The following is a 57671-nucleotide window of genomic DNA, read 5'->3' as shown; positions in this document are numbered from 1 at the left end:
CTCGTACTGGCGAGAACCTGCAGAAGGGCTAGCTTGCCGGAGCGTGTCGGAAAGTTCGAAGGAGTCGGAGCGCCGGACGTTTTCGCTTTTATCCCGCGAGTCGAGTAATTGTCGGGCCATGTCCGCGATGGGGCCTGCCAGCCTCGAGTGGCGAGCCTCGGCGCACGGTTTTTGCCAGGACTCGGGACGCATCCAATGCGCAAAACTGACCGTGTCAGTAGTTTGTCTAGCGAACGCTACAGCGACCTTTGATTCTCCAGCATGTCGCTGGGCACTGACCGGCCCAGCCGGTACAAAGGCAAATTGCCGCCCTGTCAGCGACAGCATTTGAACCATCTGCGCCAGCGTGCCGTCCTCCTGCCACTCCGCAAACCGTCGCCGGCAGGTGGGCGCCGAAGGAAATCGACGCGGAAGTCTTGACCATGTCTCTCCAGTCGTAAGAACCCAAAGCACTGCTTCGACAACGATTCGCAGATTCGCGCGAGGGCGACCGCGTTGTCCGAACCGCACTGCCGGCGCATCTTTAAAAAGCGTTACCACACATGCCCATTCGTCGTCGGATAATTCAATAAAAGACATCTTTTCCCCCATGCGATGTGGCCGGTCACTTAACTTCGAACCGGCCATGTCTCTTTTATGTATTAAGGGCGATTTCGCTTTGCGTCGTTGCTGATGGATATCGCTGCGGACGTTGCACTCGCGGAGTTTATTCCTCGAATTCCGGCAAGCGGAGACGTTGCTCTAAAAACTCGAACGTGAGGATATCTTTAGGGTTTTTATATAGTCAAGATGCCATCTGAATTTACACCATAATTTTGGAATTATAATTTCACTTTTTAACGATCAGTCCACAATTTTTACATAATTTAAACAATTCATGATCATCAGAAAAGTCGTCTGAATTTCACTCAGATGTCGCATTACGTGTTGGGGGGTCATTCAAACGGAGCGTTGTGATATGGAGGAACAGCGGCCGTATCGCCGGTCACCCGTGCCCTCCCACGTCACAAGGCACTAGCGGAGCTTCCGCTGCCGGAGCACCTCTGCAATTTGGGGGGAGAGCGCCCCGACGTCGCTCGTGAATCGAATCGGATTTGACTTATCAATAAGAAATCAGATTCTATTTTTAATATATCAAATCGCATTATTCATATTTTCATTTTTTAACAAATTAAAACTCCTACCTCCCATATATACCTGCTATCCTGACCCACTAACGACTTTTGATTTATAAAGCTTAAGACTGAAAAAAGGCGATCCATCGATGCCGGCAATTAAACAAAATAAAAATCGGCATGAGCGTTAGCAATGAACATCCCGCTGGAGAATTCTCTCAGCTCAATGCCCTAAGAGGCATCGCCGCCGTTACGGTCGTCATGAGTCACTTTACGGTTATCGATCCTTTGCGCGAATTATTGCAAACGCCGCTACGCTTTCTCCTCAACGGTCATAACGCGGTTATTATGTTTTTTCTTATAAGCGGATTTGTTTTAACGCTTCAATTGACGTCGCCCCATGCGCCTCGCTATCGGGAATGGCTGATCAAACGTATTTGTCGTATCTATCTGCCGTATCTCGCGGTCTTTTCGGTCGCCTGCGCGATGATGTCGTTTTCCTATCGTGGCCCTGTGTCATGGGCCGGCGTGTGGGCAAATATCGCGTGGGACGGCCAGATCGAGATGTCCGAAGTGGTGGAGCACGTAGTTTTCGTCGGCACTTATCGCGCCGAACACATTTTGCCGGTGATCTGGACGTTGATCTACGAAATGCGAATCGCATTCTTCTTCCCACTGCTCGTGTGTGCGGTTCAACACTTGCGGGCATGCCACACGATCGCATTGGCCCTTGTCATTTCCGCAGTGGGGTATCTGTTACTCGTTGCCAACGGAAACGATCCTTACAACGCGAATCTGAAAGTGCGGTGGGAGTTGACTGCACACTTCGCGGGAATTTTCGTAGCCGGCGCGGCGCTCGCACAGCATCGGACTCATTGGTTAGGGTGGTTGGCTGTGGGCGGGCGCAAGGCAATCGTGTTCAGCGCGTCGCTGGCTTTCTATTTCTTTTCACGTTCGGTGTTGAGGATCGCGCCCGCAGGGCTCGCGGATTTCCTGTTCGACTGGGGTGTGTCGATCGGCGCAGCTGGCCTCATTTCGGTCGTGCTGTCGTCCAGGCGCGCCGCATTGCTACTCGCGTGGCAGCCGGCCGTGTTCATGGGCAGGATTTCCTACAGTTTGTATCTGACACACACAGTGGTGCTACTGACTGTGATCCATCTGATGCCATCGGCCGATACAGCGTTGCTCGCGCTCGCAGTCGCGGCAGTGCTAGTGACACCGGTGGCGGCACTCGCTCATTTCGCGTTCGAAAAGCCGGCTATCGTTATCGGCCGTGCTTTGACGCGATGAACAACGTGAACAGAAATCGGCATCGATCGATCGGCAGCCGATTCGGTGCGCTCCGCTTATCCATCGATCCTGCCGCAATTGCCATTAGCGGAAATGTTGGTTCTGCGTCCAAGCAATTCCGCGAGCGAGTCTTCCGGTTGGGCGAGATCACCGATTGTATAGCGATCCAGTTCGTCAAAAAACGCGCGGGTCGCTGCCTCCAGTGCAATGCGCACTCGACAATGCGGTACGATCACACACGCCCGTCCTTTGCCTTGCCGGCCCGGCAGGCAAGGGGCCAGCGCGAAATCGCTTTCCGTCAACCGGACAATGTTGCCTAACTTGAGTGTGATCGATTCCGCATGGAGACGCACTCCGCCATTGCGGCCGCGCACTGTTTCTACCCACCCACGCTCCGCGAGTTGCCGGACGATCCTCATAAGATGGCTTTTCGAAATGCCATATGCTTCTGCAATATCTGCAATCTTCGACAGTCCTTCACCTCGCACCGCGAGATAAAGCAGCACACGCAACGTGTAATCGGTGTAGTCGGTCAGTTTCATTAGTTTTACTGGCTGAAAAATGCGCAAACGGGCACTATGTCATCGACGTGGACGCAGTACTCGCCTGGATGGCGTCGGATGGACACGTCTATCAGGCGCCGTGCTCAATTACCCGTTCATCGGGACGACCGTCGACACATCGAAAGCGGGGACTCGGGAGACGAGCGATATTTCAGTGCGCGATGGGATACTTTTCTTTTCAACGCTCACACCCGATGACCCGGTTACGCGCAGCCATGATGAAAGATATTGTATAAATAGAAATGGATGCAGGGAATTTGACATATCGGGTAATCCGCTCTGGTTGTCCTCCGAAATGTCAGAATCTCTTGATGAAGCTCGAATCAATTAATTCTGATTTTTCGGTCAATTACTGACATCGATATCTCTCAACGCCGACATCGGGATGTGCGGGCGATGCCGTGATCTGTTGGTTCACGAATAGAAGCGCCGTACGGCGGTTCAAATATGGTGCCAATTTTTCCGACGAATCAAATTGATCCACGGCGTAGACTTGCTGATAATTTCAGATACCTTAATCGTATGTCGGATGTGCTAGCTGAAGAAGTAGTTTGTCGGAGAGGTACTGAGAGTCGGTCATGTCTACCGAATATCAGCATCACATGCGCTGAAAAGCGTGAATTCATCAAGGCTACCTACGAAATGCTTTTTCCAGATGCACATTACGAGGCATTCTACGGGAGGAGTAATGAAAATAGCTGTGCTCGACGCCGATCCATTAGCTGTAGAGTTCGTAGTTCGCCACATGAGCAAAGCCGGCTACATATGCCACGCTTTCTTCGACGCGCGCGAGCTCCTGGATCATTTTCACAACCAGAATTACGATCTCCTTATATTGGACTGCGCTTTGTCTGGTCGATCCGGCGAGGAGACCATGGATTGGGTACGCACCAGTCTGTCACAAACACTCCCGGTTATTTTCCTTAGCGCCCGGTCCACCGAGCAGGATGTTTTGTCTATCCTCGACGCGGGAGCTGATTGCTACATTATCAAACCTGTGTCCGAGATGATGCTGTTAGCACGTATCAACGCGATTTTGAGGCGAGCCATGCTGTCCAGGCTTTGATGGAAAAGAGTGCCGGCCGACGGACAATGTAGCCCTATCCATTAAAACCGAGTGCCGGCATGACAGCCGCCAAACGCGGCGCCGTTTGTTGCCGCGCCGCCACAACCCAATACGCTACATCCGCCAAGAAGCAGTAGCACGATGAAAACCGGTACTGCCGTTGAGATCTTTCGTAGTGACATCGCCGTCTCTCATGAAGGGCGTGAACTGACCTGAAATATACAGTTGAGAACTGTATGCAGGAAGGCCTACGCGAACAGTATCGATGCAATCATTGCGGCAATCGCCGTGCGCATCGTCCATTGCCACTGCATCTTGCGTATATCGTGTCGTACTAGCGAAGCTGGCCGTTGTTCCAGCAAGCGTCTCGCATCTCCAATTCCAGCGGAATATTCGTGTTTGCCCATTTGATTACCTTGTCGTACTTGTTGAACTCGGATTGGTCCCCACCGCCAAGTCCGCACACACTGGCCCGGCTACAATCACAACGCTATTTTTTCCACGAATCGCATCGCTAGGAGTTTATGACGACCATCAGATTCGAAGTGTCAAATTTCTGATCTGTCTAATTGTCAAAATACCGAGGTGGCGACTAGCATGGACCTTGTCATCGCGGCTCTACGTGCTCATTGCCGCGATGATGGTCTCTCTGTACCCCGCTTCGCGCCCCTCCACGGGGCGCGTTTTTTATCGGTACGGTCGTAGTCGTGTCGCGTGAGTAGTCAGCCGATCGAGCAGCGCGAGAACTCCCACCGTATGTGAACGAATAATCTTAGACGCAGCTCGTCACGCCGGTTTGAATCTCACAGTTCGGGCGAAATTCGGCACGCTCTGCATTGGATTAGTCGTTACTCGAGAGGGTAGCCCGCCGCCCGCAGCGAATCGGACGCAATCTTCTGCAATGTCGAAGCATCGGCTTCGCTAATGCCCATGTCTGCCGCGGCCTGTTCACCAATACCCAATGCCGCCGGATTCTTTCCAGTCAGTCGGCCAAACAGCACCAGCGCCTTCAGGTAAGAACCATAGACACTCGCATGGGTCCGGTCCTTCCACCACAGCTCCATTTGAGTGGGCGACACGCTATAAATCCCCGCAGCATCGTAGAACCCCGACGTCTTAACGACGCTGGTGTCGACCGCTCGCTGGAATGCATCACCTACCGGCACGACGCCTGCCAAGCGGCCGCTACTAGCCACGACAGTGTTCATCGCCGTTCGCATGTCTGCCGTGATGTCATTCAGGTTGGCAGCCGTCGATGACTTGCTGGTGTAATAGACTGCATTCATGGCGGTCACAGTATCGCCGTTGGCACCGTTCGAGCAGGTCGGATCAACGATCGGGGTGCCATCCATCGTCGTAAGATCCGGCTTCGTGCATTGGTGTGCTTCGACCATATCGGGACGTGCCCACATCTGCTCCAGATAAATCTTTGCGTTCGGATTCGCATGCAGATTGAGCGGAATCGTGCGGACAGCATTGCAAGCCGTGCGGCTCAAACCAGGACCTGGCGGATTGGCTGAAGTCGCCGCCATACAGTTCTCGAGACCGCCGAAGATCTGTGCCTCGGTCGTCTGGCCGTTGGTATCGGCCTGACTGATCTGCCCAGTCTGAATATATTCGGCAATCCGACTTGCATAAGTCGAAAACTGCGGGAAATTCGCGTTTTTGGCTTTGCCTGCCGGCAGCGGCTCGTCGCTTTGCCCTTGCAAGACCACGACGTCCCATTTCTGGCTGGCGATATCACCGCGCAAATCCCATGCCGTATTCGCGGTGTTCAGGAAGTGCCCGCGTAACGACGCGGCATTGCGCGTCGAAAGCGATACGACGTAATTCAAGCCTGCTTCGTCCGTCAATTTTTTGAAAATGCCCGGGACACCGCCCCATGGATGCGGCTCGAAACATCCGACGTCCTGCGAAACGCAAGCAGCAGGGGACTGACCGCTGCCGACCGGGTAGCTGTTGGTACCGGCCGGCTCGATGGCGTTGAAGGCGGCCGTCATGTCGGTAACGCTCGCGGCGTTGTAGCTCTCCGCTGGGTCGACGCGGGCGAACGTGTAGCTGTTGCCGACGAAAAGGATGTTTACCGGAGTGGGAGATGCCCCGGAGCGTTGGTGCCGGTGTTACCTGCGTTTTCGCTCGCATTACCGCTGTCGCCGCTCGATTTATTGTCCGAACCGACCGGGATATTTCCTTGGCCTCCACAGCCGGATACCAGCAGCACAGCGGTCAATATCGCGGAGCTCATTTTATGAGCGATATGCGTAGAATTTCTCCAATATAGTTATGCGGGAATTTGAAATTTATGGCCCGAGAGGTGAGGGCATGCTGCGCCCACTACTCATTTTCATATCGTTCGTTGATTGTGCGTCTGATCTCTCCACCGTTGGTGGGATCCCGGCCAAGATTCGTCGTGAGTCATACCGACTGGACAGCCGCTACACACCTTGGAAGTTACCATTGATCAGACGGATATTGCACCTGGAATGGTCTGAAAAACCGCTGCGCATACGGATGCAGTGAGTAGCTGTCGTAATACATGGCTAAATTACCATCAGCAATTCGCTCACCACGAATGCCGGACTTTCAGGACTTCACATCGCGCGAGGTTATCGACGCGTCGAATTTGAAGTGTTGAATTTCTTATCTGTCTAATCCTCGATACGAACGAGGTCGTCCGGCTTTCACAACGATGAGTACCACGCAGTACGCGAGCGAATCAGCTCATATAACTCATGGCCAATCGAGTCGGACAGGGCAACGGTCACGCGCTTCAACGCGCCCGAGTCGTACCATTTCCTGTAGCGCCGGTGGCAGGTCTGGAAACTGGGATAGCGGTCGGGCATCGCATGCCATGACGAACGGCTGTAAAGCACCCATAGCATTCCATTGAACACAGCGCGCGCGTCAGCACCCGGACGCCCACGATTCTCCACGCGCCCCTGAAGCTCGGGAAGCAGTGGCGCGATAAGTTGCCATTCAGTGTCGGTGACCTCGCGAAAAAGCGGCGCGCGGGCGAAGGCACGTATGGACGTCGGCGAGACCGGCTCCGATCCAATCCGAAACATCTCGCGATTCTCGCGGTCAAGCCATCGAGGCGCTCGCCCCATGCCACTCCAGGTTTGCCCGGTGACGGGATTCCGAAATCGTGGGGCACCGCGATCAAAGCTGAATCGCCGGTCGACCGGCTCACCGAGGTTCGCCGGCGTGATGCGGTACTGGCGCATCAACCGTCGTATCGATTCAAGTACGTGGGCACGTTCCAGGCAACGGGTCGTCGTTATGCCCGCATCGGCTTGCCCATGCCGCGCGAGAATTTTCTGGGGCGATGTCATCAGTGGTGTTCTTTATGAAGGAGCAAGGCGACGATCAGAACGGGATTAAGCAGTCGCGACACGCGACGCTGGCGAGCTCCCACAACAGTCTTTCTGGAGTCCGGACTCTCGATCAGGAGCGCCCGGGAGAAGTCCGTCGAACCGTCCGTGCGGGGGATCGTTCGTTCGCCGCAAAAGCGCGGATCGGGTCATCCTTGACTGATTTAGGCGGTCGATTCGTCGCGTGCTTGCGTGCCGCCGGTTGAGACATTGCTTTGTCAGCCTGACAGTGCACCTTGTGGTGCGCGCAGGTATCGGCGGACTTCCCACGAGGCGCTCGCGCCGCTTCGAGCTTCAGCTGCTGCGGGCTCAACCATTGTTCGGAGTACTCTGCGTAGGCGTTTGCTGCGATGCCGCTTAGGGCGAGGAAAACAAGGTGTGCTGTAAAACGTCGGCTCTTCATTGCTGCTAGCATTGCTTATAGATTAAGTGGGACTCACTGGCCGAGGTTCGGCGCACTGAGCTTCTTTAGTTTGTGCGCCCCCGGTACCCGGCGAGATGCAACGAAGCCATTACTGGTAGCGGTGCCGATTAATCACCCGCTCGACCCGCATCCGCCCAGCCGGCTCGAAATAAGTCCCAAACCGAACCAGCCCCGCCTTTTTCAGCGTACAGACCATCGTGAAGCTCACGAGCAGCCCGGGGTCCGGCCGGTCATCGATCTCGATCCCGACCGAGCGAAGGCGCGGCTCGAACTTCAGCAGCGTGTCTTCCATCTGGTTACGCAGATCGTTGACCGACGCCGGCAGGTTCCGGTAGACCTCGGTGAGATCGGGCAGACCGTAGTCCGGCACATGCTTGAGCGCTCCGGCGCGCGTGTTGAGAATGCGCCGGATGTTCGCCTGGACGCTGAGAATTTCGAGCGTGTTGTCGTCGTGATCTCCGAGCGCTTCGCCGTCGATGTGACCAAGCAGCATGTCGTAGAGGGACGGTCCGGCGGGCATCGACTCGTTTCCTTCAGGCGAGAGACGCGTCCGACGCAGCACGCGCGCCTGCCGCCATGTCGGCATCGATGAAATCGATCGTCAGATTCCCTTCGGCCGAACCCGACAGCACGATCTTCGCGGGCGCGTTGCCGCTCGCCATACGCGCCAACAACTCGCGCGAGACCGCCGGAAGAATGCGCTGGTTCAGGAACGCATCGACGTTACGCGCGCCGGACTCGCGCGCAACGCACAGTTCCGCCATCGCGCCGATCAACGCATCGTCACAGACCAGTTCGACGTCATGCTGCTGGCGCAGACGTTCCGCAACTTTCGCGAGCTTCAACCGCACGATCGACGCCAACGCCGCCACATCGAGCGGCCGGTACACCAGCGTCTGGAAGCGGGCGAGCAGGGCAGGCTGGAAATGCGCGACGAGCTGCGGATGGATCGCATCGAGAAGCGCCGCCTGCGCGATGTCCTGCGTTTCGCTAGTCGCTTCGTCGATCTGGGCACTGCCGAGATTGGACGTCATCAGGATCACGCAGTTGCGGAAGTCGATCTCGCGTCCTTCGCCATCGCGCATCGTGCCGCGGTCGAAGACCTGGTAGAAGATGTCGAGCACGTCACGGTGTGCCTTTTCCACTTCGTCGAGCAGCACGACGCTGTACGGACGCTGCCGTACCGCCTCGGTCAGGATCCCGCCGCGGCCGTAACCGACATAGCCCGGCGGCGAGCCCTTCAGCTGCGATACCGTGTGCGACTCCTGGTACTCCGACATATTGATCGTCGTGAGCGCGGCCTGACCGCCGAACAGCAGCTCGGCGAGCGCGAGCGCGGTCTCGGTCTTGCCGACGCCCGAAGGGCCGGCCAGCAGGAACACGCCCAGCGATGCATGCTCGTTCTTCAGGCCAGCTTTCGCGGTGCGCAGGCTTTGCGCGAGCGCGGCGAGCGCGTCATCCTGCGCGACCACGCGTTCGGCAAGCTGGTGTTCGAGAGTCAGCAGACCTTGCAACTCGTCTTCCACCAGGCTGCCGACCGGCACACCGGTCCATTCCGCGACCACGCGGGCGATCGCCTGCGCGTCGACGTCGGCGAAAATCAGCGGTGCTTTACCCTGCGCGCTCGCAAGCTCGCGACGTGCGTCCGCCAACGACAAAGCATCGCGCGTCGCGGGATCGCTATCGCGTTGCCGATGCAGCGTCTGCACGAGTTCGAGTTCGTGCTGATAGCGCTCCTGCAGTGTCACCAGCTCGGCTCGGGCGTCGACGAGAGCCGCGTCGAGCGCGACGCGGCGTGCCGCGACATCGGTGACGCCCGCCCGGTCGTCGTCCGCGAGGGTCGTGTGTTCGAGTTCCAGTGCCGACACCACCGCGCGTGCCCGTTGCAGTTCCGTCGGCGGCGATTCGAGTCCGATGCGCACGCGCGCGGCAGCCGTGTCGATCAGATCGACCGCCTTGTCCGGCAACTGGCGCGCCGGAATATAGCGGCGCGACAGCTTGACCGCGGCGACCAGCGCCTCGTCGCGGATGTGCACGTTGTGATACTTCGCGTAGCGCTCCTTCAGGCCGCGCAGCATCAGGCACGCGCTATCGTCGTCCGGTTCGTCGACCTTGATCATCTGGAAACGGCGCTCGAGCGCGGCATCGCGCTCGAAGTACTCCTTATATTCCGACCAGGTGGTCGCGGCGATCGTGCGCAGCTCGCCGCGCGCGAGCGCGGGCTTCAGCAGATTCGCGGCGTCAGCGCCGCCGGCGGAGTTGCCGGCGCCGATCAGCGTATGCGCTTCGTCGATGAACAGCAGGATCGGTTCGGGCGACGACTGCACTTCGTCGATCACGTTCTTCAGGCGCTGCTCGAATTCGCCCTTGACGCCCGCGCCCGCCTGCAGCAGACCGAGATCGAGCGTGAGGATGCGCACGTCGCGGATCACATTCGGCACGTTGCCCTCGGACACGCGCAGCGCGAGCCCTTCGACGAGCGCGGTCTTACCGACGCCCGGCTCGCCGACCAGGATAGGGTTGTTCTTGCGGCGCCGCGCGAGCACGTCGACCATCTGCTGGATCTCGCGATCGCGGCCGAACACCGGATCGATTCCGCCGTCGCGCGCCTTGGCCGTGATGTCGATCGCGAAGCGGGCGAGCGCGCTGCCGTCGACGTTCCGCTGTGCCGGCTGCGCCGCCCGCGTTTCCGCCGGCTGTTCGATGGCGACAGCCCCCGGCGAAGCAGCGCTCTGCTCGTGCGTTTTTTCCTCCAACTCTTCCAGCTCGTTCTCGCTGGTGCGCGGACCAAGCCGCGGCAGCAGACGTTCGATCTGTACCGCGCTCACCGACAGCAATTGCCACGCGTTGGTCGCGCGCAGCACATGCGGCGCCTCGACGATCGCTTGCAGAACGTTGCCGGAACGAACCCGAGGACTGTCGGTGCGGCAGCGGGTCGACGCAAGAAACCACGCATCCTGCAGCACGACCGCCAGTTGCGGCGACAGGCTGGGGCGGCCGCGCAGCGTGCGGGGCGTGTGATCGATGGCCTTGAGCAGCGCATCCCATACGGCATCGATATCCAGATCGTAGTGATTCATGATGGCCGGGATATCGCCGTCTCCGGCTTCGATCAGCTTGAGCAGCCAGTGCTCGACCGTGATCTCGTCGGCGAGCCGCGTCTGGCACAAATTGGCCGCGGCTTCGAGCGCTTTCGCGCAATAGGGATTGAGCCGCTGCAGAAGCTGGCTGGCGTCGCGAAAGGAGGAGTTCCGGTCGTTGAGCACGGTCATGGTCGGGCTGTTCGCTGATCTGGAGAGGGGGCGCACCTGCTGCGCGCGGGCGCCCCCAGCAATAAAAACGCCAGTCCGCAAAGCTGCTCGCGCGGACTGGCAAAGGAAGGCCGGTTGTTCCGGGGACCATCAGGGAAGATGGCGGACCGGCCTTCACGCCACGGCGGTATCAGGAACGCTCGTTCCAGGTGTCCTTGTGGATGATGTTGCCGTCCTTGTACGACCAGGTGATCGTCTCGTAGCGCAGCTCGACTTCCTCGAGATGGTTGTGCTTCTCGTAGGCCGGATTCTTGATGTCGAGCATCTTCGGACGCACGGCGACGATCTTCACGTTATCGAGCTTCGTGTTGAAGTATTCCTTTTCCTTGCCGGCGTCGTCGATCTTGTACCACTTCACTTCCGCCGACTTCAGCGTCTGGCCGCTCGTGACCGCCTTGTAGAGATACGGCGTCGACGCGTCGGTTTCCTTCGTCAGCATGATCGACTTGTGCACACGCGTGCCGGTCAGCTTGCCGGTGTTGCCGTCGGTCGGGATATGCACGCCATGATCGAATGCCGTGATCTCGACACTGCCTTCGCGGCCCTGAACCGTCACCGAACCCTTGATGTCCGCGCCACCGTCGTCCTTGAGCCACATGTATGCCGGAATTGCCATTTTTCACTCCCTTCTTCTTACTGCGACCATCGCCCGGAGCCAGCCCCGGGCCTTGAAATCCCGAAGCAATTGCTCCGGGGCGAAAACCAAATCGCGTCAAGCTTGCGGTGCGTCCGGCACCAGCGTGATCTCCACGCGGCGATTCTTCGCGCGCCCGGCTTCGCTGTCGTTGTCCGCGATGGGCCGCGTATCGCCGTAGCCCTGGATCGCGAACTGCGTGGCCGGGATGCCCGACGCGTCGATCAACCAGTCGCGCACCGCCTCGGCGCGCGCGGTCGAAAGCGTGAGGTTGCTCTGCGGATTGCCGACGTTGTCCGTGTAACCGGCGACCAGAATCCGTTTGTCCGGGTGTGCCTTGATCATCTCGAGCGCGCCGACCATCGCGCGCGTCGAACCATCTTTGAGTTTGGCCTTGCCGCTATCGAACAGCGACATGCTGTCGAGCGTGATGACGGCCGGCGGCGGTGGTGGTGGTACATACGAAGCGATTGCGTCGTTCAGCACCGGGATCGCACTCGTGCCCCGGTACATCCCGAACGACAGATGCAGCGGCACGCCGAGCCGCGCATAACGGTCGAGTTCGTCGCGGTCGGCCACCAACGCTTGCAGCGCGTCGCGCCGTGCCGCGTCGTGTGCGGCCGGGATCGTCGAATAGCGGCCGAGGTCCGCACCGATGCGCGCGAGCAGCGCCTTGTTGTTGCTGGCGGAAAAGAAGAACGCAAACGCGGCGGCACACGCCAGCAACGCAAGCACATGGGCGAGGGCGGTGCGGCGCGGCGACATCCAGTGCCGTTGCGGCATCGCCTCGATCAGCGGTTCGGGCAGCGGCCAGGGCGCCGGAGTGGCCGCGGCTTGCGCACGCTGGACGCGAGTCTGCATTTCGACATCGCGCGTCCACGGATTGCCCGCCGCGACCGCCGGCCCGCAGTCGATCCAGCCGGCGCCGAACAGTGCCCACGGCGCGGCGGGCTGCTGCCGGTCCGCGAGCGCGTGGATCACGGTCCGCTGGGTCCAGCCGACGATCGACGCAAGGCCCGCCGCACGAGCGACCGCCACGCGAGCGTTCGCCGCCAGTTGGGCGTCGCTTTCGGCCGCGCGGATCATCGACTCGAAACGCTGCGCATCGGTCATGCGCTGCGACGACGAAACGCCGTACCACTGCGGCGCGGTCAGGTCTGCCGGTGCGCTCGTCAATCGCTGGTAGATCGCGACGTATCCCGGCAACGGCCGCGAGCCGAGCCTGCGCGCGGCGTCCGCCACGGCCTGACGTGCGATCCGCAGAGACTGCGTCAGCGCATCGGCATCCGTGTAGCGGGCCGGGACCACCGATAGAACGACCCCGTCCGGCGCGCGGCCATCGCGCCACTGCCTGAGCGCAACCGCGAGGCGCGGCAGGTCCTGCGGCCGGTCGGCCCGTACCCAGATCGCGCCGTCGCCGACATGCGCGAAGCGCTCGGCGTCGGCCCGGTTGAAGAGCGCGGCAAGATCGTCGCCGGTGACCAGCACGAGTGGCATGCGCGTGCGCAACCTGACCGGAATGTCCGCGGTGGCTTCGCCGAGCGCCGCCAGCACGTCGGCGCTCCGGCTCCGCGCACGCCAGAGCATCCACGTACGCAGGTAGATGAGCAGCAGCGCCGCGATCGCGATCCCCCCCGTGAGCAGCCAGGCCATCCCGGGGCCCGGCCGCGCGACGAGCCAGATCACCGCGAGCGCCAACGCGGCGGCGAGCGTGACCATCAGCCGGAACGGATAACCCAGCCCCAGATATGACGCGCGGCCGGAAGCGGGTGCGCGGGTTGGCGTCGGAGTCAGGACGGGCAGATCGGATTTCACTGACGACCGACCTTTGCGGACGTGATATCCGCGAGTTGCGCGTCCAGCGCAACGTTCCACACGCCCCACACAGCCGCCGCGACGACACACGCGAGCCCCGCAATTGCCCACGGCGACAGCCGGTAGAACCAGTCGGACAGGCGACGCCCCGCGCGATCCGCGATAAACGGCCGTTCGATAGCAGGACGAAGTTTTTGCAGACGGGTGTTCAGCGTAGCGATCAGCTCGACGCGTTTAGCGTCTCCATCGCGCGCGTAACGGCCGATGAAGCCCATGCCGAGAATGGCCGAATAGCATTCGAGCAGATCGACGTTGGGCGATGCTTCGCGCAGTCGCGCCTCGATGCAGTCAATGACGCGCTCGCCCGCATCGTGCAACTTGAAGAACTCCACCTGCAGCGGCTTCAATTCCCATCCGGAACGGGCTTGCCCGTCGAGCTCGCGCAGCGCCGTTTCGTCGAGCAGCCCGCACTGCGCCACCATCGCTTCCAGCCGGACGTCGTCGGAATAGCCCCTGCGAGTCAGCGCTTCCGAGAAATGCGTGATCAGCTGCCGGCACCGCTCGCGAAACGCGCTCGCGTCCTGCACCGTTCCACCCGGCGCGAGCGACGTGACGAGCAGCGCGGTGTCGCGCAGCAGATCGCGGATGCCTTCGCCACTGGAATGGTCGATGGCCGGCGCGGTGCCTGTCAGTGCAGCCGCGCGATGACTGGAATGAATGGAAGTCAGGATCGTCATGAGCGCAGCACCGCATAGAGTTCGAGCGTGGCGTCCGGCACCGAGGCCGGCAGGTAGACCTGGCAGGCCCGCGCGGCGAGCATCTTCGCGTGCGCGGTGCTGGTGGAATCGAGTGCGAAGTACTGGTTGTCGAGTCGCACCGGAATAGCAGCGGGCACGCGTTGCACCGCTTTGAGCGGAATACCCAGCAGCGCCGAGTTAATGATGTGCTCGACATCGTCCGGCGAGCCGATCTTGCACAGCCGCGGAAACTGTTCGACGAGTTCGAATACCGGCATCGGCGCGCTGACCGACAGGTACCAGTCCGCGGCGCCTTCGACAATCCGTTCCTCGAGAAACTGGCCGGTCCATGTCGTCGGCCCCTTGCGCGCGAGACCGATCGACACGACTCGCGACGGAATGATCGCGTCCAGCAGTGTGCGGATCGTCGACTCGAGCTTGGCGAAGACCTCGTCGGCGCGCGCATGGTCGTACGCGGGAATATCGGTGAGCTGCGTTCCCATCGAGAACGTCATCAATGCACTGGCGAGCTGCGCGAGCGTGATGTACAGCTGCTCGGGCGGACGGGCCGGATGCGACGCATAAAGCCGCAGCTGCGGCCACGCAGTATGGATGCAGTGCAACAGCCAGAACAGCTGGACATCGGCGACGCCGTATTCCGCGACCTGATCGATGCGCTCGCTACGGCGCGCGCCGAGCGCCAGACTCTTCGCCTGCAGGATGTCGGCGAGACGGTTGATGCGCTCCAGATGAAGCGGGTGAGCGGCAAGCGTCAGGCAGGGCGGCACGAACCGGTGATCGATCTGGAATTGGCCGGTGCTCGCGCGGGTGAGCCGCGCAATCGCGCATACGGCGTCGTCGGCATGCGGCTCGAAGTCGAACAGCAACCGGATCGCAAAGCGCTCCGCTGCGATCTCGGTCTCATTCGTGCCATTCAGATCCGTGACCTTCGCAAATTCACGATAGGTCCGCCGTGGACGCGCGAGCGTGGTCTCGTCGAAGCGGCAGTTGTTGCCGTTGGCATCGGGCAGCGCGAGCGCGGCAAGCACTACGATGCTCTGGCGGTCGGCGCTCACCTGGGTCAGATCACGCGCGGGCGGCAGTGCATCGGCCATCGTCGTATCGACCGGCGTGCCGTCGGGGAAGCGCCCCTTCAACAGTTCGAGCTTGATTCGTCCCGCCGCGAGCGCTTCTTCATCGACTGCGACGCCGAGCACACCCCACGGCTCGGCGAGCGACGCGGTCGCGAATTGCTGCAGCGCGAATCCGGTCCATCGGTCCTGCTGCTGGAAGTGCTGCTGCGTGAGAATCAGCCCTTCCTGCCAAAGCGGTTTATCGATCCGCATGTTTGGTCTCTACGGCATTTGTTTTAGGTCGCGAGATTTAATCACGCCATTGGCGATCTTGTATACGGCGAAATGAAATTTATCCAAGCCGCGCAACAAAATTGACAAAAACAAATCGACAATTTCCATTTAACAAAATTCGACAATTAGGACTCGTCTGATTAACCGATTTATTCGTATTGGATAATCAGAAAAGATGCATTCCTCGAGAATTGATAAATATCAATAGCCGCCGATCATTGTCTGGCTTGGCTCTCGACGATTCTGGCGTGCAAAATTGCGAAACCGCACAATATAGTCTTCGCCACAGGTAAATATTGAGATGGAGTCGATCTTCAACAACAAAGAATCATCTCCAATAATCTTTGACGCCACGCGGATAATACGATCTAATACGGCGCGCAACAGATAAGGTCGCATGAATGGAGGCCACACAATGGGGTGCTGTCGGCATTATTTTTATTCGCGCATGACGCGAATGACTGCGCATGCGCGAAGCGCGACATTCCATTGCGGCGGACGAGTTCTGCGGAGATCGTGAACCTCACCTAATGGGGACTACTGTGGACAGTTTTCAGCGCGAAATTCCGAAAAGTCGCGTCTCAATTACGCTCGACCTGCATACGGGCGGCGCACAAAAAAAGGTCGAGCTGCCGCTCAAGCTGCTCGTCGCGGGTGACTTCAGCGCCGGTCGTGAGCAGGCGCCGTTGGCCGAGCGCAAGAAGGTCAATATCGATAAGAACAACTTCGACGCCGTGCTGGCCGACTATGCGCCGGACCTGAAGTTCGCGGCCGAAAATACGCTGGCCGGCGACGGCACCGAGCTGCCGGTGAACCTGTCGTTCCGTTCGATGAAAGACTTCGAGCCGGAACAGGTCGCGCGCCAGATGCCGGAACTCCAGGCGATGCTGGCAATGCGCAACCTGCTGCGCGACCTCAAATCGAATCTGCTCGACAACGGCACGTTCCGTCGCGAGTTCGAGAAGATTCTGAAGGACAAGCGGCTGTCCGAAAAGCTGCGCGGCGAACTGGGACAGATCGCTACGGCCGCGACCCAACCGGAAGGGCATGCCTGAGCGGCGACGGCCCAAAGCGGCCTTCACCGCCTTTCGCAACCAGGTGGCGCCACCCACGCAGACAGGACCAACCATGAACCAGAACGAATCCCATCAGGGCACGACGGAAACCGTTGTGCTCGAACACGACAGCGTCTACGCGTCGCTGTGCGACAAGATCAACCTGAAGCCGGTCGCCGAGGCGCGTCCGCTCGAAGCGTTTCGCGATAGCGACATGCTGTCCGAAGCATCGGCCGACGAACGCATTGCGCGCGGCATGAGCGCGTTTCTCGACCTCGTGGCGAAATCGAGCCAGCCGGTCGACCGCCTCGACAAATCGCTGCTCGACTTCCATATCGGCCAGCTCGATCGCCAGATCAGCCGTCAGCTCGACGCGGTGATGCACGCGCCGGAATTCCAGGCCCTCGAAGGGCGCTGGCGCGGCCTGAAACTGCTCGTGTCGCGCACGGACTTCCGCCGTAACGCGCGCATCGAAGTACTCGACGTGTCGAAGGACGCGCTGCAGCGCGATTTCGAGGACACGCCGGAACTGATCCAGAGCGGCCTGTATCGTCTCACGTACATCGAGGAATACGACACGCCGGGCGGCCAGCCGATCAGCGCGATGATCAGCGACTTCGAATTCGCGAACTCGCCGATGGACATCGCACTGCTGCGCAACATCTCGAAGGTCGCGGCTGCCGCTCACATGCCGTTCATCGGCTCGGTGGGCGCGGCGTTCTTCGGCAAGCAGTCGATGGAAGAAGTGGCCGCCATTCAGGATATCGGCAACTACTTCGACCGCGCCGAGTACATCAAGTGGAAGAGCTTCCGCGACACCGACGACGCTCGTTACGTCGGTCTGACGATGCCGCGCGTGCTAGGCCGTCTGCCGTACGGCAAGGACACGGTGCCGGTGCGAGCCTTCAACTATGAAGAAGCGGTGAAGGGCCCGGACCACAACCGCTACCTGTGGGTGAATGCGTCGTTCGCGTTTGCCGCGAACATGACACGCAGCTTCGTGAACAACGGCTGGTGCGTGCAGATCCGCGGCCCGCAGGCGGGCGGCAAGATCGAGGACCTGCCGCTTCATCTGTACGACCTCGGCACCGGCGTCCAGCCGAAGATCCCGACGGAAGTACTGATTCCGGAAACGCGCGAGTTCGAGTTCGCGAATCTCGGCTTCATTCCGCTGTCGTTCTACAAGAACCACGACTTCGCATGCTTCTTCTCGGCCAACTCGGCGCAGAAGCCCGCGCTGTATGAGACGAAAGAAGCGACGGCCAACAGCCGCATCAACGCGCGCCTGCCGTACATCTTCCTGCTCTCGCGCATTGCGCACTACCTGAAGCTGATCCAGCGCGAGAACATCGGAACGACCAAGGACCGTCGTCTGCTCGAACTCGAGCTGAACAACTGGATCAAGGGTCTCGTCACCGAGATGAAGGATCCGGGCGATGACCTGCAGGCCTCGCATCCGCTGCGTGACGCAAAGGTGACGGTGGAAGATATCGAGGACAACCCGGGCTTCTTCCGCATCAAGCTCTTTATCATCCCGCACTTCCAGGTCGAGGGCATGGACATCGGGTTGTCGCTGGTGTCGCAGATGCCGAAAGCCAAAAGCTGAGCCGGACTGATCTGACGTTTTCAGCATGAACTAGCCGTGGCACTGATTAGTGCCACGGCTATGTCGTTGTATTCGTGTATTGATGAGGTATCCGATGTTGATGGTCATGCCGCTGCAGGCTTATGAATTGAAGCTGGCGCCGCACCCGGCGCCGTTCTCGATCCTGAAATTCACTGGTGTCGACAGGATCAGCCAGTTGTACCGGTACGAGATCGAATTCACAAGCCCGATGGCGGGTATTCCGATGGATCAGGTGATCGGACGGCCCGCCAGGTTTGTCATCGCGCCGATCGATCCGAATATGGCCAATCTGCGCAGGATGTATGGCGAGAACGCTGAGAAGTACAGCAAGATGCCGCCTGCGCATACCATCCACGGGATCGTCACGAAGTTCGACGAGTGCGAGACTTCCGCCGATGAAACGCGTTACCGGGTGATCGTCGAGCCGAAGCTGGCCGATCTCGATCGCGGGGCGACGAGCCGGTTGTTCCAGAAACAGTCGGTGGAGGAGATCATCACCGATACGCTGCGTCACTATGGCTATCGCGCCGGGGTCGATTTCGTCTTCAATCTGCGGGGCAAATACAAGCGCCACGAGTACGTTACCCAGTACCACGAAACGACATTCGCGTTCATTCAGCGTATCTGCGCGGAAGAGGGCATCTGGTTCCGGTGGGAGCAGAAGAAGGACTACGCGGTTATCGTTTTTGGCGACGATCTGGATGCGTACGCGCGCAAGCAGCGCGTCGTACCGCATCGCCGGGATTCGGGGCTCGAGAGTGTCGGCGCCGACTCGATCAAGACCCTGCGGCGGCGCACGAAGCGTGTGGCGGAGTCGGTCCGGCTGCACGATTACAACCATCGGCAAGCCGATGTGTCGCTGCTCGTCGAAGAGAATGCGGCGAAGGGCGATACGACTACGGATGCGGTCGACTATCACTGGGGTGAGCATTACGAGACGCCGGAAGAGGGCGTCAATCTCGCGCGGCTCAGGCATCAGGCACATCTGGCGACGCAGATCACTTTTATCGGCACCGGTAATCCTTATTGGCTGGAAGCGGGTGAGGTTATGCAGGTCGACCCGGTTCCAGTCGATGCGAAGCATGGGATTTTCATCACGTCGGTGCGCTCGCGTGGGGCGCGTAACGAATCGTATCGGGTGACGTTCGAGGGGATTCCTTCCGATCGGGTCTGGCGGACTTCGATGGATACGATCCGGCGGCCCACTATTGCCGGCATTCTGCCGGCGCGGATCACCTCGCCTGGTGATTACAAATATGCGTATCTCACCGAGGAAGGGTGGTATGTCATCAAGCTGCCGTTCGATCTGGATGAGTGGAGTCCGGGTGGGACGAGCCGGCCGGTGCGCTTTGCGAAGCCGTATAGCGGGGACAATTATGGGCATCACTTTCCGTTGATCGATTCGGCGGAGGTGGCGCTTGTGTTTACTGCGTCCGATCCGAATAGGCCCGTCATCGTCGGGGCCATGCATGACAGCTTGCATCCCGATCTTGTCACCAATCTCAACAATACCCGCAATCTTATCCGCACCGCCGCGCAGAATGAGTTGCGGATGGAGGATAAGGAAGGGATCGAGCATATCCATCTGACGACGCCGTTTCAGACCAGTGAGCTCAATTTGGGGCATATGGTTGATGGGGAGCGGAAGGAAAGGGGGCGGGGCGCGGAGCTGCGTACGGATGAGCACGTGGCCGTGCGGGGGGCGAAGGGCGTGCTCATTTCCGCCGAAGCTCAGGAAAAAGCAGGCGGCAAGCAGTTGGACATAGCCTCTGCACAACTCCAGCTACAAGAGGCCCTAGTTCAAATGAAGGCCTTATCAAAAGCTGCTCAGGCTGCTCAAGCCCTTGCCAGTGACATCCAAAACCAGCAACGCTTGCTCGAAGACAGGTTGTCCGGTCTACAGAAGTCTGTATTGCTTGCTAGTGCGCCCGACGGGATCGCGCTCACCAGCGGCCAGCACCTGCAAGTTAGTGCTAGCGAGAACTTGTTTTTCACCGCAGGTACTGATATCGATCTCGGCGCCATGCAAGATGTACGGCTCGCAGCAAGGAATGCATTGTCGCTCTTTGCGCAGACCGATGGAGTAAAGGTGATTGCTGGCGCGAAAGATCTGATTGCTCAGGCTCATGCTGGAAAGCTAATACTTAACGCCGAGAACGATGTAACGATGAGTAGCGTGAGCGGAAAAGCCAGCATCGCGTCGAAGCAGGCGTTGACGCTCACAAGCGGCGGAGCATATATCAAACTTGACAACGGGAGCATCGAACTAGGATGCCCCGGAGATATAACGCTCAAGTGCGGAAATTTCCATTGGGAAGGCCCCGCAAGTATCTCCAATTCGAATCTTCCGTGGCCAGGCCAGATTCCTGCAATGTTCAGTACGCAGGTCGTTCTTGATAAGCAACTCGAAGAGTGGATCGGAGACGGCACCTCGATTCCTTACCAATTCTTGGACGAAAACGGCAGTGCGGTTGCGAAAGGCGTGACGGATGGACAGGGTGCAACCCAACGGGTCTATCACAGAAGTTCGGAATCACTAACGGTGCTACTTGGGCAAAAGGGCCCGTGGTCCATGAACGAGGCTGATGCTGACGGCTGCGACTGCGGCAGCGATCACTCGCCTGAATTGACAACAGGCCTTGCCGATTTCGCATCTGATATGCAGACGAACTCCGTTGATACAGGGGAGGATGGTGTACCGCTGCAATCGAAATTTTCTACGCCGAATAGGACCGGCGGCGATTCGCGATCTGAACAATTCCAGCTGTCACTTCTGGAACATCTCGTGTATAGCGACCCAACAGTGGCCCAGGCAATTGTTGACGGGGAGGAATGATAAGTGAAAGCTATAACTCGCTTTCTATTTTTTGTCGGCATAGCTACGTGTGCTACAGGTTTGCGGGCCGAAGACTTTGCAAAGCCCCCCATAACATCCGAGATCAAGTTGCTTTATGGCTCAAATGACGTACCTACCAATGAAGGATCGCTAAGAATCATCAAGGCAGCGGTTGGGACGTCGACGGCTCACGGTTATGAAACGTACACGAGCTTTCTGCTACCGAAAAGCTCCGCTGAAGCATGGCAACAGGTTCTCGTTGACCAGCCCGATCAGGATTTTCCATCATTCCGTACTGAGGAATCTGCAGACTCGTCAATACAGGCGATTGGGATCTATCGAGGGCTAAACGGGAATATTTTCGTGGTTCAAGCGACAAAAGAAGGCCTTAGTTCTCCGGAACTTTACCTAAAAGCATCTCATGTTGTTTTCAAAGTATTTCGTTTCAATGAAAACACAGATGTCGCGCGGTTTAAACAGGTAGCGAAGTTCCAGACCGAAGCGACCTACATAGACGCGAATTATGCCATAGTCAAAGAATTTTTCCGGAAATAGGAAACTACGGATATGTTTGTAAGCGCGACGTATGATAGAGAAAATAAGACGGTTCGCTACCTTGACGAGGATGGAAGTGAAACTCTATATATAGGCGGCTCCTTCGCATGGCGCATGAACAACCCTGGTAATGTAACGAAGCCGACAACCTACCTGATGAGTGACGCGATTGGCTATGGTTTCCGAACGAGTACGTCACGGGTGCCGTTCGTCATTTTTCCCGACCGGGCAGCAGGAATGGCCGCACATCAAAAGGTTCTCAAGTTGGTGTATGGCGACAGTACCATCCGGGGTATGATTACCAAGTATGCTCCCCCGTCAGAGAACGATACAGAAAAATATATCGATATAGTTACGAAAGCGGCTGGAGTATCGTCGAGTGACGTCGTCGGCGCACTTTCCGACGACAAGTTCGACGCTGTTACAGCCGCAATGGAGAAGCAGGAAGGTTGGATTCCCGGGATTATCAAGAAACTTGGAAAGCCAGTCCAAGTTCAACTCCTTGACAAGGTAAGTCAACCCTTTTCGAATCAAAAGATCAGTCTCAAAAGTGGAGGAAAAAGCTTTGATACGATCTCAGACCAAAATGGCCAACTTCCATGGTTGTATAGTGGTTTGCTCGGCAAGGAAGTCAATCTCTACTACGCTCGAGAAAAAGACGATCACGAGCGTATAGGTACTCTTTCCCCTGGAGCGAGCGCACCCGCGTACACCTTTACGGCGCCGTACTACTTGTTGGCTAGCCAGCCGCGTGTTCACGATACAGACGAAGAAATCCGTCCGACGGTACACGTCGTTCGGTCTGGAGAAACGCTGTCTGGCATTGGGTCGAAGTACGGAGTATCCGTCGCCATGATCGTGGCGGAAAATAGTCTAATTGATCCAGACCATATCTACGCGCGGCAGCATTTACGAATCCCTGCGCGGAATTCACTCAATAACAATCCTGGTTCTCAGCACAGTCATACAACACAGTCTGAATCTCAATCCACTCCGCGAGCAAACAATCTCGAAGGCTCATCTCCGATGGCAGGCACGCCACCGGCACCTGGAAGTGCTGCAGGTCCCGCAACCCGAGCGCGGGCGTCCGGCTCAAGCACCAACAGGGAGAGAGGGATTAATGTGACCCATCAGCGCAGCGAAGATCAACATCCGGTTACGTTGTTGAGCTCGGACGCGCGTGAACCTAGCGGACAAGTCTGGTGCAGCAGATTTCTGCAAAGCACCAATCTCGACGATCTCGTCGAACCGTTCAAAACGAATGCAAAACAGTTCATAGGTGCACTGCGAAACGCCGGAGTATCCGTTCGGATCTCCACGACTTACCGGCCGATTGAACGATCGTACCTTATGTACCATGCATCTCAGATTGCGAGAGGACTAGAGCACGCCGATAGAGTTCCCGTTTGGACAGGAGAGAGAAGGATAAATATCGATTGGGCGCATCGGGACAATAATGGTTTGCCAGATCTGGTCCGTGCAAGAAACGCGGCGCAGGAAATGGTTGATGGCTACCAAATCGGAAGTAATCCCGTCGCGCCGCCAAGAAATTCCAATCACAATAGAAAGCTTGCTGTAGACATGCGGATTTCTAACTTCTTTGGAAAAAATGTCCTGGATGCTCACGGGGATTCGGTGGAGGTTAATACTTTCGCAGATTTGAAGCGAGTTGGATCAACATATTCTGTATTTCACAAACTCGATGATGATCCACCTCACTGGTCTATTACAGGAAGATGAAATGAAATTAATAAAATATATTTCGATCGTAGCTTTTTTTTGGCATACAGCATCAGCATTTTCTCAAAATTCAGATATTCATTCAGTTGGGATGGTTAGTGGTGGAATCTTTTATACCACCAATCCATCAATAAAATATGGAGCTGAATTGAAAATCATCGACTCGATGGGGGATATGCACTGCTGTGCAAGAATTGTGACTTCCGGCTCAGTTAGTGAAGATTCAAACTTCTATGACGCGATCGAAAACCGGTCGGTGTATGCATACACCCTTTCTGTTCCTCATGCAATTTCAAAAAATCTTGAAGGATTTGGAATTCCAAATTACATTGATGCAAAGAAAGCCCTCAACAGCATTGACGCGATCATTGACGGGATAACATTCTCTCTATCGACATGCACCTCTACTGAAGGCATTCACTATTTCGCTCGCCGAAAATACGATAAAAAAATTGTCGTCGATATCTATCGATATACGGATGCTGATTTGCAGTCAAATTGCAAAGACAGATTCATGAAACAATAGGAACCGGCCTCCCTCAAACTGGCGAAGAAATCGTTTTTCATTTTTATTAACTAATATCTTATTTTTCGGATTGAGAGGCTAATCCATGGCGGGGATAATTCGCGAAGGCGACAATACAAATTCCGGGGGAGAAGTATTGCGCGGTTCGACGAACCAGTTCTTTATGGGCCGCGCGGTTGCCCGAGTTGGGGATCCAGTCACGTGTCCGTACCATGGGGGCAATCGTATAGCTAAGGCGACGACCAAAGCATTCGATAACGGCCTCGAAGTAGCGCAGCACGGAGATTTATGTGAATGTGGTTGCTATTTGATTTCGTCGTTGCCAAATAGTGGCCCGCGATAACAATGGCTATCGACTTCTCTAACTTACCACCGGAGCAAGATCTCCCGAACGCCGCGCCGTCGGGTCTTTTGTGGACGATCGTCTTCTTTTTTTTGACGCTGATCGGTGTCTTCGCAGTCGTATTGCTCTGGCCAAACGACGAGCCTACAAAAGCACTATGGTTTTGGGTATGTCTAACCCTGTATCCGGCAGGTATTGCCACATTTATCGTATCACGACGCTTTGCCGTGTACGAAGGTCGCAAGCTTGATGCCCAAGCGTGGAACGAGGAGCGGAAGATGTACATGAAAGCTGTTTTTGAACGGGAAAGCATCCCGTTCGCCGTGCTCGGCGCCTCATTTTGCTATATCGACGACGAGAATTTAGAGAATGCTGAAGCAATCTCGGAACGATCGCTAATACTGAAAGTACAACCAGCCATTGCTGAACCGGGTCCGGTATTAGCGCGCTGGTTCGTGCCGCGTTTGGTGGATCGAAGCGCTTGGGTACGTGGGCCAGATACGATTCGCCAGACACAGCTATTGACTTGGTCAATGGACAGACTGCTGGAAAAGTCGCGTGATGCATTGTCGAGCTTGCCGAGTGACGTGCCTCTTTTGGTCAGGATAAGTGTTAGCGCCAATGCGTACGAAGGGGATATAGCATCGCTTTGGCTTGACAGTTGGCGTCGCCAGAATCTCCGACCCGCGACAACTGTCATTCGATCAGACGAACTGCGTTTGGCAGATGTCGACTCGTGGTTAGACAGCGCGAATGCGAGCATACGGACGCACGCGACGTTTGTGGTGGCCATTCAATTAAACGAGGTTCTAGCAAAGAATCCTCCAGAAGGGAGCGCCGAGGCCGCCGCAGCACTTCTTCTCGTGCCAGAGCGTCTTATTCAACATCATAGTTTGGAACCTATTGCTTATATTCACAGGCCGATTTCTGGGTCAATGGAAAATTTGACCAATACGCTGCAATATGCCATGCGATGGGGGAAAGTAGATCCGAATTCAATTAGCCGGTCCTGGCTAAGCAAGCTGAATACTGCCTCCACAGCTGGTTTTCATTCGGCCCTGCGTGAAGCAGGCGTTTCAAGCACGCGTGAAGGTCCTCTTCCTGAGTTGAACATGGATCGGACAGTTGGCCATGCCGGAGGCGCGGCGGATTGGCTGGCGGTTGCGTGCGCGGCATCCTGTTCCCGACAATTGGGAAGCCCTCAACTATTGGTCGTTCAGCATGGCACTAATATTGTGTCGGCAGTAGTTGCGGCACCGTAACTGTCCTGAATAATCAAATCAAAATGAATCGAAAATTCAGACTTGATCTCCTCGGGATCATACTTCTTGTCGTCTTGCCTGGCTTGATTACCTGGACTAAACCTGCGTGGGTTGGCATTGCACCGGAAAATCGCAGCACCGCAATTGTTCTGCTTTGCGGGCTCTTCGTGATCCTGTTTCTCGTGTTCAGCTTCAGTGATTCTTCGCGCCCCGCCATTGCGCGGCGTTCCGTCCGACTGTGGTTGATTAAGCACGCTCATCAAACATTCCCGATAAATTCCTACGATACCGATACTTGCGCCAATCGCATTTTGTCCCTGAAGCGGCTACTCGTTGATCGTCATGGCTGGCGCTGGCGCTACCGTGAACAGTGGGTCCTTGTGGCTGGCGACGAGCCTCTGGTCAAACGTCTGGCCCCCGGTCTTACTGACACCGGCTACACAATTGCGGGCGACACCGTGCTGCTTTACGCGAAGCAAACTACCGACAAGCTCGAGACCGAATGGCTTAGCGGGATTCGTCGGCTGCGTCGTCGGCGCCCCATTGATGCGATTGTGGCAGTGACGGACAATCGCATCTCGGGCAAGGCCCCTTTCGACACCGATGCACTTGCCCGACGTTTGGCACGTCATGCCAAGGCATTGCGGTGGGCTGCTCCGGCGTATCTGATGAACGTGACAGATTTCGGCACCGCTTCGCAAGGCCCTGACGAAGTTATAGGCCTGACGTGGGCGGACACGCGGGTCAATGCCGATGGAATCCGCACGTCGTTGCAGGGTCTCATGCGCCACCTTGCAGACACAGGCGTCGCGCGTCTTGGTGAGGATAATGCCGATCGCTATCGGGCTCAACTTTCGCAACATATCGAGCGACTCGGTAATGGCTTGTCGGCACTGGTACTGCAGACGGCGAATTCGCGTTACTGGCGTCAGGCCATTCATGGACTCCTGTTTGCGCCGCTCTTCAAAAAGCGCGAGTTTTCACCGCTGACAGCATTAGAGAAGTCCAACAACAAAGCAGACGATCAGGCGGAAACGGAAGCCGAGTCGATTGTTCCCGCGCAGCGCTCAGTGTGGCAAACAATCGCCGATCACAGCCGCACGGTCCACGGCCGCCGCGTCGGCTTCTCGCTATCGACGACAGCCGCATGGATCACGACGGGTCTGGTTGCCTGCTGGATCGCCGGCACGACGATCTCCGGCCTCACAAACCGCACAACGATCGCTACCTCGCGAGACACGCTCACGAAACTAGCCGGCCCCCAGGACACGACCCACTCACTGCAAACCCTCAACATCCTCAGCGACCAGATCGACACCCTGGAAACCCGCCAACGCAACGGCGCCCCATGGCCAACCCGCTTCGGACTGAACCGCGACAACGCGCTGCTCACCGCAATCTGGCCAGCCTACGAAAACGCCGCGAGCCGCATATTGGTTACTCCGATCCGCGAGAAACTGGAGGACCGTCTGCACCAACTCGCCTCGATGTCCGATGAAGAAATCGCGAGCGGCGGCGATACCCAAACCCAGGCCGCCTACAACACCCTCAAAGCCTACCTGATGCTGGCGAAACCAGAACGCGCCGCAGCAGCCTTCCTAACGCCCCAACTAATCGCAACCACGGCCCCCTCACGCCCAGCCAATTCGCCACTCACATCCGGCACATGGGAAGACCTGCGAGAGCACACCATCGCCTTCTTCGCCAACCACCTGGGCCATCGAGTAACAGCCAACGGCTCATCTCTAGCCATCGTCCCCGACGGCAACCTCGTCGCGTCCACGCGCCAGACGATCATCAGCGTACGCGGCATCCAGAACTCGACCGATGCGGTCTACCAGCAGATTCTCGATGACGCAAAACCCAAATACCCGCCGCTAACCCTGGCCACACTACTCGGCGACACCACCGGCCGAGGCCTGTTCAACACGACGCAAACCATCCCGGGCGTCTTTACCCGCGCCGCCTGGGAAGAACGCATCTCGAAGGCAATCGACGACGCAAGCGAGCAGGGCAACGTCGCCGGCGACTGGGTGCTGTCCGATACGAAAACAAAAAATCAGCCGCCATCGACGCTGAAAGACGAACTACGCCAACGCTATTTCGACGACTACACACGCGCTTGGGAACAGTTCCTCAACAGCCTGCGCTGGCAGAGCGCGCCGACGCTATCGGCCACCTCCGACCAGCTCACGCTACTAGGCGACCCGCAACGCTCACCACTAGTCGCGCTGATGAACGCGATCGTCTATCAGGCGGGCACGGGCGCGAGCACGCAATCGCTCTCCGACACGCTGATCAGCAAAGCGCAACAACTGGTCGGCGCCGACGAAAAAGACCCTTCAAAACAGGCACAACCGCAACTCGCACCACTGGCAATCGCATTTGGCCCAATCCTGCGACTGACCGGCAGCGACCTGCTTTCCGCCGCGCCCGGCAAAACCGGCAATGCCGGCAACGCCACCGCCCAACTAGCCGCAACCGGCGACCTGAGTCTCGCCCGCTACCTGGAACGCGTCACCGCGATGCGTCTAAAGATCGAGCAGATGGTGAACAGCGCCGATACCGACGCAATGTCACGCGTCGCGGCGCAGTCCGTACTACAAGGCAAAACGTCGGACATCGCCGAAAGCCGCGACTACGCGAGCCGGGTTGCCGCGAGCCTGGGCCAGCAATGGGCCGGCTTCGGCCAGTTGCTGCAGGCACCACTCGACCAGACCTGGCAGGCGGTCGTGCAACCGGCGGCCGCAAGTCTGAACGAGATCTGGCGCACGTCGATCCTCGCCGACTGGAATCGCAGCTTCGGCGGCCGCTATCCGTTCGCCGATTCGGAGAACGATGCTTCGTTGCCCGAAATGGCGCGCTTCATGCGGCCGGACAACGGCGTGATCGCACAGTTCGTGACGACGCAGCTGGCCGGCGTGATCGAACGGCAGGGCGACCGGTGGGTCGCCGCGCAAGGTACGGACCGCGGCTCGCAACAGGATGCGCTGCGGCTCGCTCCGGGCTTTCTCGACAGTCTGAACCGGCTTACGCGTGTGTCGACCGTGATGTTCCCGGGCGGCGATGCGCATATCCGCTTCGATCTGCGCGGCGTCGCCACACCGGGCGTGACCGATATGAAAATCGTGCTGTCCGGGCGCCAGCTCAACTACTTCAACCAGAAAGAGGACTGGGTGCCGTTCGAGTGGCCGGGACAGTCGCTGGAGAACCTGTCGCGCATCGAATGGCAGACGGAGCAGGGCGGTCTGCGCTCCGCGCTCGACGCTCAGGGACGCTTCGGGCTGATCCGCCTTCTCGAACGCGCGACGGTCTCGCAGCAGGACAACGCGCGCTATCTGCTGAGCTGGGCGCCCGACACGAGCCAAGGCATTGCGCTCAAGGTGCAATTGCGAAGCGACGCCGGCGCCGGCCCGCTCGATGTACTGCAGCTTCGCCGCTTCGCACTGCCCACCCGCATCTTCGTGACCGGTGGCGCAAAGCCAGGCCCCAAACCTTCCGCGAGCAATCCGCCGCCGTTGCCACCCGCCGCGCTCGCCGCCGCGAAGCACGCGGCCATACCCTTACCACGCGGCTTTGTCCCGGAGGTCGAATGAAACTCGGAGATCTTTTCCGAAACCTTTTCCCCGCACGCGAAGACGCGGGCGAACTCGCGCGAGAGCGCCTCGATACCTGGGCGTCGTGGCTGCTGCCGCTGCCGGGCGAAGGGGGCGTCGGCCGCGATCCCGGTTACGAGGATGCGTTCTTCACGCTCAAGGATGAAGCCGGCAAGCTCTCGGGGATCGACGATACGCTGATCGTCCGTGCGTGCGAGCAGCTCCTGAAAGAGACCGGCAAGGATCTGCGTCTTGCCGGCTACTACGCATTCGCGCGGCTGCGTCAGGATGGACCGGCCGGTTTTGCCGACGGACTGGAGTTGTCCGCCGCGCTCGTTGACCGTTTTAGTGAAACCGCGCTACCGGCGCGCGCCGAAGCGAGAAAAGGCGCGCTGGAAATGCTGGCGACCACCCGCGTGCTGGAACTCCTCGAAAGCCGCGGTGAATTCGCGCCGGCGGACCTCGAACGCGCGCTTGCGGCGCTCGATGTACTGGTCACGCTGACCAGCGGCTGGTCCGACGCCGCGCGTCCGAACCTGCAGCCGCTGGTGTCGAGGTTCGAGCGCAAGGACGGCATCGCGGGTACTGGTACAGCGGACTCCGTCCACGCCGCATCGCCGGTCACGGCGAAGCTTCCGTCCGGCGGGCCCGGGTCGATCAGCTCAACGCAGAATCTGCTCGATCAGGCCCGTGCGATGGCCGCGTGGCTGCGCGATCAGGAGAACGGCTATCTGTCGTCGGTGCGAATCGTGCGCAGCGTGCGCTGGGATACGTTGCACGAGGTTCCGCCATCGAATGCCGCATCGCATACCCGGCTCATCGCGCCGCGTGCCGAGCTGCGCGCGCAGATGAAACGGCTCGTGCTGCAGAAGCAGTGGCATGAACTGCTGGAACGGGTCGAGGGCGCGTTCATGGAAGGCGTCAATCATCTCTGGTTCGACCTGCAGTACTTTCAGCACGTCGCACTCGATCACGTCGGCGCACCATACAACGCGTGGCGCGAATTGCTGCGCGCGGACTTCGCGCTGTTTCTCGAACGACTACCGGGCATCGAACGGCTGGCGTTCAACGACGGCACACCGTTCGCCGACGATTCGACGCTCGAATGGATTGCCCGCCATGCGGTCGTGCGCGATCTGGAGGCCGGCGAGAGCGTCGCGCCGCTGCCGGTTTCGGCCGGCAGCGAGGACGGGACTGCGGGCGACTGGCCCGAGATCGAAGCGCAGGCGCGAGAGCTCGCTGCACGGGACGGCATCGAGGCCGCGTTCGCGTGGCTCGAAGCGCTGCCCGGCATGAGGACGGATCGCCATCGCTACCTGCAACGACTCGTGATGGCGCGCGTCGCCGATCATCTCGGCCGTCCCGATACCGCACTCGCACTGCTGGCCGAACTCGATACGGCCGCACGCTCGCTGCCGCTCACTCGCTGGGAGCCGGCCCTGGTTTTCGAGGTCAAGCAACAACTGACGCGGGCATTCAAGGCAATGAGTAATCGCAAGGATGCCGACAAACCGGCACTCGCGCGCCGCATCGGCGAATTGCAGGCTGAACTGACCGTGCTCGATCCGGCGCGCGCGTTGACTCTCCAATAAGAAATACCCGAATGGAAAAAGACGATCCCATCCTGCGCTACTACGAAGCCGAGATGCGCTACCTGCGCGAATCCGGCAAGGAGTTCGCGAAGGCGCATCCCGATCGCGCGCGCATGCTGAACCTCGACCGCGTCGGCGATCGCGATCCGTATGTCGAGCGCCTCCACGAGGGCTTCGCGTTTCTGACCGGTCGCCTGCAACAGAAACTCGACGACGAATTGCCGGAGCTCACCGAAGGACTCGTGAGCCTGCTATGGCCGCACTATCTGCGCATGATTCCGTCGCTGTCGGTCGTCGAACTGATTCCTCTGCGCGAAAAGCTGCAAAGAACCGAAGTCGTACCCGCTGGTGTACCGGTCCGTTCGGCGCCGATCAATGTTCCGCCGCCGGCAGGCGCCGAAGGCACAACGCCGAAAACCGTCCAATGCCTGTACCGGACCACCCAGGCCGTCCAGCTCCAGCCGCTGTCGATCACGCACGCGGGACCGACCGTGCGCCACGACGGCCGCTCGGTGATTCGCCTGGGCTTCGAGCTGCATCATTCGGCGCGCCGCGAGGAAACCGATCTGTCGCGCGTGCGCCTGCATCTGAATGCCGATCTGCCGGTCGCGTTCGCGATGCATCTCGCGCTCACGCGCCAGCTCGATTCCGTGCTGTGTCGCATTCCTGAAGTTCGGGATGGCGAAGCGCTGCCGCTACCCGGCATCACGATCGAGCCCGCGGGGTTTTCGACCGAAGAGCGGCTATGGCCGAAGGCCGATGCGGCGTTCTCGGGCTACCAGCTTCTGCTCGAGTACTTTTCGTTTCGCGAGAAGTTCCTGTTCATCGACCTGTGCGGACTCGACGTCGCGAAGCTTCCCGCCGGCACGACCCGTTTCGAACTCGAGCTTGTTCTGACGACCGCTTATCCGTCGGACCAGCATTTCGGCCGGGACAACCTGCGGCTGTTCTGCTCGCCGGTGATCAACCTGTTCGAACTCGACGCGGAGCCGATCGAGATCAACCATCACGACACCGAGTATCGCGTGGTGCCCGCGGGTCATCAGGGCGAGCACGTCGAAACCTATTCGGTCGATGCAATCGGAACCTTCGATCACGACACCGCCGAGCGCTACGAATACGTGCCGTTCGCCACCTTCCGCCATCGCGGCGGGATGCTGCGTCACGAGGCACCGGAGCGTTATTTCCATGCGCGCGTGCGTCCGGGCATCGCCGGTCTGCATGAGACGTGGGTGATTCTCGGCGGCCATGCGTGGGAAAGCCGGGACACGCTGCCGGAAGAAAGTCTTTCGCTGCGCGTGACCGGCACCAACGGGATGCTGCCGCGCAAGGGGCTGCGCGAAGCGAACCTCAGCGAACTCGCCGCGAGCACGCCGAACGTGGCGGGCGTGCGCAACCTGGTCGCCCCGACGTTGCCGCTCTATCCGCCGACCGGCGACCGCTTCCAGTGGCGAGTGCTGTCCCACCTGGCGCCGAACTTCCTGTCGATGATGGACGCGGAAGTGCTGCGCGGCGCGCTCGCGCTGTACGACTGGACCGGCGATGAACTGAACGCTCGGCGCCTGGCCGGCATTCGATGGGTCTCGCAGGAGCTGCTCGAGGAGGTGTCGGGCGGCTCGGTCGAGCGCGGCGTGCTGATCGAGATAACGCTCGATTCGCAGGCATTCGCCGGCGACGGCGATCTGATGCTGTTCGGCGAACTGCTGCATCGCTTCTTTGCCGCGTACGCGGAAATCAATCTGTTCACGAAGCTTGCGATCGTGAGTCTGCCGTCGCAAACCCGCACGGTCTGGCCGCGCAGCAAGGCACAACGCGCGCCGCTATGAAACCGCACGATCTTCCCAACGTCGAGCCGCTCGTCGCCGCGCTGCTCGAACGCGCGCCGCGGATGAGCTTCATGCAGCTGTGCCGTCTGCTCGAAGTACGCGCGCCGGACCGTCCCGGCTTCGGCACGCGCGATACACCCGAACACGAACCCGTGCGTTTCGGCGCGTGGCCGCGCGTCGGCTTTCCGGCCGGTGAAGTCGCGAAGGTCGAATACGACGACGCGTTCGAACACGACGGCAGGCCGCCCGCGCCGCCGACCGTGCGCACGACGTTCATGGGCCTGTACGGCGTCGATGCCGCGATGCCGCCGCATCTGATCGACGACATCGTGCTGCGCGAAGAAGGGCACGAGGCCGTCGAAGCCTTTCTCGACCGCTTCAATCATCGCTTCGTCACCGTGCTGTACTGGGCCTGGAAAAAATACCGCTACCCGGAGAGCTTTCGCCCCGGCGGCAGCGACGCCCATTCGCGCAATCTGCTGTGTCTGGTCGGCTTTGGCTGGGGCGGCAAACCCGAACGCGCGGGCGTGCCCGATTCGCGGATGCTTGCGCTGCTCGGTTTGCTCGGCATGAAGACCCGCACGCCCGAAGGTCTCGCGGGGGTGATCGCGCTCGCTGTGCCGGGTGTCGATGTACGCGTCGACGAATTTTTCCCGGCGGTCACCGGTGCGGGGCAACCGCGGCCGCTCACGTCGCGTCCAGCAGTTCCGGAGCCGGGCAACGCAAAACAACGGGGCTTGGGCGGCGGTTATGTGCTGGGCCGGCGGCTGGCCTATCGCAGCCGCGCCGTGCGCGTCACGCTGCGTCCCGACAATGCTCGCCATGCGCACGACCTGCTGCCCGGAGCATGGTTGCATCGCGAGTTGATGGCGTTCGTGCAGCTGTATGTCGGCGTCAAGGCCGATGTTCATCTTCGGATGGAAGTGTCGTCGCGACTGGCGCCGCTGCCGACGATCGGCACAGCCCCCGCGGAACCCGCACCGCGACTCGGCTGGACGACGGTATTGCCCGCCGAACACGAACGCATGATCACCATTGCACTCGGTGTGCGCGAAGCCTTTCCGGTACCGCCGCCCAATCCCTATCTGAGCCCGCAACGCGCTTAATCGAGGAACCGTTGATGTTTATCCGTCTGGCCATGACTACCGTCGCGTCCGTCTTGCTGCTGTCCGCTTGCGGCGCGTGGCAGACCGTTTCCGACTCGACATCGAGCGCTTATCAAGCCGTGTTCTACAAACAGGTGAAGGTACTCGACGTCGATCTGTCGGCACGCGAAGCACTGAATCCCGACGATGCCGGACGCGCGACGTCGGTCGCGGTGCGCGTGTACCAGTTGAAAGATCGCAAGCTGTTCGACGGCGCATCGTACGACGATCTTCTGAAGAACGACCGCACCGTGCTCGCGCAGGACCTGCAGGACAGCATGGCGGCCGCACTCAATCCAGGCGCGGCCGCCAGCCTGTCGCAACCGATGAAGGCCGACACGAAGTATGTGGCCGTCGTCGCGTTCTACCGGAACCCGGGCGCGGGCAACGGGTGGAAATACGTGGTCGAGAAAAAGAAGCTCGATGCGGACAAGCCGTTGAAGCTCGAAATGGTGGATCAACTACTGATTGCGGAGGGTCAGGCTCGTCCATCCCCCTGAAACGCCACCGACTCGCTCACGCCGCGCCACTGTGCATCTTCCGCGGCCCGCGAGCGCGCGGCGTCGGCGGCAACGGCCACCGCGTCGCTGCCTAGCAGCAGGCGCAACGGCGCGGTCGCGGAACCGGCAATACTGATCAGCACGTCCGCAACGCGCGTCGGGTCGCCCGGCTGCTTGCCGTCGCTCGCACGCAGCCGCGCAACGACCGGCTCGATCACCGGTTTGTACGCATCGCTGATCGCCGGCACCGTCATCGACGTACCGGCCCATTGCGTACGCATCCCGCCCGGCTCGGCAATCGTGACCTTGATGCCGAACTCGCGCACTTCCTTTGCCAGCACCTCGGAGAAGCCGCCGACCGCCCATTTGGCCGCCTGATAAGCGCCGAGACCCGGTCCCGCGACGCGCCCGCCAACCGACGAAACCTGAATGATGTGCCCGGAGCGCTGCTGACGCATCACCGGCAGCACCGCGCGCGTCACGTTGCACACGCCGAAGAAATTCACCGCGATCTGTTCATGCAGTTCGTCGTCCGTCAGATCCTCGATCGCGGAGACGTTCGCGTAGCCGGCGTTGTTGACCAGCACGTCGAGGCGGCCGAACTGGGCGACCAGCGCATCGACCGTTTCGCGCACCGCGCGCGGATCGGTCACATCGAGTTCGAAAACGCGCACCTGCTTGCCGTATCGTTCGGCGAGGTCCGCGAGCCGGCTTGCGTCGCGCGTCGTCGCGCCGAGATTGTCGCCGCGCGCGAGAACGGCTTCGGCGAGCGCGCGCCCCAAACCGCCGGTACAGCCGGTGATAAACCACGTTGCCTGAGTCATCGTGCTTTCCTTTTAAAAGAGTCGATAGCTGGAACCGCTATCAAAGCATCGCCGCGTATCAGGCGTATTTCCGGTTTGTATCGGCGTGTATTAGCGGCTGCGACACGTGCGGCACGACGTTTCATTCCATCCGCAAAGCGGCGCCGAGTGCGCGCAGCAGATCGGCCTCGCTGAACGGTTTGCGCAGACAGTCGACCGCCCCTTGAGCGATCAGCTTCGGGCGCTCGGCGCTGTCGCCGTGAGCGGTGATGAAAATCACCGGAATAGGGTAGCCGCGCCGTTGCAATTCCCGATGAAGCGCCGGCCCGTCCATGCCCGGCATCGCGATGTCGAGAATCAGGCAGCGCGTCGCGTGCAGATCGCCGGAGTCGAGGAACGCTTCAGCGGAGCAGAATGCCTGCACCGCAAAACCGCATTCGGTCAGCAGGTCGGGGAGCGATTCGCGTACGGACTCGTCGTCATCGATCACCGCCACGAGCAACTGCGCGCTCATCGGCGGCTCTCCTTCGCGTCGGCAACCAGTGCGTCACGCTGCTCGGCGCGGCTGGCGGTGTCGCCCGAAACCGCGCGGTCCGCGTCGGCGCACGGCGGCATCGCGAACACGAAGCACGCGCCGGGGCCGTCGTTCGCGACCGCCCACAACTGCCCGCCGTGACTTTCGATAATCGAGCGGCTCACCGACAACCCGATGCCCATCCCCGCACTCTTGGTCGTATAGAACGCTTCGAACAACCGATCGGTATCCTGACCATCGAAGCCGGCGCCGTTGTCGCGCACCGCGAGATAAACGCGGCCGTCCGCATCGATACCGGTCTGCACGCACAGTAGATGCGGGCGCCCGGTTACCGCGTGCATCGCATCGGCGGCGTTCAGCAGCAGGTTGACGATCACCTGCTGCAATTGCACGCGGTCGCCGCTGACCGCCGGCAGACTCTCCGCGAATTCCGGCTGCAATACGACGTTGTGCCGTTGCAGTTCGCCCAGCAGCATCGCGATCACTTCGCGCGCCGCCTGATTGAGGTCGACCGGTTCCGCGCAATTGCCTCGCTTCGCGAACATCGCCCGCAAGCGCTGGATTACATCGGACGCCCTGTGCCCGTCGCGTATCGTGCGGCGCGCGGTCTCGCGCGCGCCGTCGAGATTCGGCGGCTCGGCGGCCAGCATCCGCAGGCAGGTGCTGGCGTTGGTGACGATGCCGGCGAGCGGCTGATTCACTTCGTGCGCGATCGACGCGGTCAGCACGCCCAGACTCGCCACCCGCGCGACATGCGTGAGTTCGGAGCGCACCTTGCCGAGCGTTTCCTCCGACAGCCGGCGCTGCGTAATGTCCTGCAATGCGCCGATGTACTCCAGCTCATCGTGTTCGTTTCGTGTCGCATGCGCGACGAGATGCACATGCTTGACCCGCCCGGGCGACGTGGCCAGGCGGAATTCGTGCTCGAAGTCGCGGCCATCGGTACGCTGCCGTCTGAGTACTTCGTTGAGGGACGGCAGGTCTTCCGGGTGAGTGCGCGAAAAGATCAGTTCGAAGCCGGGCGCGAGCGCCGTGTCGAGTTCGGCGATCCGGTAGATCTCCTCGGACCAGATGATCTCGTCGGTATCCACGCGCCATGAGAACGTGCCGGTCAGACTCAGCCGCTGCGCTTTCGCGAGAAACGCTTCGCTCTGTTTCAGCGCGGCTTCCGAGCGCGCGGATTCGATCGCGATATTGGCCAGATGCGTAAAGCGGGCGATCAGATTCTCGTGCGCATGATCGGGCGTGGTCGGTTGCCGATGCATGATCGACAGCACGCCGGCGACCGTCCCGTTGGCGGTCCCATTACCGGCGGCAATCGGCGTCGACCAGTTCGAGCGGATCCCGTGCGAAGCCGCCAGCGAACGCCACGCGGACCAGCGCGGTTCGTGCGCCAGATCGGGCGCGATGATCGGCAGGTTCGCGAGCGCCGCCAGCGCGACCGGGTCGGCCTGCGCATCCGCCTCGCGACCGACGATCCGCTCCACCAGTTCAGCCGGCACGCTCGGCGCGGCGCCGGCCTGCAGGTGCAGTACCGGCGCGCCGTCGGGCGACGGTTGCGAGCGGCGCGGATCGATCAGCACGATGCTGCACAGCGAGCCGTCGAGGATCGTTTCGATCAGCCGGCAGACCGCGTCGAGCACCGGCGCGAGCAACGCGCCGCCGGCCATCATGCTCAGCAACTGCTTCTCTCCGGCGAGCAGCATTTCGGCCCGCTTGCGGTCCTCGATATCGGTATTGGCGCCGTACCATTTCAGCAGTTGGCCGGCCGCGTTACGCTGCGGCATCGCGCGAATCAGGAACCAGCGATACACACCGTCGTGGCGCCGGAGCCGGGCCTCGTATTCGCCCGGCTCTCCCGACTTGATCAGCGCCTGCCAGTAGATCGCGAGTCCCGCCGCATCGTCCGCATGAACCGCGGAGGTCCAGCCGAAACCGCTCGCTTCTTCGCGCGTCATGCCGGTGTATTCGCACCAGCGCTGGTTCAGGAAGTCGACGCTGCCATCGGCCGCGGTGCTCCATACGAAGCTCGGCACCGCGTCGATGATGTCGCGCATCCGGTCCTCGGATGCGCGCACGTCGGCGAGCGCCTGTTCGAGCCACAGCTGCGAGCGCATCCGCTCGACCGTGATGCTGGCGATCTGCGTGAGCTGGCCCAGCAGCGCGAAGTCCTGCGTGACCGGCGAGCGCGACCGCTCGAAATACAGCGTGAACGCGCCGAGCAATTCACCCGACGCGGCGGCGACCGGCATCGACCAGCACGATCTGAAGCCGTACGACGCCGCGTTCGCGGGCCAGTCTGTCGACGCCGCGTGCGTGGACGCGCACAGATCGGCCGCGATGATCGGCTCCCGCAGACGGACGGCGGTCGGCCAGGAATCGCCGCCGGGCTCGCCCGCATCGTCGTAAAGCGCGGCGACGAACGGCGACGGCAGCGAAGGCCCCACGGCCAGTTCGATGCGCCGGCCGCTCGTATCGAGCAGCATCGCGCCGCAATAGCAGCCGCCAATCGTGTTCTCGACCAGCCGGCAGAATGCATCGAGTACGTCGGGACGCGTGCGATCCCGCGCGACCAGTTCGAGCAACTGCTTCTCGCCGGTCAAAAGGCTCTCGGCGCGCTTCGCCTCGTCGATATCCGCATCGACGATAAACCAGCGCACGATCCGCCCATCGCTATCCCTGAGCGGCAGGCCGCGCACGTGAAACCAGCGGTATTCGCCGTCCGCGCGCCGCACCCGGTGCACGAATTCATACGGCTCGCCGGTTTCGACCGCGCGGGCCCAGCAGGCAATCGCCGCCGGCAGGTCGTCCGGATGCACGGTTTCGGCCGCCTTGTAGCCTTTCAGATCTTCCTGGGTGACGCCGAGATAGTCGAGCGAAAAGCGGTTGAAGTACTCGGCGCCGCCGCTCACATCGGCGAGCCCGATAAAGGCGGGAATGCTGTCGACGATCGCGCGCAAATCGATCTGACGCAGGTCCGCCGGTTCGAGGCTCGCTTCCAGTTCGTCGATATCGGTGCCGAGTCCGTACAGCTTGACGGTGCTGTCGTGCGCGTCGGCCACGCCACGCGCGCGCAACACGAAGCGGCGATAGCGGCCGTCGCGACGGCGCAGGCGCGCGATGGTTTCGGTCGTGGCGCCCGCCGCCGCGGCCATCCGCAAGCAGGCGAGTACTTCGTGCAGATCGTCCGGGTGAACGATCGCGGACCATCCGGAAGCGACGGCCTCGCCGGGACTTTGCCCGCTGTATTCGCACCACGCGTGGTTGACGTTATCGATGCGTGCGTCGGCCAGCGCTGTCCACACCAGGCCCGGCAGCAGATCGGCGACGCCGCTGAATTCGTTGTTCATGCTTTCTCTCTCGGCGGTCGCCGGCACACGAGCATGCCCCATCCAGCAGCGGCGGCCCATCATACTTTGGTATTGGTGGCGAGCGTCGACGCGCGGGCCGCCGAACTGCGCGTAAACGCAAACCGGGCCGATCCTCGCTACCGCTTCGCGGTCTTCGAGAGATCGGCCCGGTTGGGTCGCTCAGGATTCTCCAGTCGGAGTCCTTACTTTGCGCTCACGTCCTTCGCCTGGACATCGATCGTGGCCGCGTTGGCATTCGTGGCCGGTGCCGGCGTATCGCCCATGCCCTCCTTGAATGCCTTGACCGCGCTACCGAGGTCGGAACCGGCGGTACGCAATTTCTTCGTACCGAAAACGAGTGCCACGATCGCGAGAACGATGAGCCAATGACCGATGCTGAGACTTCCCATATCACACCTTTAATCGAGAAAAATGCTGAACCTGTAAGAATTGCGCACTGACTCTGTGCCGATCTTCGCGGTTTGACAAGTCATGCAGCCGACGCGGATTCTGCCATAAAAATCAAAGCTTTATATGTCCCTGTTTGCACATTGAACACACTGCCGGATAGCGCGGAAATTATTACCCGGAAATTATTTTTTGCCTATTCCAATTCCAGCGCAGCTTGGTTGGCCGCGATGCCGCAAACGCGTTCGAATGATCGACTGGCCCAGGATCAGGTCCCGTAATTGCTACCGAAGTGCGTTTCGAAGCCCGCATTAAAAGTGCGCTGTGTGATCGATCCGCACTGGGGCCCGCCAATACGCCAATGCTATTGCCAACGTCGACGCCCGCGTCGTCCTCACCTGGTCCGCCGATGCCATTCCGTTACGCTCCGCCGTTTTCCTTTCCTCTGACGCACTGCTATCGCCGCGCTGTCGTATCCGCGGCCGCCGCGCTGGCCCTTGCCGCGAGCGCCGGCGTGAACGCGCAAACCGCACCGGCGCACGCACCGGCCTCCACGCCGGCGCAATCGGCCGTGCCCGCCGCGACGCTGCCGGCCTCGACCATCGATGCGCTCGCCGCCAGCAGCGCGAACGCGCAGCGCGCCGCCAACGCGGATCACGCGCAGCCGTCGCCGGTCGTGCCGACGCCGCCGTCGGAGTTGTACGGCGAGCTCTACCGCGACGTCGAACTCGCGCATCTGTATCCGGACAGCAAGACGTTCGCCGACATGGTGCCCAACGCGCCGCCGGCCCAGCTCGTCGCCGACTACAACAGCGCGCGCACGCAGCCGCAATTCGATCTGAAGCAGTTCGTCGACCGGCATTTCACGCTGCCGTCGCGCGCCGCGAAGCGCTATGTGTCCGATCCGGACCAGAACGTCACCGCGCACATCGATACGTTGTGGAACGTACTGCGCCGCGATCCGGATGCGAGCGCGAGTCCGTATTCATCGCTATTGCCGCTGCCCGCGCCGTACATCGTGCCGGGCGACCGCTTCGACGAAATCTACTATTGGGATTCCTACTTCATCATGCTGGGGCTCGACGCGAGCGGTCAGCACGCGCTGGTCGACGACGAGCTGAAGAACTTTTCGACGTTGATCGACCGCTATGGCCACATTCCTAACGGCAATCGCACCTACTATCTGAGCCGCTCACAGCCGCCGCTTTTCGCGCAGATGGTGCAGCTGGTCGCGCAAAAGGAAGGCGATCAGGTCTACGCGCGCTATCTGCCCGAGCTGCGCCGCGAATACGCGTACTGGATGTCCGGCAGCGGCGGCGTCAAGCCGGGCGAAGCCGCGCACCATGTGGTGCGGCTTGCCGACGGCACGCTGCTCAACCGCTACTGGGACGAACGCGCGACGCCGCGCGACGAGTCGTATCGCGAGGATGTGCTGACCGCACAGCAGATCTCGCAACGCGATGCGCAGGACCTGTGGCGCAATCTGCGCGCGGGCGGCGAAACCGGCTGGGATTTCAGTTCGCGCTGGTTCGCCGACGGCAAGACGCTCGCGACGATCGACGTGACGTCGCTGCTCCCCGTCGACCTGAACAGCCTGATGTACGACCTCGAACGCACGCTCGCGAAGGCCTACCGCGTGACCGGCGACGCGAGCCACGCGGAGAACCTCGAACAACGCGCGCGCGTGCGCGCCGATGCGATTCGCCGGCTGCTGTGGGATCCGCAACTGCACGCGTTCGGCGACTACGACTTCGTGCATCGCGCGCTCACGCACCGGCTCAGCGCCGCGACCGTGTATCCGCTGTACGTCGGCGTCGCGAATCGCAACGAGGCGCGCGAAGTCGCGCAGACGCTCCGCCACGGCCTGCTGCGTCCCGGCGGCCTCGCAACCACGCAGACCGACACCGGCCAGCAATGGGACGAACCGAACGGCTGGGCGCCGCTGCAATATCTCGCGGTAATCGGGCTGCGCCGCTACAGCGAGCCGGACCTCGCGCGCGAGATCGCGACGCGCTGGATTCGCACCAACGTCGCGTACTTTCAGAAGACCGGCAAACTGGTCGAGAAGTACGACGTGGACGCGAACGACAAATCCGCGGGCGGCGGCGAGTACCCGCTGCAGGATGGTTTCGGCTGGACCAATGGGGTGTTGCGCGTGCTGATGCAGCTCTATCCGGAGGCGGTGAGTTCGACGAAGCCGGCCGATCTGCCGGGCGGCGCGGCGGGGGTATCGGCTGCGGCGTCAGCGGCGGCGGCCGCGCCGCAGACCTCGCACAGTACCTCGCCGGCGCGGCGTTAGGCGAGTTGATCGCGTGGGTCGATCGCGTCGATCGCCTTGGCCGCGACACCTGGAAGTCCGAAAAATCGCGGCAGGTACTGGCGATACCGGGATGACCGCTTGACTGCCTGAGCGCGCCGCGAGCCGCTACGATGCGTCGGATAGCTCGAACGGACATTCGTCCCCGCACAGAAGATCTCGAAGATGAATCGCAAGCTCGATACCCCATCGGTTGAACCGGTGCCGCCGCAGGCGCGGGTCGCCCCACCGGCCGACGACGAAGCCACCGCGCACTGGCAGCGCAATCTCTGCGTGTGCGTGTTCGGCTCGTTCACCACCATCGTCGCGATGACGCTGCTGCTGCCGTTCCTGCCGCTGTACGTCGAGCAGCTCGGCGTGAAGGATCACGCGGCGATCGTGCAGTGGTCGGGCGCGGCGTTCGGCGCGACCTTTTTCAGCGCCGCGCTGGTCGCGCCGCTGTGGGGCAGGCTCGCGGACCAGTACGGGCGCAAGCTGATGCTGATCCGTTCGAGCCTCGGGATGGCGGTCGCGATGTCGCTGATCGGCATGGCGCACTCGGCCTGGCAACTGGTCGCGCTGCGGTTGCTGGCGGGATTGCTCGGCGGCTATGCGTCCGGCTCGATGATCCTCGTCGCGACGCAGACGCCGAAAGAGCGCTCGGGCTGGGCGCTCGGCGTGCTGTCGTCGGGGATCATGGCGGGCAATCTGGTCGGCCCGCTGGTGGGAGGGTTTCTGCCGCCGCTGATCGGCATTCGCGAGACCTTCTGGGCGGCGGGCGCGGCGATCTTCGTCGCGTTTCTCGCGACGCTGTTTCTGATCCGCGAAACCCCGGTCCGCAAGCGCGGCGCCCAGGCGTCGAAGCAGGGCGCGTGGGCGCAGGTGCACGACAAGGCGCCCGCCATCGCGATGCTCGCGACCGGTTTGCTGCTGATGCTCGCGAACATGTCGATCGAACCGATCATCACCGTCTACGTCGCACAACTTACCAAACCGCAAAACGTGACGATGATCGCGGGCTTCGTGATGTCGGGCGCCGCGCTCGGCAGCGTGATCTCGTCGTCGCGGCTCGGCAAGCTGGCCGACCGCGTCGGGCACTGGAACGTGATCATCGGCTGTCTCGCGGTGTCGGCGGTGCTGCTGATCCCGCAAGCGTTCGTCACCGCGAGCTGGCAGTTGATCGCGCTGCGCTTTCTGATGGGTATCGCGCTGGGCGGGCTGCTGCCGTGCATCGCGAGCGTGATCCGCCATAACGTGCCGGCGAGCGTGGCGGGCGCGATCCTCGGTTACTCGATTTCGTCGCAATACGCGGGGCAGGTGGCCGGGCCGCTGTTGGGCGGTTTTGTCGGCGGACATGTCGGGATGCGCGCGGTGTTTCTCGGCACCAGTCTGCTGCTGGCGCTCGGCGCGTTCGCGAACTGGCGGATGAAGGTGGCGAGGGTGGCCGCCGACGTAGCCCGGTAAAAGAACATTTCCTCAGGTATTCCCAATACAACGAACGACAAAGTCGATATACCTGAGCGCGCTGAACGCCTTTGATTCGTGTTCGCGTCCTCGCCGCGCTATCGCGCGCTGACGCGGATCCATCACCGCATCGGACCTAAGGGTTTCTCCAGAGCCGATCCCAATCCGTGGAGATTTAGGCCGAAAACGTTGAGGTCGCCACGTCTCGCGGCGCTATTCGTCCCATCATTCGCTCTGCAAAATGACAGCGTGACCGCAAGCGTTTCCGCGTGCCATCGATGATCCACCATCGGTAAAACCGACGACCACCCACCGGTATCCACGCACGTTTGACCGCCGCCGATACCGATAGCCAATAACAGGGACCGTGATGAAAAACGTCTGGCTGGTATCGCATCCGCAATGGTTCGGCACTCGACGCAACGCGCTCGTTGCGTTGCCGGTTGCCGCAGTCGTGTGTGCCTGTTTCGCGCCGTCGTATGCGCAAGCGGCAGGTCCGGCAGGTCAATTACCCAGCGGCGGACATTTCGTGGCAGGCAGCGGCACGATCGCCGGCAACGGCTCGACGCTGACCATCAATCAACCTGGCGGCAACGCGGTCGTCAACTGGGACAGCTTTTCGATCGGCAACAAGAACCGCGTCGAGTTCGCGAACGGCAACGGCGCGACGCTCAATCGCGTGACCGGCGGCTCGCCGTCGGCGATTCTCGGCACGCTGACCGCGACCGGCAGCGTGTATCTGATCAACCCGCAGGGGATCGTGATCGGCCGCAACGGCGTGATCACCACCAATGGCCGCTTCGTTGCGTCCACACTCGACGCGGACCCAACCGCTTTCATGAACGGTCAGCCGTTGGCGCTCGCCGGCAATTCGACCGCAAGCGTCGTCAATCTCGGCAAGATCGCGTCGAGCGGCGGCGATGTGTTTCTGATCGCCGGCCAGGCGGTCGAGAACCGCGGCACGATCAGCGCGCCCAACGGCACCGCCGAACTCGCGGTCGGCAAACAGGTTCTGCTGCAGGACTCGTCATCGGGCAAACAGGTATTCGTGCAGGCGGGCGACGGCGGCACGCTCACCAACCGCGGCACGATCGAGGCCGCGCAGATCAGCCTGCAAAGCGTCGACGGCAATATCTACGCGCTGGCCGGCAAGCACGAAGCGCTGCGCGCGACCGGCACCGCAACCCGCGACGGTCACGTCTGGCTGGTCGCCGATCAAGGTCATCTGCAGGCAGGCGGCGTGATCGCCGCGCCGGGCGGCACCGTCGACATGAGCGCGGCGACGTTCTCGTTTCCCACGCACGGCACGACCATCGACGCGCGTCAATGGAACCTCGCCACACCGGGCCTGACCATCGACGATGCGACCGCGAGCGCGCTGATGCAGGGGCTGAACGCGGGCACGTCGGTGAACGTGCGGACCACCGGGCTCAACAGCAACAGCGGCGACCTCAACGTCGCGTCGAGTATCGACTGGCAGGGCGGTGCGTCGCTCACGCTCGCCGCCTATCGCTCGCTGACGGTCGGCCAGAACGCGACGATCGCGAATCAGGGCAGCGGCAATCTGACGTTGCGCGCGGACGCCGCGAGCGTCGACAACGCCGGCTCGATCGCGAACCAGGGCACGCTCGACTGGTCGCGCAGCACCGGCATCGTCAACGCGCTGTACGACATGAACGGCACCTATAGCGGCGGCACGCTGAGCGCCAATCCAAACTGGACGCCGGCCGCCGCGAGCGGCCAGCTCACGCAATTCACCGCGTACAAGCTGGTGAACAACGTGAACGACCTCGAGAACATCCGCCAGGACCTCGCCGGCAATTACGCGCTCGGGACCGACATCGACGCAATGGGTCACACGTTCATACCGATCGGCAATCACACCACACCGTTTACCGGCCAGTTCGACGGCATGTGGCACACACTGTCCAACGCCACTTTCCAGATCGCCGATTTTCATCAGGACTACTCGTCGGGTCTGTTCGGCGTAGTCGGTCAGGGCGGCGTGCTGCGCGATGTCGGTGTCGAAAACGGCTCGGTGCGGGAAAGCTCTCAAGGCAGCGGCATTCTCGCCGGCGTGAACCAGGGCGTGATCGCCAATGCGCATACGAGCGGACGCGCGGGCGAGATTTACCAGGACGGCACGACCTTCGGTGGCCTCGTTGGCGAGAACGATGGCACGATCGAGCGCTCGTGGAGCAGCGCGACGGTCTCCGGCTCCAGCGCGAATGGCGGACTGGTCGGCTATAACCGCGGTTCGATCTCGCAGTCGTACGCGACGGGGGCGGTCAGCCCGGTCTTCTCGACCGGCTTCGGCGGCGGCCTCGTCGGCATCAACGACGGCACGATCGGCCAGTCGTTCGCGACCGGCGCGGTGCAAACGCGCAGCATGCCGACCCACGGCGTGATCGCGTTCGGCGCGGGCAGCGTCGCGCCCGACGTGTACTGGAACACCGAAACGACCGGCCAGCCCGTGAGCGGCAGCAAAGACCTGCCACCCGCCAACGGTTTGACCACCGCGCAGATGAGCGATCAGGCGAGCTTCGCCGGTTACGACTTCGGGCCGAACGGCGCGTGGCTGATGCCGGCCGGCGCGACGCATCCGGTGTTGCGGCAGGCGGCGGGTGAATAGACGCGTCAGACCCGCGAGTCCCGCTCAGCACGATCAACGCGATCAACACGGCAACGGCGGGCTCAGCTTGCATAACAGGCGGCACCACGCACATGCAACGACGCAGTCGCGCCCCAAGCGCGGCGCGCGCGTGACTAGCCATTTCCATTGGCTGCTCATCCTGCCGTGCGTCGCGGCGCTGCTGCACGGTGCGCCCGCCGCGGCCCAGGCATGGCGCGACGTCGCCCCGCAACCCGCGCCGCAGACACCGCGCGGCGGGCCGGCGCAACCGTCGTCGCAGGCGCCCGCCGACGCTGAGCGGATCGCCGTCGAACGGCTCGCGGGACTCGTGTTCGAAGCCGCGGGCACATCGGCAGCGACCGCGGCAGCGCCGACACCGCAGCAACGTATCGTCGCGAACGACCTGCCGGTACTCGATCCCGCGTTCTTCCAGCAGTTCGCGACCGACCTCGATAAACCGCTGAGTTTCGGGCGCCTCGCCGAGATCCGCCGCGCGGTGGTCGAGCATTACCGCGCGGCAGGGCAACCGCTCGTCGATGTCTATGTGCCCGAGCAGGACGTCAGCGCGGGCGTGGTGCGGATCGATGTCGCCGAATTCAAACTCGGCCAGGTTCGCGCGAGCGGCAACCGCTATTTTTCGAGCGCGCTGCTCGAACGCGAGATGCCGCTCGCGGCCGGCGCACCGATCCCGCAGTCGGACGTTTCGTTGGGCCTCGCGGTGCTCAATGCGAATCCGTACCGGCGCGTCGACGCGGTCTTCGCACCCGGCGACGCACCGAACACCACCGACGTGCTGCTGCAAACCGAAGACCGCCTGCCACTGCGCGCGAACATCGGCTACGACAATGCGGGCGTGCCGGACCTCGGCCGCAACCGCTTTTTTGCGGGCCTCGGCTACGGCAACCTGTTCGGTCTCGATCAGCAGATCGCCTATCAATTCACGGCCAGCGACGACCTGTTCAGCGGCAATCCGGATATCCCGGGCCGCAGCAATCGCACGCGTTTTACCGCGCATGCGCTGAGCTACACCGCGCCGCTGCCGTGGCTCGACAGCATCGAACTATTCGGCGTGTACGCGCAAAGCGCGCCGCGGCTGCCCGACGCGTATGGACAAACCGGTATCTCCGCGCAGCTCAGTTTCCGCTACGACCTGCGTCTGCCGACCATCACCAACACGACCCAGTTGCTGCAATTCGGCTACGACTACAAGCGCAGCAACAACGACCTCGAATTCGGCGGCTTTCAGGTGTTCAACTCGAACACCCATATTCATCAGTTTCTGCTCGTGTACGACATCAGCAAGCCGACCGAAACGGGGACCGCGCATGCGTCGGCGACGCTCGTCGCGAGTCCCGGCGCGTTCGATCGCGACAATCGCGATGCCGCGTTCAACGCCGCCCGCCAGGGCGCGACGGCCCGTTATACGTACCTGCAATTGAGCGGGGCGGGCGGTTTCGCGGTGGGCGCCGGTTTCACGCTGATGGCGAACGGGATGTTTCAGTGGACGCCCAATACCTTGTTGCCGAGCGAAGAAATGGGGCTCGGCGGCGAATCGAGCGTGCGCGGCTACGACCCGTACGTCGTGCTCGGCGATCGCGGCTGGAACTTGCAAACCGAGTTGCGTGCGCCGGCGATCTCGTTCGGCGCGAGCGATGCCGTCGTGCAACCGTTCGTCTTTTTCGATGCGGGGCGCGTGTGGAACCGGATCGACCAGCCGGCCGAGAACAATCCGGGACTGCTTGCCGGCGTCGGCGCCGGACTGCGCTTTCGCTGGTCGCGCCATGTCGATTTGCGTTGCACCTATGGCGCGCCGTTGCGCGCGCCGACGCCCGGCGGTTCGAAGTCGCCGACAGTACTCGTTTATCTGTCGATTGGGACCTGAAACGCGGCACCGATGTGTTAGTTCGACGCCGACCGACCGTCGCCGGAAAGCGCAGCAGAACGTGCTGCGCCGCAAAATCGTGGTGCAGACTGTGACGCCGAAGCAACACCGTGCGCAACTTCGCCTCGCGCCGATTCAAGCCTCACACTGCGATGTAATATTTATAGAAATCCGGCCACGCGAACCGTGTCGCATGCGTTATACGCTCACGGGCTTCAACGCGCGGAGGGAGGGGAGGCGGTAAAGGCGACCCTGGCGTTTCCCCGCAGCGATGGCGGCGCAACACCGGCATCAAGCTTGCTTGATGGATGTATCGGGTCCAAATGGACGGATGCGCTTCGGCGATCCATCTGAAAACATAGGCCCTTCAGTAGGAGACGATGATGAACCACCCCGAAAACAGTCACCCGCAGGAATTCCACGAAGCGGACACGGATGGAGTCAGCGGAGTTTATACGCCGTCCTATCAATTGCTGATGCACGAGCCGACCGTGCTGCTGGCCGGCAATCCGTATGACCGATCCGACGTCGCGACCGCGGCGATCCTCGGCTACAACTGACGACCGCGCAAGCTTTCTGACGCGACGCAAAAAACAAAGGCGGCTACCGCGCACGGTTAGCACCCGATTAGCGCGGTAGGTTCCGCGCGGTAAGTCGCGTGTCGGGCGTTCGCGAGACTTGCGTTGCATCCTTTTCGATGCAACGCCGGGCGCCCGCGAACCGCTCTGCGCTCTGCTTAGAACCGCGCTGCCGCGCCGGTCACCTTGAACACGCCGACCCGCTGCACCAGCTGCTCGGCCTGATCCTGCAGCGCACCGGCAGCGGCGGCGGCCTGCTCGACCAACGCGGCGTTCTGCTGCGTGACCTCATCCATCTGCACGACCGCGCGATTGACCTGCTCTATGCCTGAGTGCTGCTCGACCGACGCCGCGGTAATCTCGCCCATCAGGTCCGTAAGACGTTGCACCGCCGACACCACTTCGTCGATCGTGCGGCCCGATTCGTTGACCTGATCCTGGCCGGTCTTCACACGCCCGACCGATTCGTCGATCAGCTCCTTGATTTCCTTCGCCGCGGCCGCGGTCCGTTGCGCGAGCGTGCGCACTTCGCTCGCGACCACCGCGAAACCCTTGCCCTGTTCGCCGGCGCGCGCGGCCTCGACCGACGCGTTCAGCGCGAGGATATTCGTCTGAAACGCAATCCCTTCGATGGTGCCGATGATCTCCGCGACCTTGCCGGAGCTCTCCGAGATGTCGTGCATCGTCTGCACGACCCGTCCGACCACTTCGCCGGTCCGCGTGGCGACTTCCGACGCATTGCTCGCGAACACGCTGCCCTGTTTCGCGTTTTCGGCGTTCTGCCGCACGGTCGACGTCAACTGCTCCATGCTCGACGCGGTTTCCTGCAGCGACGCCGCCTGTTGCTCGGTGCGCGCGCTCAGATCGGTATTGCCGGTCGCGATCTCGCGGGTGGCGGTCGCGACCGCCTCGGAACCCTTGCGCACTTCGACCACGACCTTGCCGAGACTGTCGCTCATGTCCCGGAGCGCCGCGAGCAGGCGTCCGGTTTCGTCGGTGCTGGTCACGTCGATGCGTTGCGTCAGATCGCCCTGCGCGACGGTGGTGGCGATCCGCAGCGCGTCGGCGAGCGGCCGGGTGATGCTGCGCGTGATGATCCAGCCGAGCACCGCGCTCACGACCAGCGCCGCGACGCCGAGACCCGCCAGAATCAGGCAACTGGTTTCGGCGATCTGCGAAACCGCCGCCGTGGCCTTTTTGGTCCCCGTGACCTGGTACTGCTTGATGTCCTCGAGGGTCGCCGAATACGCGACGAAGATCGGCAGCAGATCCCGGTTCAGCGTTTCGATCGCTTGCGAGCGCAGCCCCTGCGCCTGCTTGTCGAGGATCGTCAGGATCACGCGATCGTAGTTCGCGCTGTGCTCGCGCAGCGCATCGCGCACGGCGGGGCGTGCGAGCGTTTTGAACAGCTCTTCGTTGGTGGCCTGCAGGCTTTTGCGAGCCGACGCGATCGCTTCGAGCGAGCGCTGCTGGACCGCTGGATCGTCGTTGAGCAGCAGGTTGCGCACCGCCACCGCGATCGCGCCGAGTTGGTGATCCGCCGCATTCGCATTGAGCAGGCGCGGCAGCTGTAACTGTTCGACGACCGACGCCTGGTTATTCAGGCGTTCGAGCATCGCGATGCCGATGCCGACGGTCAGGCCGGCCAGAAGCAATACCGCGACAAAACCCGCCGCGAGGCGGGTACCGATTTTCAGGTTCGAGAACTGCATGGTTTTAAGCTGGTTTTCTTGACTTCGCGGGGGGAGGAAAGGGGCGACGGCGGGCCGCGCCCGGATACTGGGCGTACGCGACGCAAATGATTTGTCGGCCTCTTTTCAGAAAACTGAAGGCTTTTCGCAATGGCCGAGGCAGGGCAGGTTGTCGCAGGGCGGGCGGTTGGACGGAGCGCCGCCCAACCGCCATCGTCAGCGCCGTTGTTACAGCTTTACATCGCCGCGCTCCGGCGAATCCGGCGCATCGCCGACACTCTCGCCGATGCGCAGATCGCCGCGTTCGTCGAGCGGCGCTTCCGCGCGGCGAGTCCAGTAAGGACGCGCGCGATAGTACGCATGCACGTGGGTGGCCCAGTCCGGATCGGCCATCGCCGGCCAGTGGTCCTTGTCGAAGCCCGGCGCCTGCCTGACCTGCTCGGACGACGCCGACAGCACGAAGCATTCGCGCGCGGTGTCGAGCGTCAGCGACGGCCACGGGATCGCCAGCAGCTTGCCGCCGATGCCGAGAAACCCGCCGCTCGCCAGCACCGCATACGCGACGCGGCCACCGCGCACGTCCAGCATGATGTCCTTGATCTTGCCGACGTCGTCGCCATCCGCGCTCAGCACGGTATGGCCGGCGAGCGTCGCCGCGGCCATCACATCGGGGCCCGGACCGTCGGCCGGTGCATCGGTCGTGCGCGCGAGTTGCGCATCGGTCTCGCTGATGGGTTGATTGGGCTGATTCATGGCAGGCCTCCTTGGTAGAAACGTCGCTCGATGAACCACGCGCGCGGGCCTCGATAAACGGGCCGGACGCGCGGCGGCGACATCAGGACCGACGCATCAGATGTGCCTGAAACGGATAGGCGCGGCAATGAGCGTCGTCCCGGCTTGCGGGTGTCGATTGCTCCGCCGATCATTCGTCGTAGTCAAGGAAGGCGCATGAGCCTCCAAACCCTATCGACGTCCAAGGAGAAACCGAATGCGTGTCATGGTGATCGTCAAGGCGAGCCCCGAATCCGAAGCCGGGCAGATGCCGAGCATGGAACTCATCGCGGCGATGGGTAAATACAACGAGGAACTGGTCAAGGCCGGAATCATGCAAGGCGGCGACGGGCTGAAGCCGAGTTCGGCCGGCGTGCGGGTGCGGTTTTCGGGCAAGGAGCGCACTGTGATCGATGGCCCGTTCGCCGAAACCAAGGAATTGATCGCCGGGTACTGGCTGTGGCAGGTGCAGTCGATGGACGAAGCGATCGAATGGGTCAAGCGTTGCCCGAATCCGATGGTCAGCGATTCGGACATCGAAATCCGGCCGTTCTTCGAACCCGCGGATTTCGGCGAGGCTTTTACGCCCGAACTTCAGGAACAGGAAAAGCAGTTGCGGCAACAGATCGACGCGCAGACGCGCTGAACCCGGTCGTCATGCTCCGCAAGCGGGCGCGCGGCCTCATCGTGCCTGCGTCCGCTGACCCAGCCCGTCCATTATCGTGTACCATCGCTGCAATATAGTAGACCGACTGGGGAGTCTTCAACATGGAAATCCGCGACGCGGGCGTGCCCGATCTCGAACGTATCACCGCGATTTACAACGACGCGGTGGCCAACACGACGGCCATCTGGAACGACAAGGTGGTCGATCTCGCGAACCGCTCGGCATGGCTCGCGGATCGTCAGAAAGCCGGCTATCCGGTGCTGGTCGCGGTCGACGAACAGGGCGTGACGCTCGGCTACGCGTCGTTCGGCGACTGGCGCGCGTTCGACGGCTACCGTCACACCGTCGAGCACTCGGTTTATGTGCATGGCAACGCGCGCGGCAAGGGCATCGGCCGGGCGCTGATGCAGGCGCTGATCGAACGGGCGCGCGCGATCGGCAAGCACGTGATGGTCGCCGGCATCGAGGCGAACAACGCCGGCTCGATCCAGCTGCACGAAAAGCTCGGCTTCAAGCACGTCGGCCGGATGAACGAAGTCGGCATGAAGTTCGGCAAGTGGCTCGATCTCGCGTTCATGCAACTGACGCTCGATTCGCGTCCGACGCCGGACGCGGCGAACGTCCGCTGAACCCGGCGCGCCGCCAGCTTCGATGTGCCGGCGCGCGCCTATTCGGAACCAGACCGCCGGCGGGTTAGGCCCGCTGCTCGCTGACCGCCGAGCGCCGCGCCCTGATCGCCGAACGGCCGACCGCTAGCAGCAAGACTGCGAGACAGCGCGGCGCCCGCAAGCACCACGCTCGCCTCCGTCAGAACTTGTGCCGCATCCCGACGCGGACTACCGCCTGCTTGTTATTCGCCGACGCGGACGGTCCGTTAATCGCAGCCACCGCCGCATTGCCGGTCGAATCCGTCCCCGACGCCTGCTGATAGACGCCGATCAGATACACGTCGGTGCGCTTGGACAGCAGATAGTCGACGCCCGACGCGATCTGGTTATAGGTCGCGCCATCGTGTCCGCCGACCGACGCGCCGCGCGTGTAGTTGTACGCGACGCCCCACAGCAGCAGCGGCGTGAACTGGTAGCGGAAATTGACCTCGACGTTGTTGAACGCGGCGGTCCCGCTCAACCCGTGCGGATTGGGCCCCGACGACAGATCCCCCAGATTGCGAAAGCGCGTGTTCGAGTAGACCACGCCGGCAGTGGCCGGCCCGATGGTCCACGCGGCGGCCGCGGCCGCAACGGCCAGCGACTGCGCCGACGCATAGCCCGAATAAACCGGCGACACCATATTGCTGCCCGGCACGCCGTTGACGACCGCGGCCGGGCTGCCGGTATTGCCGTAGAACCCGGTGTTCGGGTTTTGCACGTCGAGATACCCGGCCGCAAGCGACAGCGCGCCGCCCACGTAGCCCGCCGACAGCGACCAGATCCGGTTGCGCGCGAAGTTGCCGGCCACGCCGCCCGGGCTGAACATGCCCGCGACCGTGAAACCGCCATAGGTGTTGCTGGTGTACTTGATCGCGTTGTTGGTCGAGTTGGTGTTGTTGATGTTGTCGAGGTCGCCCGGATGCGCGGCCATATAGCCGCCCCATTGGCCCGCGCCTTCCATCGTGCCGAGCATATCGACGTTGGTGTCGTACTGGCGGCCGAGCGTGAGCGTGCCGTACGGCGACGACATCCCGACGAACGCCTTCTTGCCGAACAGCAGGCCGCCTTGCGCGGCCTTGCCGGTGCTCGCATCGAAGCCGTTTTCCAGCACGAAGATCGTCTTGAGACCGCCGCCGAGATCCTCGGAACCGCGCAAGCCCCAGCGGCTTTGCTGCATCACGCCGCTCAGCAGACGCACGGCGCTGTGGCCGGACACGCTGCCGTTGGCGTTGGTGGTCGCGGCGTTGCTGAAATAGCTCAGGCCCTGATCGACGATCCCGTACAGCGTGACGGAGCTTTGGGCGTATGCGAACGCGGGTGCGGCGGCCGCCGCGCAAACTGCGAGAAGCGATTTTTTCATATGGTTTGACGCTCGGATTGAGATTGCACGAACAGGCGCGCGCCGCGCGGAGCGGGCACGCGAAAGACCAGCCGGCCTGGAGTAGGCCGTCTGGGGACAACGGAAGTGGAGGGGGGCGCCGTGAACGGGGGCGTTGCTGTACGTTGCCGCTGTACGTTGCCGCTGTACCCCGCCGCTCAGCGCTATAGGCCCTGTTATGCGCCGGTCAGCGGCGGCCTGATCCAACTGCGCGCGCTAGCCTGCTCGTACGCATGGCCCAGTTGCAGCACGCCCCAGTCGTCGCGATAACGGCCGGCGATCTGCAGGCCGATCGGCAAACCCGTCGCGCTGAAGCCGCACGGCACCGCGAGCACCGGCGCTTCGGTCGCGGACAGATACCAGCAGATACGCATCCAGTCGATATACGACGTGTATTGCTCGCCCATGAACGACGCGGGCCAGCGCAGCGACGCGTCGAACGGATGCATCTGCGTGGCGGGCAGCACGTAGAACGGATGCACGTTCATGAACGCGCGCATCCGCTGGAACAGCGCGGTCTTGCGCACGAACATCTGGCCGAGATCGGCCGCGCTCAGCGAGCGGTGCAGCCGGCATTCGTCCTCGATCTCGGGCTTGAGCAACGACTGCGCGTCGGCGTCGAGCTGTTGGACCAGCGTGCCGACCATCCACGCGCGCTCCATCCGGAACACTTCCTCGGCGTCCGCGAGATCCGGGTCGGCGAACACGACTTCGCAGCCGAGGGCTTCGAACACCGCCGCCTGCGCGTGCACCGTGCGGCGGATTTCCGGGTCCACCGCGAGCCCCGCGAGACTCTCCGAGAACGCGACCCGCACCCCACGAAAATCGCGCGCCAGCGGCCGCGCGAACGTCGCGCCGGGCTCGCCGAGTTCGGTCGCGGTTTCGCCGCTCGGGCCGGCGATCGCGCTGAGCAGCAGCGCGGTGTCGGCGACGTTGCGCGCCATCGGACCGTCGACGCCGAGCGTCGCCCAGCCGTTCAGATCGGGCGCGCGCGGCACCCGGCCCGGCGACGGCCGCAGGCCGACGACGCCGTTCCACGCGGCCGGATTGCGCAGCGAACCGCCCATGTCGCTGCCGCATGCGAGCGGATTCATCCCGGCCGCGAGCGAGGCCCCCGCGCCGCCGCTGCTGCCGCCCGCCGATTTGCTCAGATCCCACGGGTTGCGGGTGACGCCGAACACGTCGTTGAACGTATGCGAGCCCGCGCCGAATTCGGGCGTGTTCGATTTGCCGATCATCAGCGCGCCCGCCGCATCGCAGCGTCGCGCGATCAGCGCGCTCTGCTCAGGCACGTGATGCTCGAACACTTTCGAACCGTAGGTGGTGCGCACCCCGCGCGTCGCGGTCAGGTCTTTCTGCGACACCGGCAGCCCGTGTAATACGCCTTGCCATTCGCCGGCCGCCCAGCGAGTGTCGATCTGCCGGGCGCGGGCGCGCAGTTGTTCGCTGTCGCCGAGCGTGACGAGCGCGTTGACTTGCGGATTGACCGCGGCGATGCGGGCAAGGTGGGCATCGAGAATCTCGAGCGCGCTCACTTCGCGCTTGCTCTGCAGGTCGAGCAAACCGAGCGCGGGCAGTTCGCATAGCGAATCGATGCCGGTGGCGCAATGAGCGGTAGCGGAAGAAGCGGTAGCGGAAGAAGCGGTAGCGGAAGAAGCGGTAGCGGAAGAAGCGGTATTCGGCGTGTCGTACATGGCGGTTTATTTCGTCGGGACAGATTGAAAGAAGAGCGGCGGCGCGGGTGCGGCGGTCGTTCAGATTTCCTCGTTGGATCGTTCGCGGATGAACGCGAGCGGCACCAGCGAAAGCACGCCGCAGACGATCACGTACCAGGCCGGCGAAGTCGGCTCGCCGGTCGCGCCTATCAGCCAGGTCACGATGAATTGCGCGAAACCGCCGAAGATCGATACGCCCGCCGCATAGGACAGCGACAGCCCGGTCGCGCGGGTGCCGCGCGGAAACAGCTCGGGCAGCAGCGGTCCGGTCGCGCCGGCATTGATCGAGTGCAACGCCGCAAGAGCGCAGACCACCAGATAAAGCGTGACGATCGACGGCTGATGCGTGATCGCGACAAAGCCCGGCAGGATCAGCAGCGTGAGCAACACCCGCGAGATGAAGGTCACGCGCTTGCGGCCGAAGCGATCCGACCAGCTGCCGCCGATCGGCGCCATCACCAGCATCACCGCGCCGGACAGAATCCCGCACCACATCGCCGTATCCATCGGCAGATGCAGCACTTTGATCGCGTAGGTGGACATGTAGTACAGCACGATGAAATGAGCCGAGGTGCCGCCGATCACCAGCAGCAGCGCGAACAGCAGTGGCTTGCGGTCGCGCGTCAGCACCGTGCGCAGCACGCCGTGTCCGGCTTGCTTGGCCTCGTCGGCCGGCGGCGCGTCGTCGCCGATGCGCGAGCGCAGGTACAGACCGAGCGGCGCGATCAGCACGCCGGCGAGAAACGGGATGCGCCAGCCCCAGCTTTCGAGCGCGGCCGTATCGAGAAAGTGCGACAGCAGAAAGCCCACCAGCGAACCGGCGAGCGCGGCGCCGCCCTGACTCGCGAACTGCCAGCTGGTGATGAAACCGCGCCGGCCGACGCTCGCGCGCTCGGCGAGCAGCGTGGTCGCCACGCCGACTTCGCCGCCCGCCGAGAAGCCCTGCAGGATCCGCGCGGCGAGCACCAGCAGCGGCGCGGCGATGCCGATCTGCGCATAGGTCGGCGTGAGGCCGATCATGCCGGTGCCGAGCGCCATCGCGAGCAGCGTCATGTTCATCGCGGCGACGCGCCCGAAGCGGTCGGCGATCACGCCGAACATCATGCCGCCCAACGGCCGCGCGACGAAGCCGACACCGAACGTGCCCACCGACAGCAGCAACTGCTGTTGCGCGCTGGCGAGCGGAAAGAACAGCTTGCCGAGCAGCACCGCAAAGAAGCTGTAGACGGTCAGATCGAAGAACTCGAACGCGTTGCCGATCGTGGTCGCGACGATCAGCCCGCGGGTCGAGATGGAACTCGTGGGTGTCGCCGATGCAAGCGCGGAGGGACCTAGGGAGGTGGACTTCATGAACGGCATTCCTGTTTTGAGTGAATCGTTCGTCGGTACGGCGCTCGCGTCCGAGTGCGAGGTCTGCATGACCGGCTCGTGACGACAGGAAGAGTCTAGGAGGACAAAATAAAGTCACCGCTTTGCTTTTTCTGATTGTGATAACAGATGGTTATCGCGCGTGTAGGGATGGGCGGGAGGTTCGGGCTATGCCGCATGGTCCGGGCAGGGGCTCTGCGGTAGCATGGCCCGTTCTCGCGCCTGGGGGCTGCCCCCAGGATCCGTTCGTTATTCATCGCGGATTTTCAAACTTGAAGCACAACCAGCTACGCGCGCTCGTCGCGATTGCCGAACACGGCAGCCTGCGTGCCGCGGCGAAAACCGTCTGTCTGTCGCAACCGGCCCTCACCAAGGCGATCCGCGAACTCGAACAGGACCTCGGCGTGACGCTGGTCGCACGCAGCGCGCGCGGCGCGCAACTGACGCCGTTCGGCCGCGCGATCTATACGCGCGCGAAGCTGATCCTCGCGGAGATGCAGCATGCGCGCGAGGACGTCTACCGGCTCGCGGGGATGGAGGGCGGTGTGGTGTCGTGCGCGGTGACGCCGCTGATTTCGCTGAAGTACCTGCCGCGCGCGATCCGGATGTTCCGAAAGCGCATGACGATGACGCGGCTATCGGTGCAGGAAGGCTTTCTCACCCAGGCGATGGCCGGCGTGCGCGACGGCACGCTCGACTTCGCGATTGCGGTGCTCGACGAGAGCAAGCTGTCGAACGAATTCCAGTTCCGGCCGCTGCTCGAAGCGCGGCTGATGATCTCCGCGCGCAAGGGGCATCCGCTCGCCAACGCGCGCTCGATTTTCGAACTCGGCGGCGCGGAATGGATGTTGAACACGACGCCGGAAAGCATGGGCCGCGTGCTACAGGATTATTTCGTCGATATGGGCGCCGGCGCGCCGCGCGTGGTGATGGAGTGCAGCTCGTTCAGCGGCAGCTTTTCGATGTCGGCGAACAGCGATCTGCTGTCGTGCTGCCCGGAGAGTTTTCTCGAATCGCCCTGGTTCAACGCGGGGGTGGTCGCGGTTCCGGTCGAGGAGAATTTGCCGCAGATCACCGTCGGGATCGTGTCAAGGCGCGATGCTTTGAATACGGCGGCTTGTGATTATCTGATCGATTGTTTTGCGGAGGCGGTGGCGGCGTTGCCGTCGTTTGAAGGGGGGTGAGGG

General features: G+C 61.7%; 42 protein-coding genes (1 of these 42 running past the window's edge). 23 read left to right on the top strand and 19 right to left on the bottom strand.

Translation table 11 applies throughout. The features are described from left to right. Window positions 1-579 carry the 5' portion of a transposase gene (locus BTH42_RS28675; protein WP_178392256.1) on the bottom strand. Its footprint begins 297 nt before the window's first position, so only the first 579 of its 876 coding nucleotides appear in the window; the start codon lies at window positions 577-579; the stop codon falls past the left edge of the window. Between the two features lie 716 nt (window positions 580-1295). Here BTH42_RS28675 and BTH42_RS28670 point away from each other — a divergent pair. After that, complete coding sequence (locus BTH42_RS28670) at window positions 1296-2405, top strand: acyltransferase (RefSeq protein WP_075304553.1); 1110 nt, start codon at window positions 1296-1298, stop codon at window positions 2403-2405. Window positions 2406-2461: 56 nt separating this feature from the next. On the opposite strand, the gene BTH42_RS28665 is transcribed toward BTH42_RS28670, so the two are convergent. Next, on the bottom strand, window positions 2462-2947 hold the full coding sequence (locus BTH42_RS28665; protein WP_075304552.1) for an Rrf2 family transcriptional regulator: 486 nt from the start codon (window positions 2945-2947) through the stop codon (window positions 2462-2464). A gap of 709 nt (window positions 2948-3656) precedes the next feature. Between BTH42_RS28665 and BTH42_RS28660 the strand changes: the two genes are divergently transcribed. After that, a complete protein-coding gene (locus tag BTH42_RS28660; protein WP_075304551.1) occupies window positions 3657-4034 on the top strand; it encodes a response regulator transcription factor in 378 nt (125 codons plus the stop codon). Window positions 4035-4882: 848 nt separating this feature from the next. Here the strand turns inward: BTH42_RS28660 and BTH42_RS28655 are convergent. The 8 genes from BTH42_RS28655 to tssK all read right to left on the bottom strand — a co-directional run bounded on the left by BTH42_RS28655 (window position 4883) and on the right by tssK (window position 15672). Beyond that, entirely contained in the window at window positions 4883-6034 is a 1152-nt protein-coding gene (locus BTH42_RS28655) for a hypothetical protein (protein ID WP_075304550.1), read from the bottom strand. 681 nt (window positions 6035-6715) lie between these two features. Beyond that, window positions 6716-7366, bottom strand: coding sequence for a transposase (locus tag BTH42_RS34410; protein WP_083654963.1), 651 nt, complete (start codon window positions 7364-7366; stop codon window positions 6716-6718). Window positions 7367-7917: 551 nt separating this feature from the next. Continuing rightward, window positions 7918-8349 carry a type VI secretion system baseplate subunit TssE gene (gene tssE / locus BTH42_RS28640; protein WP_075304567.1) on the bottom strand — a complete coding sequence of 144 codons (432 nt, stop codon included), beginning with the start codon at window positions 8347-8349 and terminating at the stop codon, window positions 7918-7920. 13 nt (window positions 8350-8362) lie between these two features. After that, on the bottom strand, window positions 8363-11101 hold the full coding sequence (tssH, locus tag BTH42_RS28635; RefSeq protein WP_075304549.1) for a type VI secretion system ATPase TssH: 2739 nt from the start codon (window positions 11099-11101) through the stop codon (window positions 8363-8365). Between the two features lie 169 nt (window positions 11102-11270). Further along, a complete protein-coding gene (locus BTH42_RS28630; RefSeq protein ID WP_075304548.1) occupies window positions 11271-11756 on the bottom strand; it encodes an Hcp family type VI secretion system effector in 486 nt (161 codons plus the stop codon). A 96-nt stretch (window positions 11757-11852) separates the two neighbouring features. Next, window positions 11853-13589 (bottom strand): OmpA family protein, encoded by a 1737-nt coding sequence (locus BTH42_RS28625; protein ID WP_075304547.1) that lies wholly within the window; start codon window positions 13587-13589, stop codon window positions 11853-11855. Next, entirely contained in the window at window positions 13586-14317 is a 732-nt protein-coding gene (locus BTH42_RS28620; protein ID WP_372237294.1) for a DotU family type IV/VI secretion system protein, read from the bottom strand. The genes BTH42_RS28625 and BTH42_RS28620 overlap by 4 nt, the downstream gene beginning before the upstream one ends. A 5-nt stretch (window positions 14318-14322) precedes the next feature. Further along, window positions 14323-15672, bottom strand: coding sequence for a type VI secretion system baseplate subunit TssK (gene tssK / locus BTH42_RS28615; RefSeq protein ID WP_075304546.1), 1350 nt, complete (start codon window positions 15670-15672; stop codon window positions 14323-14325). A gap of 563 nt (window positions 15673-16235) precedes the next feature. Between tssK and tssB the strand changes: the two genes are divergently transcribed. From tssB to tssJ, 13 genes are all read left to right on the top strand, one after another. Then, entirely contained in the window at window positions 16236-16748 is a 513-nt protein-coding gene (gene tssB, locus BTH42_RS28610; RefSeq protein WP_075304545.1) for a type VI secretion system contractile sheath small subunit, read from the top strand. Between the two features lie 73 nt (window positions 16749-16821). After that, window positions 16822-18354: a type VI secretion system contractile sheath large subunit gene (gene tssC, locus BTH42_RS28605; protein WP_075304544.1), complete on the top strand. Its 1533-nt coding sequence runs from the start codon at window positions 16822-16824 to the stop codon at window positions 18352-18354. Window positions 18355-18448: 94 nt separating this feature from the next. Then, the gene (locus BTH42_RS28600) at window positions 18449-21211 is read left to right on the top strand and encodes a type VI secretion system Vgr family protein (protein WP_083654961.1); all 2763 of its coding nucleotides are present in this window, start codon (window positions 18449-18451) and stop codon (window positions 21209-21211) included. Window positions 21212-21214: 3 nt separating this feature from the next. Beyond that, entirely contained in the window at window positions 21215-21766 is a 552-nt protein-coding gene (locus BTH42_RS35075; RefSeq protein WP_143752240.1) for a hypothetical protein, read from the top strand. 12 nt (window positions 21767-21778) lie between these two features. Further along, complete coding sequence (locus BTH42_RS34405; RefSeq protein WP_083654960.1) at window positions 21779-23506, top strand: LysM peptidoglycan-binding domain-containing protein; 1728 nt, start codon at window positions 21779-21781, stop codon at window positions 23504-23506. A 1-nt stretch (window position 23507) separates the two neighbouring features. After that, window positions 23508-24032: a hypothetical protein gene (locus tag BTH42_RS35070; RefSeq protein ID WP_143752239.1), complete on the top strand. Its 525-nt coding sequence runs from the start codon at window positions 23508-23510 to the stop codon at window positions 24030-24032. An 85-nt stretch (window positions 24033-24117) separates the two neighbouring features. Next, window positions 24118-24375: a PAAR domain-containing protein gene (locus tag BTH42_RS28585; RefSeq protein ID WP_075304543.1), complete on the top strand. Its 258-nt coding sequence runs from the start codon at window positions 24118-24120 to the stop codon at window positions 24373-24375. A gap of 2 nt (window positions 24376-24377) precedes the next feature. Then, on the top strand, window positions 24378-25637 hold the full coding sequence (locus tag BTH42_RS35065; RefSeq protein WP_143752238.1) for a hypothetical protein: 1260 nt from the start codon (window positions 24378-24380) through the stop codon (window positions 25635-25637). A gap of 23 nt (window positions 25638-25660) precedes the next feature. After that, complete coding sequence (locus BTH42_RS28580) at window positions 25661-29233, top strand: ImcF-related family protein (protein WP_075304542.1); 3573 nt, start codon at window positions 25661-25663, stop codon at window positions 29231-29233. Further along, complete coding sequence (gene tssA, locus BTH42_RS28575; protein ID WP_075304541.1) at window positions 29230-30825, top strand: type VI secretion system protein TssA; 1596 nt, start codon at window positions 29230-29232, stop codon at window positions 30823-30825. The genes BTH42_RS28580 and tssA overlap by 4 nt, the downstream gene beginning before the upstream one ends. Window positions 30826-30836: 11 nt before the next feature. Then, window positions 30837-32651, top strand: coding sequence for a type VI secretion system baseplate subunit TssF (tssF, locus tag BTH42_RS28570; RefSeq protein WP_075304540.1), 1815 nt, complete (start codon window positions 30837-30839; stop codon window positions 32649-32651). After that, window positions 32648-33757 (top strand): type VI secretion system baseplate subunit TssG, encoded by a 1110-nt coding sequence (gene tssG, locus BTH42_RS28565; protein ID WP_075304539.1) that lies wholly within the window; start codon window positions 32648-32650, stop codon window positions 33755-33757. The genes tssF and tssG overlap by 4 nt, the downstream gene beginning before the upstream one ends. Window positions 33758-33771: 14 nt before the next feature. Continuing rightward, on the top strand, window positions 33772-34296 hold the full coding sequence (tssJ, locus tag BTH42_RS28560) for a type VI secretion system lipoprotein TssJ (RefSeq protein WP_075304538.1): 525 nt from the start codon (window positions 33772-33774) through the stop codon (window positions 34294-34296). Here the strand turns inward: tssJ and BTH42_RS28555 are convergent. The 4 genes from BTH42_RS28555 to tatA all read right to left on the bottom strand — a co-directional run bounded on the left by BTH42_RS28555 (window position 34275) and on the right by tatA (window position 39394). Continuing rightward, window positions 34275-35120: an SDR family NAD(P)-dependent oxidoreductase gene (locus BTH42_RS28555; protein WP_075304537.1), complete on the bottom strand. Its 846-nt coding sequence runs from the start codon at window positions 35118-35120 to the stop codon at window positions 34275-34277. The two genes, tssJ and BTH42_RS28555, sit on opposite strands and share 22 nt — an antisense overlap. Before the next feature lie 121 nt (window positions 35121-35241). Then, window positions 35242-35613, bottom strand: a complete 372-nt coding sequence (locus BTH42_RS28550) for a response regulator transcription factor (protein WP_075304536.1) — start codon at window positions 35611-35613, stop codon at window positions 35242-35244. Further along, window positions 35610-38984: a PAS domain-containing protein gene (locus BTH42_RS28545; RefSeq protein ID WP_075304535.1), complete on the bottom strand. Its 3375-nt coding sequence runs from the start codon at window positions 38982-38984 to the stop codon at window positions 35610-35612. Before BTH42_RS28545 ends, BTH42_RS28550 begins: the two co-directional genes overlap by 4 nt. A gap of 203 nt (window positions 38985-39187) precedes the next feature. Then, window positions 39188-39394, bottom strand: a complete 207-nt coding sequence (gene tatA, locus BTH42_RS28540; RefSeq protein ID WP_075304534.1) for a Sec-independent protein translocase subunit TatA — start codon at window positions 39392-39394, stop codon at window positions 39188-39190. A 407-nt stretch (window positions 39395-39801) separates the two neighbouring features. Here tatA and treF point away from each other — a divergent pair, with 407 nt between their 5' ends. The 5 genes from treF to BTH42_RS35660 all read left to right on the top strand — a co-directional run bounded on the left by treF (window position 39802) and on the right by BTH42_RS35660 (window position 48226). After that, window positions 39802-41691, top strand: a complete 1890-nt coding sequence (gene treF, locus BTH42_RS28535) for an alpha,alpha-trehalase TreF (protein WP_143752237.1) — start codon at window positions 39802-39804, stop codon at window positions 41689-41691. Between the two features lie 183 nt (window positions 41692-41874). Then, a complete protein-coding gene (locus tag BTH42_RS28530; RefSeq protein WP_075304533.1) occupies window positions 41875-43152 on the top strand; it encodes an MFS transporter in 1278 nt (425 codons plus the stop codon). Between the two features lie 370 nt (window positions 43153-43522). Further along, a complete protein-coding gene (locus BTH42_RS28525) occupies window positions 43523-45784 on the top strand; it encodes a filamentous hemagglutinin N-terminal domain-containing protein (RefSeq protein ID WP_075304532.1) in 2262 nt (753 codons plus the stop codon). 130 nt (window positions 45785-45914) lie between these two features. Continuing rightward, window positions 45915-47666, top strand: coding sequence for a ShlB/FhaC/HecB family hemolysin secretion/activation protein (locus BTH42_RS28520; RefSeq protein WP_075304563.1), 1752 nt, complete (start codon window positions 45915-45917; stop codon window positions 47664-47666). 383 nt (window positions 47667-48049) lie between these two features. Beyond that, window positions 48050-48226, top strand: coding sequence for a hypothetical protein (locus BTH42_RS35660; RefSeq protein WP_178392255.1), 177 nt, complete (start codon window positions 48050-48052; stop codon window positions 48224-48226). A gap of 176 nt (window positions 48227-48402) precedes the next feature. Here the strand turns inward: BTH42_RS35660 and BTH42_RS28515 are convergent, their stop codons facing one another. Continuing rightward, window positions 48403-49956: a methyl-accepting chemotaxis protein gene (locus BTH42_RS28515; RefSeq protein ID WP_075304531.1), complete on the bottom strand. Its 1554-nt coding sequence runs from the start codon at window positions 49954-49956 to the stop codon at window positions 48403-48405. 207 nt (window positions 49957-50163) lie between these two features. Then, window positions 50164-50688, bottom strand: a complete 525-nt coding sequence (locus BTH42_RS28510) for a PRC-barrel domain-containing protein (RefSeq protein ID WP_075304530.1) — start codon at window positions 50686-50688, stop codon at window positions 50164-50166. A 235-nt stretch (window positions 50689-50923) separates the two neighbouring features. On the opposite strand from BTH42_RS28510, the gene BTH42_RS28505 reads away from it, so the two are divergent. Both BTH42_RS28505 and BTH42_RS28500 read left to right on the top strand, forming a co-directional pair. Beyond that, complete coding sequence (locus tag BTH42_RS28505) at window positions 50924-51352, top strand: YciI family protein (RefSeq protein WP_075304529.1); 429 nt, start codon at window positions 50924-50926, stop codon at window positions 51350-51352. A 122-nt stretch (window positions 51353-51474) separates the two neighbouring features. Next, on the top strand, window positions 51475-52002 hold the full coding sequence (locus BTH42_RS28500) for a GNAT family N-acetyltransferase (protein ID WP_075304528.1): 528 nt from the start codon (window positions 51475-51477) through the stop codon (window positions 52000-52002). Between the two features lie 178 nt (window positions 52003-52180). Here BTH42_RS28500 and BTH42_RS28495 read toward each other — a convergent pair whose 3' ends face one another. From BTH42_RS28495 to BTH42_RS28485, 3 genes are all read right to left on the bottom strand, one after another. Next, on the bottom strand, window positions 52181-53383 hold the full coding sequence (locus BTH42_RS28495) for a porin (protein ID WP_075304527.1): 1203 nt from the start codon (window positions 53381-53383) through the stop codon (window positions 52181-52183). A 194-nt stretch (window positions 53384-53577) separates the two neighbouring features. Next, on the bottom strand, window positions 53578-55095 hold the full coding sequence (locus BTH42_RS28490) for an amidase family protein (protein ID WP_075304526.1): 1518 nt from the start codon (window positions 55093-55095) through the stop codon (window positions 53578-53580). Between the two features lie 60 nt (window positions 55096-55155). Beyond that, window positions 55156-56466 (bottom strand): MFS transporter, encoded by a 1311-nt coding sequence (locus BTH42_RS28485; RefSeq protein ID WP_075304562.1) that lies wholly within the window; start codon window positions 56464-56466, stop codon window positions 55156-55158. A 290-nt stretch (window positions 56467-56756) separates the two neighbouring features. On the opposite strand from BTH42_RS28485, the gene BTH42_RS28480 reads away from it, so the two are divergent. Continuing rightward, window positions 56757-57668, top strand: coding sequence for a LysR substrate-binding domain-containing protein (locus tag BTH42_RS28480; RefSeq protein ID WP_075304525.1), 912 nt, complete (start codon window positions 56757-56759; stop codon window positions 57666-57668). Window positions 57669-57671 lie beyond the last annotated feature (3 nt).

It is taken from the genome of Burkholderia sp. SRS-W-2-2016, assembly GCF_001931485.1.
GTDB lineage: Bacteria > Pseudomonadota > Gammaproteobacteria > Burkholderiales > Burkholderiaceae > Paraburkholderia.
Note: the sequence above shows the minus strand (reverse complement) of the source record. Positions and strands in the feature narration are given on the sequence as shown.

Bases quoted from the DNA above. Each gene is read 5' to 3' on its own strand.
- BTH42_RS28670 (WP_075304553.1), top strand. From the start codon at position 1,296: ATGAGCGTTAGCAATGAACATCCCGCTGGAGAATTCTCTCAGCTCAAT.
- BTH42_RS28665 (WP_075304552.1), bottom strand. From the start codon at position 2,947: ATGAAACTGACCGACTACACCGATTACACGTTGCGTGTGCTGCTTTAT.
- BTH42_RS28660 (WP_075304551.1), top strand. From the start codon at position 3,657: ATGAAAATAGCTGTGCTCGACGCCGATCCATTAGCTGTAGAGTTCGTA.
- BTH42_RS28655 (WP_075304550.1), bottom strand. From the start codon at position 6,034: ATGACGGCCGCCTTCAACGCCATCGAGCCGGCCGGTACCAACAGCTAC.
- BTH42_RS34410 (WP_083654963.1), bottom strand. From the start codon at position 7,366: ATGACATCGCCCCAGAAAATTCTCGCGCGGCATGGGCAAGCCGATGCG.
- tssE (WP_075304567.1), bottom strand. From the start codon at position 8,349: ATGCCCGCCGGACCGTCCCTCTACGACATGCTGCTTGGTCACATCGAC.
- tssH (WP_075304549.1), bottom strand. From the start codon at position 11,101: ATGACCGTGCTCAACGACCGGAACTCCTCCTTTCGCGACGCCAGCCAG.
- BTH42_RS28630 (WP_075304548.1), bottom strand. From the start codon at position 11,756: ATGGCAATTCCGGCATACATGTGGCTCAAGGACGACGGTGGCGCGGAC.
- tssK (WP_075304546.1), bottom strand. From the start codon at position 15,672: ATGCGGATCGATAAACCGCTTTGGCAGGAAGGGCTGATTCTCACGCAG.
- tssC (WP_075304544.1), top strand. From the start codon at position 16,822: ATGAACCAGAACGAATCCCATCAGGGCACGACGGAAACCGTTGTGCTC.
- BTH42_RS28600 (WP_083654961.1), top strand. From the start codon at position 18,449: ATGTTGATGGTCATGCCGCTGCAGGCTTATGAATTGAAGCTGGCGCCG.
- BTH42_RS34405 (WP_083654960.1), top strand. From the start codon at position 21,779: ATGTTTGTAAGCGCGACGTATGATAGAGAAAATAAGACGGTTCGCTAC.
- BTH42_RS35070 (WP_143752239.1), top strand. From the start codon at position 23,508: ATGAAATTAATAAAATATATTTCGATCGTAGCTTTTTTTTGGCATACA.
- BTH42_RS28585 (WP_075304543.1), top strand. From the start codon at position 24,118: ATGGCGGGGATAATTCGCGAAGGCGACAATACAAATTCCGGGGGAGAA.
- BTH42_RS35065 (WP_143752238.1), top strand. From the start codon at position 24,378: ATGGCTATCGACTTCTCTAACTTACCACCGGAGCAAGATCTCCCGAAC.
- BTH42_RS28580 (WP_075304542.1), top strand. From the start codon at position 25,661: ATGAATCGAAAATTCAGACTTGATCTCCTCGGGATCATACTTCTTGTC.
- tssA (WP_075304541.1), top strand. From the start codon at position 29,230: ATGAAACTCGGAGATCTTTTCCGAAACCTTTTCCCCGCACGCGAAGAC.
- tssF (WP_075304540.1), top strand. From the start codon at position 30,837: ATGGAAAAAGACGATCCCATCCTGCGCTACTACGAAGCCGAGATGCGC.
- tssG (WP_075304539.1), top strand. From the start codon at position 32,648: ATGAAACCGCACGATCTTCCCAACGTCGAGCCGCTCGTCGCCGCGCTG.
- tssJ (WP_075304538.1), top strand. From the start codon at position 33,772: ATGTTTATCCGTCTGGCCATGACTACCGTCGCGTCCGTCTTGCTGCTG.
- BTH42_RS28555 (WP_075304537.1), bottom strand. From the start codon at position 35,120: ATGACTCAGGCAACGTGGTTTATCACCGGCTGTACCGGCGGTTTGGGG.
- BTH42_RS28550 (WP_075304536.1), bottom strand. From the start codon at position 35,613: ATGAGCGCGCAGTTGCTCGTGGCGGTGATCGATGACGACGAGTCCGTA.
- BTH42_RS28545 (WP_075304535.1), bottom strand. From the start codon at position 38,984: ATGAACAACGAATTCAGCGGCGTCGCCGATCTGCTGCCGGGCCTGGTG.
- tatA (WP_075304534.1), bottom strand. From the start codon at position 39,394: ATGGGAAGTCTCAGCATCGGTCATTGGCTCATCGTTCTCGCGATCGTG.
- treF (WP_143752237.1), top strand. From the start codon at position 39,802: ATGCCATTCCGTTACGCTCCGCCGTTTTCCTTTCCTCTGACGCACTGC.
- BTH42_RS28530 (WP_075304533.1), top strand. From the start codon at position 41,875: ATGAATCGCAAGCTCGATACCCCATCGGTTGAACCGGTGCCGCCGCAG.
- BTH42_RS28525 (WP_075304532.1), top strand. From the start codon at position 43,523: ATGAAAAACGTCTGGCTGGTATCGCATCCGCAATGGTTCGGCACTCGA.
- BTH42_RS35660 (WP_178392255.1), top strand. From the start codon at position 48,050: ATGAACCACCCCGAAAACAGTCACCCGCAGGAATTCCACGAAGCGGAC.
- BTH42_RS28515 (WP_075304531.1), bottom strand. From the start codon at position 49,956: ATGCAGTTCTCGAACCTGAAAATCGGTACCCGCCTCGCGGCGGGTTTT.
- BTH42_RS28510 (WP_075304530.1), bottom strand. From the start codon at position 50,688: ATGAATCAGCCCAATCAACCCATCAGCGAGACCGATGCGCAACTCGCG.
- BTH42_RS28505 (WP_075304529.1), top strand. From the start codon at position 50,924: ATGCGTGTCATGGTGATCGTCAAGGCGAGCCCCGAATCCGAAGCCGGG.
- BTH42_RS28500 (WP_075304528.1), top strand. From the start codon at position 51,475: ATGGAAATCCGCGACGCGGGCGTGCCCGATCTCGAACGTATCACCGCG.
- BTH42_RS28495 (WP_075304527.1), bottom strand. From the start codon at position 53,383: ATGAAAAAATCGCTTCTCGCAGTTTGCGCGGCGGCCGCCGCACCCGCG.
- BTH42_RS28490 (WP_075304526.1), bottom strand. From the start codon at position 55,095: ATGTACGACACGCCGAATACCGCTTCTTCCGCTACCGCTTCTTCCGCT.
- BTH42_RS28485 (WP_075304562.1), bottom strand. From the start codon at position 56,466: ATGAAGTCCACCTCCCTAGGTCCCTCCGCGCTTGCATCGGCGACACCC.